This is a genomic window from Mycobacteriales bacterium (assembly GCA_035533475.1).
Classification (GTDB): Bacteria; Actinomycetota; Actinomycetes; order DATLTS01; family DATLTS01; genus DATLTS01.
Map to the genome: position 1 here is coordinate 172362 of DATLTS010000041.1, position 56731 is coordinate 229092.

Consider the following 56731-nt stretch of genomic DNA (forward strand, 5'->3'; position numbering starts at 1 on the left):
CTCGAAGTTCCCCCGCAACCCGTGGCTGTGGGTGGCCATTCCGTTCCAGATCGCGCACCAGGCCGAGCACACCTTCCTCATCTTCAACTACCTGTTCGAAGGCGCTCGGGCCGGCGGCCCAGGGCTGCTGTCCTCGCCCGGGGGGGCCATCGGCGGTGGCGTCGGCCTCAGCCGCCCGGACCTGCACTGGATCTACAACACCCTCTACACGATCCCGTTCGTCCTCTCCCTGATCTACCAACTCAAGCGGACCTACGACGAAGCCCTCGACGAAGCGTTCCCGGAAGCCCCGAAGGCCGAACTACTCGAAGCGAGCCGGCATCTCGAGACGTTCCACTACGCCGTCTCCGAGACCGTCCTCGCCCCCGGTGACGACGCCGATCGGCTGTACATCATCGTCGAAGGCGAGGCCGTGGTCTTCCGGCACGACGACGACGGTCAGGTGGTCGAAGTGGCCACCTTGCACAAGGGCCAGTACTTCGGGGAAGTCGGGCTGCTCGTGCCGGGCGCGCCGCACACGAAGACGATCCGGGCCAAGACCGATCTGACCGTACTGGCGATGGACGAGCCGACCTTCCGTCACCTGATGGACACCTCTCAGGCGACCCATGACCGTTTCGCGGAAATGGCTGCCGATCGGGTTGTGCATCTCCCGGATGCGCGTACCTCCGAAGACAATGAGCGGGTTCCGGCCCTGGTGGGCGCGACCTCGGCACCCCGGGCCACCAGCCGCGGGTCGGCGCGCGCATCCGGAGCGCGGTCCGGCACCCGGGTCAACGGCGGTGCGAGCACCCCCCGGGCGCGAGCCAACGGCAACGGGGCACAGCGGTCCGGAGCCACGGCGGCCCGAGGCAAAGCCGCGGCACCCAAGCCGGCGCCTCGCAAGCGCGCCGGCGACAAGTCCTGATCGTGCCGCCTCGCCCGCGGGCGGGCCTGTCCTCTCGGAGCCCAAAGTGATCCTCAGTGCCGGCTTCTACCCCAACCCAGTCCCGGGTTTCATCTTCACCGCTGTTGTCTGCGCCGGCTTTTCCACGGTGGCGGTGCGCATCTGGGTGCGCGAGTACGGCGCGAAGGCCCGGATGCGCAGGGCAGCTGGCGATCGGTCGGCCACTGCACCGCCGACGACTTAGCTGGGTGCGCACTCACCGGACAGCACCCGGCATCCGGTGGGCTTCGCGACGCGTGGGGATGGAACCGCCGCGTGAGATCTAGGACGCTCCCGTTCGTCGCGGCGCTGCTGGCGACCGGCGGTCTCGTGTGGCTGTTGGCGCCGACGGGAGCGCCTCCCCTCTACGACGGGATCGGATTCCCCGACGAGCCCTACCGCTTCGTGGTGGCCCCACCGGGCTACCAGCACACCAAGCCGCCAACCGTCGCGAGAGCGCAGTTCAGCCCGCAGAGCGGAACCCAATACGTGAGCAGCGCGGAGTCCGGCCCGCAGGTCTCTCTGTACCTGCCGAGCGGCTCCATCGCGGCGCCCCGGGGGACGCGCACGATCACCGTGACAGCGGCGCCCATCGCAGCGCCGGGCCCGGCATTCGACGGGGTGCTCTGGGGCAACGTGTACCAGGTGTCCATCACGGCCGATGGCCAGCCGGTGGCGCTGACCCCCGATGGCGCCAGTCAGGCGCAGCTCCAGATGCGCGCACCAACGCCGCAGCAACCCGGACCCATGTTCGAAACCCGGGAGGGCAACCACTGGACCCGCTCACCGACGACCCGGGTCGGCAACGACATCTACGTGACCGGCCTACACGGACCAGGCGACTACGCGCTCGTGGGGGCAGGGCGGCTGAACTTCAGCGCGCCCGATCCCTACAACGAGGCGAACGTCGGACTCACCGGGGTGGTGCTCGCCGCATCCGGCGTTTTCGTGGTCGTCGTGCTTTTCGTGATCGGTGAACGCCGCCGGTCCAGGCGCCGGCGCGCCCGGAGGGCGGCGCGGGCAGCGCCGCTGACCGCGCCCGACCCCTGAGCCGCCTGCTCCGGTCCGCCTCAGCGGAGCCACCAGCCGGCGAGGTCGGCGCAGACGTGGCAGCAGGCCGGGGCCCAGACCGTGTCCGCGGCCAGCCGGAGCGCGCCAAGCAGGGCACCCACCGCGACATCGAGCGGGAGCACCCTCCACCCATAGACCGGCACATGAAGCAGCCCGAACGCGATAGCGCTCAGGGCGACGGCGAACCCGGCGCCACCACAACGGCGGGCCGCCTCGAAAAGCGCCCCGCGCAGCATCAACTCCTCGGCCACCGCCACGAACGTGACCACGGCCGCCCACATCGGGAAGCCCGACCAGCGCGCCGCATGACCGGTCGCGTCGAGGGCCCGGATCGCCGGCGTGATGCACAGGGCCGCGGCTGTGCCCAACCCGAGCAGGACATCTCGGCGAGTCGGCCGGCCGATCGTGAACCCGAGGCAGCTGGCCAGGATCGAGAGGGTAACCCCGAAGACCAGTCCCGCCGGAACGGACGCCGCCCCTCGCACGCCGGCCACCCCGACCCGCAGCACGACCGAGGTGGCGAGCCCGGTCAGGCCCGCGATACAGAGCAGGACGTCGCTCCGGCGCGCGCCTGGGTATGCCGCCGCAACCGCCGATTTGGCGCTCATCGGGCCCCTGCGGGTGCCATCCATCTCGATCCCCCGGCTCTACGCCCCTACCGCGAGTCGCGGCCACGACGAGCCGAGTGTGCGGCCTGTTGCCCTAGTTTCGCCGCTGAATGCGCGGTTCGACCCAAACTCCACGGTCTTCCGGTCGTGACGAGTTCCGTCGATCCGCCACGCCCTTGGCCGCGCGGCTGCTAGCGTCCGAGCGCAAGGCGGGGGGCCGTTTTCCGAAGACCGGTGCAGCGGACTTCGGATCGGCGACCCCCGGTCGGGCCAGCATCAACCCAGGAGACAAAAGTGGTCATCAGCGCTGGCTTTTACCCCAACCCGGTCCCCGGGTTCATCTTCACCGCACTGGTCAGCGCCGGGTTTGCGCTGGTGGCCCTGTGGCTGGCGGTCCGCGAGTTCGGCCCCACCGCGAGGCGTCGTCGCGCCGCCGGCCATCGCCCGGTCTGGCGCCACCATGGCGCCGGCAACGGCGATCGCCCGAAGCGCATACTGGTGGTCGGGGGCGGCGCCGTTGGCATGTACACGGCCCTGCGACTGCAGAAGAAACTCCGCCGTTCGCAGGCCGTCGTCACGATCGTCGATCCGCAGGCTCGGATGACCTACCAACCGTTCCTGCCGGAAGCGGCCGCCGGCAGCATCGAGCCGCGGCACGTTGTGGTCCCCCTTCATCGTGTGTTGCACAGCAGCGAGGTCCTCACCGGGCATGTCACGCGGATCGACCACGCCAGCCACGTGGTGACCGTGCAGCCTCGGAGCGGCCCCCCGCGCCTGGAGCACTACGACATCCTCGTCGTCGCGGCCGGCTCGATCGTTCGAACCATGCCGATCCCCGGTCTCGCCGAACATGCGATCGGTCTCAAGACGCTCTCCGAAGCGATCTACCTCCGTGACCACGTCCTCGAACAGCTCGAGACAGCCTCCTCCACCACCGACGAGAACCTGCGGCGACGGGCCCTGACGTTCGCTGTCGCGGGCGGTGGATACGCGGGGGTAGAGGCGTTGGCCGAGCTCGAGGACATGGCGCGAGACGCAATCTGCTACTTCCCACCACTGCGGCAGGAGCACATGCGCTGGGTCCTCGTCGAAGCGAGCGGGCGGATCATGCCGGAGGTCGGCGAGGACATGGGCCGGTACACCCTGAACGAGCTGACCAAGCGGGGGATCGAGGTCAAGCTCGACACCCGCGTCACCTCCATGACCGGCGGGCACCTGGTCCTGAGCAACGGCGAGCACTTCGACTGCGGCACCATCGTCTGGACGGCCGGCGTGCGCCCCAACCCGGTGGCCCAGCGCAGCGACCTGCCGATCGACGACCGAGGCCGGATCAAATGCTCGGCGACCCTCCAGGTGGAAGGCTTCACGGACGCCTGGGCGGCCGGCGACATCGCCGCGGTCCCCGACATGACGACCCCGGGTGCATTCTGCAGCCCCAGCGCGCAACACGCCGTTCGCCAAGCCCGCCGACTGGGACGCAATCTCGTCGCCGTGGTCCGCGGCCGCGAGCCGAGCCCCTACCGGCACAAGTACGCGGGCTCGGTCGCCAGCCTCGGCCTGCACAAGGGCGTGGCTCAGGTCTACGGCGTGAAGCTCCGCGGGATGCCGGCGTGGCTGATGCACCGCATCTACCACGTCAGCCGAATGCCGACGTCCGACCGCAAACTTCAGGTCACGCTCGACTGGGGGCTGGCGATGTTCTTCCGCCGCGACATCGTTTCGCTGGGTGATTGCGAGAATCCGCGTCGCCAGTTCCGTGAGGCGGTGCGCGAGGAAACCGGCAAGCCGCAAGCCCGGGGGCGGGCCGTCATCGTGGAGCCGCAACCCGGGGAGCGACGCCTGACGCCCACCCGGTGAGCCGGCCGGCCGTTAGATCTGGCCCCCGGACCATTTGTGGTTCCACGCCTACCTAGACGCCGGACACCGGGGCCGGCGTGGGCGCCTCGCACCAGACGCGTGGACGGCGGTCGCGACCAACCTCGTGTTGGACGACCAATGGGCGACGGCGCTCGTAAGGACCTCCGCTTGGGCATTTCCCGGAACCATTCCCGCCCGGGACGGCACGGTGTCAGAATGCACCCAGCGCGGCCACCCAATGCTCGGTCACGGGAACCGGACGCTGCCGCGGTGAGGAGAAGCGGGGGTGCCCGGAGTAGTCACGACGCAGGCGCGCTATCAGCGGGCGGAGGAGCGCTTTCGCGTTCCCATGCTGGTGCTGAGCATCCTGCTCCTGCCCGTGCTGCTCATCCAGCTTGCGGTGCCGCATCTCAGCGCCGGCGAGCGCCTGCTGCTCGACGTGGCGGACATCGCGATCTGGGTCGGGTTCATCGTCGAGTACCTAACGCTGCTCGGCCTGGCACCGCAGCGGAGCCGTTTCGTTCGTACGCACCTGCTCGAGCTCGTGCTGATCGCCGTCCCGGTTCTCCGCCCGCTCCGGGTGATCCGGTCGGTCCGAGCCGCACGGGCGCTGCGATCCACCCGGGCGGTCAGTGCGCTGGGCACCGGAATCCGAGAGAGCCGGAAGTCCCTGGCCAGCCGCAGCGTCCTCTACGTCAGCTGCATCACCGCCCTCCTCCTCGTCGTCAGCTCAGTGCTCATCCTCGTATTCGAACGCGGTGCCCCGCACGCCAATATCCGGACCATCCCGGATGCACTGTGGTGGGCGGTGGTCACGGTGACGACGATCGGCTACGGCGACCACTACCCGGTCACAGTCGGGGGTCGGGCGATCGCAGCCCTGCTGGCCGTATCGGGCATCGCCCTGGTGGGAACGGTTACCGCCGCGGTAGCAGCCTGGTTCGTCCGGGCCGGTGAGCGCGCCGAAGTCGAGCAGACCGACACGGACCTCGATCAGATCCATCACCGGCTCGACGCGATCACCAACGCCCTCCAGCAGCTCACACAGGCGCTGCACGACCAACACGAGCCGCCGGCGATCCCGGCCCAGCCCCCGTCCACGAGGAGGGCCGGGAGCGCCTGATCGCTCGAGCGGCCGGTCGTGAGGGCGCGCTAGCCGCCCGTCGCCAGCGGCTGCGCCAGCAGCCACAGGCTGAGCATCGTGTAGCCGATCATCGCGACCAGCCAGGGGTACTCGGCGCGCCGCGCGTGGCGCTCGTCAGCGGAGACCGTCTGCAGGTGCCGATGTGCCAGGACGACGGCGCCAACGTGCGCCGTGACGATGACGACCACCGAGAAGTACCAATAGAACGCGCTCGGCAGGAAGGTGTGGCTCGGCTCGAATGTGTCGTTGAACGGGTACGGCAGGTGAAGGGCCCACGAGCTTGTCCCCAGCGGGTTCCCGACCAGCGGGGCGAGCAGCTGCGCGTTCACCAGCAGGTACTCGATGTTGTGCGCGAAGAGGTATCCGAAGGCGATCGGCAGCAACGAGGGCAGGAGCCCGGCGAGAGACGCCCGGAAGCCGGCGGCCCGCCGGCCGACCTTGGTCGCCGCTGCCGCGAAGGCCCCGAACACGAGCGCGATCGTCATCCCGAGCACGAGAAGGCTGATCGTTCGGAAGGCTTCCAGGCGCTGCGGATGCAGCACCAGGGACCCCGGGAAGACGTGTTCCAGCCGGATCCACCCGGGCGTAGCCAGCAGCCCGTCGAAGTTGACGCTGATCAGGAGCAGTAGGACGAACGCGATCCGGCTCGGATGCTCGGAGAACCCCGGCTCGAGGCCGCCGGCGAAGCCGCGCCGGCCCCTGGCCCCGAACCGGAAGAAGCCGAGTCGGCCCCAGGTCGAATAGAGAACGGTGAATAGCTCTCCACGTTCGACCCAGGACCGGCCGAAGACCAGGCCGGACGTCGCGGAAAGGATCGCGTAGGCCATCAACGCGACCGCTGTGGTCGCCGGCACGGTCAGCGTGAGGTTGAAGATGAGCTCGCCGCAGGCCGTCAGAAAGAACAACACCACGGCCGGCCACCAGCCCAGCCAGTCGGGCCAGGGGAGGACCTCCGGGCCGCCGAGCAAAGCCTCCCGCAAGCCGGGTCGGTCCGCCAGGCGCGCGAGGTTCGCGAACGGATTGATCGGCTGGGTCCAGTCGCCCACGAGTCCACAGCTCAGCGGAACCGCGATCCAGGCAATCAGCCAGAACAACGTCGGCAGGATGTTCTCCGCCACCTGCTGGCTGCCAGCGACCCCCGCGAGAATCCCCAGGACGAGACCGCCGACGCTGACCGCCGCGCCGACCGGCGAGAGCCGGCGAAAGTCGGGCACATCTGCCGAGCGCTCGCCCTCCGGCCGAAGTCGCCTCGGCCGCACGAGCAGGAACGAGACCAGCACGACCGCCGCTCCGCCGAGAACGAACGCCAGCAGCGGAATCGGCAGCTCGTAACGCTTGCCGAAAGCATGCGCGAGGACGAGCCCCGAGGTTGGCGTCATCCGGCGTCGCCTGGCCTTTGCTGGTCGACGCGGCTCGACTCCGCCACGTGCTCGCCGGCGGGTCGGTCAGCCAACAGCCGGCGATTCGGCCGCGATGAGCTCGGCGATCTGCGCGGTGTTCAACGCGGCACCTTTGCGCAGGTTGTCACCGCAGACGAAGAAGTCGAGGGACCTCGGGTCATCCACAGCCCGCCGGACCCGGCCCACCCAGGTGGGATCAGTGCCCACCACGTCGATCGGGGTGGGGAAGACACCGGCGGCCGGATCGTCGGCGACCGCCACGCCCTCGGCCGACCGGAGGATCTCGAGGGAGCGGTCGACCGTGACCTCTCGAGAGAAACTGGCGTGGACGACCAGGGAGTGGGTGGTCACCACCGGTACCCGGACGCACGTCGCGGACACGGCCAGCTCCGGCAGGCCGAGGATCTTCCGCGACTCGGCGCGGACCTTGACCTCCTCCGACGACCAACCGTCATCGCGTAACGACCCGGCCCACGGGATGACGTTCAACGCCAGCGGAGCCGGGAACGGTCCGAGATCGTCGCCCACGACGCCGCGCACGTCACCGGCCCGGGTGCCGAGGTCCCGGGCACCGGCAACTTTCTCGGTCTGGTCGTACAGCGCGTCGATGCCGGCCTGCCCCGCTCCGGAGGCGGCTTGATACGACGCCACCACGAGACCGGTGACGCCGTACTCGGCGTGCAGCGCACCCACCACGAGGATCATCGAGAGCGTCGTGCAATTGGGGTTGCTGACGATCCCCTTCGGCCGACGGGAGAGGGCGGCCCGGTTCACCTCGGGGACGACCAGGGGGACGTCCGGGTCCAGCCGGAACGCCCCTGAGTTGTCGACCACGACGGCGCCACGCTCGACGGCGATCGGCGCCCACTCGGCCGACACTTCGTCCGGCACGTCGAACATGGCGACATCGACCCCGTCGAACGCGCCCGCGGTCAGGGCCTCGACCACAAGGTCTTCGTCGCGGCAACGCAGGCGACGACCGGCCGAGCGGGGGGAGGCGATCAGCCGGATGGAACCCCACACGTCGGGGCGGCTCGAGAGCAGCTCGAGCATGACCCCCCCTACGGCACCGGTGGCGCCGACGACGGCGAGGGTGGGGCGGCTCATCGGCCGCTGCCCGCATACACCGTCGCCGCCTCGGTGCCCCCCAGGTCGAACGCGTCGTGGATCGCGCGGACGGCAGCCGGTACGTCGGTCTCGCGGCAAACCACAGAGATCCGGATCTCGGACGTGGAGATGATCTCGACGTTGACCCCGGCCCCGGCCAACGCCTCGAAAAATGTCGCCGAGACACCCGGGTGCGACCGCATCCCGGCTCCGATCAACGACACCTTCCCGACGTGGTCGTCGAAGAGCACGCTCTCGAAGCCCACCTGGAGACGGATCTTGTCCAGGGCGGTCACGGCAGCCGCACCATCAGTCTCCGGCAACGTGAAGGAGATGTCGGTGCGCCCGGTAGCCGCAGCCGAGATGTTCTGGACGATCATGTCGATGTTGATGTCGGCATCGGCCAAGGCTCGGAAGATGGCCGCGGCCTCGCCCGGCTTGTCCGGCACGCCGACGACGGTGACCTTGGCCTCGCTCCGGTCGTGCGCCACCCCAGAGATGATTGCCTGCTCCACCGTCTCCTCCTCGGATCGATTGCTCACCCAGGTGCCCGCACGCTGACTGAACGAGGAACGCACATGCACCGGGATCGCGTGTCGACGGGCGTACTCGACACAGCGCAACATGAGGATCTTCGCCCCGCAGGCCGCCATTTCCAACATCTCCTCGTAGGAGATCTTCGTCAGCTGGCGAGCGTTCGGGACGAGGCGCGGGTCCGCGGAGTAGACGCCGTCCACGTCGGTGTAGATCTCGCAGACCTCCGCGCCGAGCGCGGCCGCGAGCGCCACCGCGGTGGTATCCGACCCACCCCGACCGAGCGTGGTGATGTCCTTCGTATCCTGCGAGACACCCTGGAAGCCGGCGACGATGGCGATCGCACCGTCGGACAAGGCGGAAGCAATCCGGCCGGGGGTCACATCGATGATCCGGGCGTTGCCGTGCCGGGAGTCGGTGATCACGCCGGCCTGCGACCCGGTGAAGGATCTTGCCTCCGACCCGAGGTTGGCGATCGCCATAGCGAGCAACGCCATGGAGATCCGCTCGCCCGCGGTGTAGAGCATGTCGAGCTCACGACCGGAGGGCACGGGACTCACCTGAAGCGCCAGCTGGAGCAGCTCGTCGGTGGTGTCACCCATGGCCGACACCACCACCACCACGTCGTTGCCGGCCCGCCGGGTCGCCACGATCCGCTCGGCCACCCGTTTGATCCGCTCCGCGTCACCGACCGAGGACCCGCCGTACTTCTGGACGACGAGCGCCACCGCTTGCTGCTCCTGTCGGTCCGTGCGACTGCCGACGATCACCGCAGTCTACCGTCGTGAGGATGATGCGCGCCCGGCTATCGTTCGCGTCGGTGAGCCGGAAGGGAGCGCGGGTGCGGAACCACCGATGGGCGGTCGCCCTGCTCGCGACAGTCGGGGCCCTCAGCGGATGCAGCAGCGGACGTCCCCTGGCCGGCGCCTCCCCCTCGGCGACAGCAAGCAATTCACCGACGCCGTCGCCTGCGGCGCGCCTGGTCACGCTCGCCGAGGCGGGTGCGGGCGCCCACTACGTCGCCCACTACATCCTTCGCCATCCGCACGGGACGGCGGCCGGAACGGTGGTCATCTACCGGGCGGCCGGGTCGATCCGGGTGGACATCGGCGAATCCGGCCACAAGGTGATCGCCATTTTCACGCCGCACGGCGCATACTCCTGCGTCGTGGCCTCGGGTCACACGACCTGCTTTGTGGCCGCCCGGCCCGGCCAGAAGCTGCCGAGCTACCTGGACCCCGCGTTGGAGCGGGTCTTCACCACGTTTCTCACGGATCTCGCCACCTCGCCCGGGGTCTACTCCGTCACCGCCGACGGATCCACGCCGGCGGCGGGATCGGTTCCTGCCGGGTCGTGCTTCCAGATCGGCCCGGCGCCCGGAGACGCCGCAGCGCCACCGGTCACCCCTGGGCGGTACTGCCTCGCCGCCTCCGGCGTCGTGACCCTTGTCCGTTTCGGCTCGGGCGTACTCGACCTGGCCTCGCTGACCGGACCGCCAACGGGCCGGCAGCTCCAGCCGCCGGCGAGCCCGACCCCACTGCCGTAGCCACGGGTCAGACGTCGAGCAGCCGTCGCCCTTCGAAGGCCCGGCCGAGCGTTACTTCGTCGGCGTACTCGAGGTCGCCGCCGACCGGGAGCCCAGACGCCAACCTGGTCACCCGCAGCCCCAGCGGTTTGACGATCCGGGCCAGATAGGTGGCCGTGGCCTCGCCCTCGAGGTTCGGATCGGTGGCCAGGATGAGCTCGGTGACGGAACCGTCCGCCAGCCGTGCGAGCAGCTCGCGGATCCGCAGGTCGTCCGGACCCACGCCTTCGATCGGACTGATCGCGCCACCCAGGACGTGGTAGCGGCCCCGGAACTCCCTGGTCCTCTCGACGGCAACGACATCCTTCGGCTCTTCGACGACGCAGATGACCGCGAGGTCGCGGCGCGGGTCGCGGCAGATGCGGCATTCCTCGGCTTCGGCGACGTTGCCGCAGATCCGGCAGAACCGCACCTTGCTCTTCACCTCGGTGAGCGAGCTCACCAGCCGGGCAACGTCGTCGGGGTCGGCGGCCAGCAGATGGAACGCGATCCGCTGCGCGCTCTTCGGACCAACGCCGGGCAGCCGACCCAACTCGTCGATGAGGTCTTGAACGGCCCCTTCGTACACCGACTACATCCCGGGCAGGCCGAGCCCGGGGAGGCCGCCGGTGAGCGGCCCGAGCCGGGCGGCGGCGAGCTCCTGGGCGACCCGCGAGGTGTCACGCACCGCGGCCACGACGAGGTCCTGCAACGTTTCCACATCGGCGGGGTCGACAACCGTGCGATCGATCGCGAGGGCGAGCAGTTCCCCGGCCCCGGAGACCGTCGCGCGCACCAGGCCACCGCCGGCGGAGCCCTCGACACTGGTCTCGGCCAACTCCTGCTGCGCCGCGAGCAGGTCGCTCTGCATCCTCTGGGCCTGTTTCATCAGCGCCTGCATGTTCGGCTGCCCTGCGGGCATCACGCCCTCCTTGACGGGTGGGATCTGCCGAGCCTACGGGTCTAGCCGCCGTCGATCTCTCCGATGACCTTGGCGCCGAGTTCTCCCTGGAGCAGGTCTAGTGCCGCGTCGCCCGGGGATTGCCGAAGGTCGACGTCCGCCCCGGGCTCGGCCGGATCGAACTCGACCTCTGCCTCGGCCGGTGGCGCCGTCGATCCGATGCTGCGCACGGCCCAGTCCACGCCGAGCACCTCGCTCAGTGCCTCCTTGAGCACATCGCAGTTCGCCGGGTCGGCGAACCGACGAGCGAGCGCCTCGTTCGCGAATCCGAGCACGAGCTCGCGACCGTCCGCGGAGATGACCTGAGCTTCGCCGAGCAACGCGGCAGGGGTCCGCCGGCGGCGCTTCACCGCGTCGAGGACTTCCGGCCAGACCCGCCGCACGGCGGCCACGTCCAGCGGGGCGTCGGCCGCCGGGGACGCCGCCGGGGCCAACGTCGGGGGGGCCGCCGGGGACGCCGCCGGGGCCAACGTCGGGGGGGCAATCGGGCGGGCGGGCGGGACGGCGGCCGGGGCGGCTGCATCCGGTGCGTCCGGCCGGGCTGGAGCTGCCGCGGCGGAGTCGTCGCTGATCGCGAATCGGCGTTCGAGCCGCTCGAGTCGGGTCATCAAGGCCCCGTCGCCGGCAGCTGCGCCGGGGAGCAGGATCCGCGCGCACAGCAGTTCGAGCATGAGCCTCGGCGACGTGGTTCCGCGCATCTCCGTGAGCCCGGTGGCCAGCAGGTCCGCCGCCCGGGACAGCCCGGCCGGTCCGAATCCGCTCGCCTGGATCCGCATCCGGTCCAGGCGGTCCACCGGCGCATCGAGCAGGCCATTGTCCGCAGCGTCCGGCACCGCGTCGAGGACGACGAGGTCACGGAAGCGCTCGAGCAGGTCGGCGGTGAACCGGCGGGGGTCGTGGCCGGCCTCGACCACCCGGTCGACGACGCGGAAGACCGTAGCCCCGTCCCCGGCCGCGATCGCGTCCACCGTCTCGTCGAGCAGCGCCGCGTCGGTGTAGCCCAGCAGGGCCAGCGCCCCCTCGTAACCGAGGCCACCCGTGCCGGAGCCGGCGAGCAGCTGGTCGAGGATGGACAGGCAGTCGCGGACCGAGCCGGCGCCCGCCCGCACGACCAGGGGGAGTACCAGCGGGTCGACCTCGGCCCCCTCCTGGGCGCAGATCCCGGCGAGGAACTCCCGGAGGACCGCCGGTGGGACCAGCCGAAACGGGTAGTGAAAGGTCCGCGATCGGATCGTGCCGATCACCTTGTCGGGCTCGGTGGTCGCGAAGATGAACTTCAAGTGGGGCGGCGGCTCCTCGACGAGCTTGAGCAGCGCGTTGAACCCGGCCGTCGTCACCATGTGCGCCTCGTCGACGATGTAGACCTTGAACGCACTGGCGACCGGGGCGTAGAAGGCGCGTTCGCGCAGATCGCGGGCGTCGTCGACCAGACCATGCGAGGCGGCGTCGATCTCGAGGACGTCAAGGCTTCCGGGGCCGTTGGGGGCGAGGGCCACGCAGGAATCGCAAATGCCGCAGGGGGTAGGCGTCGGTCCTTCGGCGCAGTTGACGGACCGGGCGAGGATCCGGGCAGAGGAGGTCTTGCCGCACCCGCGTGGCCCGCTGAACAGATAGGCGTGGTGCACCCGGCCGCTGCGCAGGGCCTGCTCCAGCGGTCCGGTCACGTGCTCCTGACCGATCAGTTCGGCAAAGCTGCCCGGCCGGTACTTGCGGTAGAGCGCGAGAGTCATGTCCCTCCCCGGAGCGGTCGAGCCAAAGGACCCCCCGCGCACCCGCCAGAGCCCGCTTACCCTTGCTGCCTTCCGGCCCTGGGGGAGTTCACAGGATGACGCCGCGCGAGGGGTCTCGCCGAAGTGTAGCCGCGCGGCGGCGAGTCGGATTTCGCTAACATCGACCCGGAGGATTCGCCTAGTTGGCCTAGGGCGCACGCTTGGAAAGCGTGTTGGGGGCAACCCCTCGCGAGTTCGAATCTCGCATCCTCCGCGGACGGACCTTGGGTCCGACAGGAGGCGTACGTGACGAGGGCCCCAGCGCAAGACCCGTTCCCGGTGCTGGGGATGGACGCCGTGGTGTTCGCGGTAGGCAACGCCCGGCAAGCCGCGCACTACTACTCGACGGCCTTCGGCATGCGTGCGGTGGCCTACAGCGGCCCGGAGACCGGGAGCCGGGACGAGGTCGGCTACGTGCTCGAGAGCGGTTCGGCCCGGCTGGTCGTGCGGGCGCCGGTTCGAGCCGGCACCGATCTGGGCCGGCACGTCGGGGAGCACGGCGACGGGGTCGTCGACCTGGCGATCGCGGTGCCTGACGTGGAGCGCGCCTACCGCTACGCAATCGAGCATGGGGCGACCGGCCTCGAAGAGCCGGCGGCGCTCGAGGACGAGCACGGCAAGCTGGTCCGAGCGGCCATCGCTACCTTCGGCCAGACTCGACATTCGCTGATCGACCGGTCCAACTACGGTGGCGTCTACGCTCCCGGCTTCGAGCCCTGCCAGCCGATCGTCGCCCCTCCCGCCAAGCGGTTCTTTCAGGCCATCGACCACTGCGTCGGCAATGTCGAGCTCGGCCGGATGGACGAGTGGGTGGACTTCTATCACCGGGTCATGGGCTTCACGAACATGAAGGAGTTCGTGGGGGACGACATCGCTACCGAGTATTCGGCGCTGATGAGCAAAGTCGTCGCGGACGGCACCCGAAAGGTGAAATTCCCCTTGAACGAGCCCGCCGCCGGCAAGCGCAAGAGCCAGATCGACGAGTATCTCGACTTCTACGGAGGCCCCGGGGTTCAGCACATCGCGCTGGCGACGAGCGACATCCTCGGCGCGGTACAGGCGATGCGGGCAGCCGGCGTCGAGTTCCTCGCCGCCCCGGATACCTACTACGAGACGCTTGGTGAGTGGGTCGGCGACACTCGGGTCCCACTCCCCGAGTTGCAAGCGAACGCCGTCCTCGCCGACCGGGACGAGGACGGCTACCTGCTCCAGATCTTCACCAAGCCGGTGCAGGACCGCCCCACCGTGTTCTTCGAGCTGATCGAACGGCACGGCTCGATAGGCTTCGGCAAAGGAAACTTCAAGGCACTGTTCGAGGCGATCGAACGGGAACAGGAACGCCGCGGCAATCTCTGAGCGGGCACGACGGGGCCGCCCCCCGAACGGGGAGCGGCCTCGTCGTGGACTACTCGCCGCGCTGCTGCGGAATGCCGGCGAGTAGCTGCCGGACCTCCAAGTCGCGGTAGCGCCGGTGGCCACCCAAGGTGCGGATCGACGTCAACTTCCCAGCCTTGGCCCAGCGGGTCACGGTCTTGGGGTCGACGCGGAACATGCTCGCGACTTCCGCCGGTGTCAACAGGGCCTCAGCGTCCGTGGTCCGAGCGCTCATCAGGTGTCCTCTCCCCGCGGCGCCCACCGCCGCTGTCATGTCATGGTGCGCTTTCCACAGCGATGTCCGATATGGCCCGAGCGGGCCATTTTTGGCCGAAAAGGGACTAGTCAGTTGGCGTTCTCGAGGATCGCCAGTTCCCGCCAGCGTGCGATGACCCGCTCGTAGAGCCGGGCGGCTCCGACGGCGTCGCCGCGGGCCAACCGGGCGAGCGACTCGGAGATCTGCGCCACCGAGTCGTCCCCCGACAGCCGTGCGTCGTCGAGCAGGTGGACGAGGCCGCCGTAGTCCAGTTCGACCAGGGCGTGCGGATGGAACTCCTCGAGCCAGCGGCCGATGTCCTCGACGCCGCTGGCCGCGGCACCGTCGCCGAAGGCTCGCTGCAGGACATGCAACGCTCGGGCCACCCGCTGCCGGGCGCGCGACATCGCGGTGCGGTACACCAGGGTCCGTCCGGTGTCAGTCGGGGCCTGCCGCCCGCTTCCCCCGGGTGACTCGCCGAGCGCAAGTTGCCGCTCCGCCCCCTCGAACAGGACCAGCCAGGCGGTCGGCACCCGCCAGGTGCTCGTGAGGATCCCGGGTTTCGCCTGCGGGTGGCGGGCCTGCCAATCGGCCTGATCCGCCTCCGCCGCCTCGACGACGGGACGCGGGACGAACGCGTCGGCGAGTTCCTCGGGTAGTTGGTGCCGGAACTCCTCGAGCGCCACCCACGCACGGAGCCTGGTCCGCCACGGGCAGACGAAGGTGAGGCCGTCCTGGACGACGACGAAGGCCTCGTCGTCAAGGCTCGCGGGCGGCAACCGGACCGGCGAACCGGCGGCCGCGGCCAGCGCCGCCGCGTGCTCCCGGGCCATGCCCGCGGCCCGGTCCGGTGCACGCCCGTCTGCCGCGTAGGCGGCCCAGTACCGCCGCTCGTCTTCCGGGAGCGCGGCGAGCGGCTCGTATACCCGCAGGAAGGCGGCGTAGCCGGTCACGACCGCATCGTTGCACGAGCCACGCGCTACCCTCGAACAGCCCGCCCGGCCCCTCGCCGCGGGCCCGGGAGTCCCTCCGTGTCCGTGTTCGATCGTCGCACCGGCCACGAGCAGGTCGTGTTCTGCTCCGACGATGCCAGCGGGCTCAAGGCGATCATCGCCATCTACTCCACCGCACTGGGCCCGGCCCTCGGAGGCACCCGCTTCTACCCGTACGCGACAGAAGACGACGCCCTCGTCGACGTGCTCAACCTCTCCCGCGCGATGGCCTACAAGGCGGCCTGCGCCGGACTCGACTTCGGCGGCGGGAAGGCCGTGATCATCGGTGATCCGGCGACGGACAAGACCGAGGTGCTGCTGCGTGCCTACGGCCGATTTGTCGCGTCCCTCGGCGGCCGCTACTACACCGCGTGCGACGTGGGAACCGACGTCGAGGACATGGACGTCATCGCCAGAGAGTGCCGCTACGTCACGGGCCGTTCGCCGGCCCACGGCGGGGCAGGCGACAGCTCGATCCTGACCGCGTTCGGGGTCTTCCAGGGGATGCGCGCCGCGGCCGAAGTGACCTGGGGCACCCCGTCGCTGCGGGGCCGCCGGGTGAGCGTCGCGGGCGTCGGCAAGGTGGGACGGCATCTGGTGGAACATCTGCTCGCCGACGGCGCCTCGGTCGTGGTGGCCGACGTCGACCGGGACGCTGTGGACCGGCTGCGGCTGGCCCACCCGAACGTCGACGTCGCCGCCGCCGGGAGCCTGATCGACGAGCCGGTCGACGTGTACTCGCCGTGCGCGCTCGGCGGCGCCTTGGACGACGACACGGTTCCGCGGCTGGCGGCCCGGGTCGTGTGCGGTGCGGCGAACAATCAGCTCGCGCACGCCGGGATCGAGAAGCTGCTCGAGGAGCGCGGCGTTCTCTACGCCCCCGACTACGTGGTGAACAGCGGCGGCCTGATCCAGGTCGGCGACGAGATCGAGGGCTACTCGGAGCCCCGGGCCCGGGCGAAGACGGCGGGAATCTACGATGCCACCCTGCGGATCTTCCGACTCGCCGCTGGCGAGGGGCTGCCGGCGGCGGTGGCCGCCGACCGGATGGCTGAGCAACGGATGGCGCAGGTCGGCCGGCTGCGGCGAATCCTGGTGCCGCGCTGACCGGCGACCAGGTACCGTAGCGGGGCAAAGTTCCAGCGGGTGCGTCCCCTGCGGGCGCCGTGAGGGGGTCGAGCCATGGGGCGCGGCCGGGCCAAGGCCAAGCAAACGAAGGTCGCGCGCCAGCTGAAGTACGGCAGCGGCGGCACCGACCTGACCCGGCTCGAAGCCGAGCTCGCGGCTAGCCGCGGCGAACTCGACGGGGCCACCGAGGTCGACCAGGAGGGGCTCGCCTACGACGGCGAGGCCGAGGCCGAGGCCGAGGCCGGGCACGCCACCGGGGGCTGAAAGCTAACCGGCCCGGTGTTCTCCGACGAGGGTGACGCCGCGGCCGGCCCGGACCTCGCCGACGACCCACGCCGGGACGTCGCGTGACTTCAGCATCGCGAGCGCGGGGTCCACGGCGACCGGCGGCAGGACCGCGAGCATGCCGATTCCCTCGTTAAAGGTCGATTCCATCTCATCGGTGACGACACATCCGCGGTCCGCGATCAGCCGAAAGATGGCCGGGAGCGCCCAACTCCCTCGGTCGAGTACGGCGCTGAGCCGGTCCGGGATGACCCGCGCGAGGTTACCGGCGAGGCCACCGCCGGTGATGTGGGCGAACGCGTGGATCTCGACCTCCGCGGCCAGGGCGAGGCAGTCGCGGGCGTAGATCCGCGTGGGGGTGAGGAGGCTCTCGCCGAGCGTCGCGCCGTCGAGCTCGTCGAGGGCTCCGCCGAGGGGGAGCCCGGCCATCTCGAGCAGGACCCGTCGGGCGAGGGAGTAACCGTTCGCGTGGAGGCCGGAGGAGGCCAGTGCGATGACGACATCGCCGGCGCGAACCCGGTCGGCCCCGAGCAGATCGTCGGCCTCGACCATGCCCACCCCCGCCCCGGCCAGGTCGTACTCGCCGGGTTCGAGCAGTCCCGGATGCTCCGCGATCTCGCCGCCGATCAGCGCGCAGCCGGCGAGCGCGCAGCCGTCGGCCACACCACTGACGATCGCCTCCATCAGTTCGGGCACCACCCGACCGCAGGCGATGTAATCGGTGAGGAACAGCGGCTCGGCGCCGCAGACAACGATGTCGTCGACGACCATGCCGACGAGGTCGAGTCCGACGGTCGTGTGCCGGTCCATCGCCCGCGCGATCGCGAGCTTCGTGCCGACCCCGTCGGTCGAGGTCGCGAGCAGCGGCTGGCGCCACCTGGTCGGGTCGATGGCGAACAGACCGGCGAAGCCGCCAAGACCGCCGACCACCTCCGGGCGGTTGGTGCGGGCGACCTGGGCCCGGATCAACTCCACCGCCCGGTCGCCGGCCTGGATGTCGACGCCGGACGCCCGGTAGGTGACGCCCGGTCGGTCAGGATCGGTCACGGCCGAAGGAGCGCATCCGCCGCACCGACACCGGGCGCCCGGGTCGCATCGTCGGGGTCGGAGCCCGGCGACGGGCTGGCCGCGACCGCGCGCTCGATGCCCTCGAGCAGTTGCTTGCCGATGAGCTCCGGAGCCGGCAGCGGGATCGGGTACTCGCGGTCGAAACAGGCCCGGCAGAGCCGATCACGGTGCAGCGTCGTAGCCGCGACCAGGCCGTCGAGGGAGACGTAGGCCAGCGAGTCCGCCCCGATCGACTTGCGGATATCGTCGATCCCGAGCCCGCTGGCGATCAACTCGGCCCGGGTCGCGAAGTCGATCCCGTAGAAGCACGGCCAGCGCACTGGGGGGCTGGAGATCCGGACGTGCACTTCCTGGGCGCCGGCCTCGCGGAGCATCCGGACCAGCGCCCGCTGGGTATTGCCTCGGACGATCGAGTCGTCTACCACCACCAGACGCTTGCCGGAAATGACCTCGCGCAGCGGATTGAGCTTGAGCCGGATTCCGAGCTGACGGATCGTCTGCGAAGGCTGGATGAAGGTCCGCCCCACGTAGCGGTTCTTCACCAGCCCCTCGCCGTATGGGATCCCGCTGGCCTCGGCGTAGCCGATCGCGGCTGGGGTACCGGACTCGGGGACCGGGATGACGAGGTCCGCCTCGGCCGGAGCCTCGGCGGCCAGCCGACGCCCTACCTCGACCCTGGTTTCCTGAACCGACCGACCGGAAATCGTCGTGTCCGGTCGGGCCAGGTAGACGTACTCGAAGATGCAGCCGTGCGGGGTCGGTTCGGCGAACCGCGAGGCCCGCATGCCGTGCTCATCGATCGCGATCAGCTCACCGGGTTGGATCTCCCGGACCATCTGGGCGCCGACGATGTCGAGGGCCGCGCTCTCCGAGGCCACCACCCATCCACGCTCGAGCCGCCCCAGGACGAGGGGCCGGACGCCGTGCGGGTCGCGGGCCGCGTAGAGGGTGTGCTCGTCCATGAAGACGAGCGAGAACGCCCCGTGCAGGAGCGGCAGGACCCGAAGGGCGGCGGCTTCGAGGGACAGATCCGGGTGCGCAGCGAGCAAAGCCGTGATCAGGTCCGAGTCCGTGGTCGCGCCGAGCGATTCGCCACTTGTTACCAGCGCGAGCTCGGCCACCCGGGCCGCGAGGTCGGCCGTATTCGTGAGGTTCCCGTTGTGCCCGAGGGCGATCCCGCCACCCGTCTCGGTAGCCCGGTAGGTGGGCTGCGCGTTCTCCCAGGTGCTGGACCCGGTCGTGGAGTACCGAACGTGCCCGATGGCGAGATGCCCGGTGAGCGCGTTGAGCATCGGCTCGTCGAACACCTGGGACACCAGCCCGAGGTCCTTGTACACGACTACGTCACTGCCGTCGCTACAGGCGATGCCGGCGGCTTCCTGCCCACGATGCTGCTGGGCGTACAGGCCGTAGTAGGTGAGCTTCGCGACCTGCTCCCCCGGCGCCCATACGCCGAATACACCGCAGGCGTCCTTGGGTCCCGCGTCATCGAGGGTCAGCCTGCCGTCGGCATGCGCCACGGACGAGCTCCTCAGGGATGGGCACCGGGCAGTCTGGGGAAGCGTGGTCAGTCTAGCCGCCCCGCCGAGTCGGTCAGGGGCAGCCAGCCGGACAGGTCCGAGCGGGCGCCGCTGGCGCGGACCAGACCGGCCTCTACCGCGGTTGCCCACCCGAGCCGACCGCTCGCCAACCGAACCCAGGTCAGCGGATCGGTCTCGACGACATTCGCGGGGGTGCCCCTGGTGTGTCGAGGTCCGGCACCGAACTGAACCGCGGCATAGGGGGCCACCCGGAGCTCGACCGACCGACCCGGCGCGCGCCGTACCAGGGTCGCGGCCAGCGCACGCACGACGATCTTCAGCGCGGCGGTAACGGGCGGTACCGGCTCCGACCGGTCCAGCCCGCACCCGACGGCGTCGATCAGCGCGGCTACCAAATCGTCGGTCTGGATGCGCTGCGCCACAGGCAGCCCAGCGACGACGAGCCGCTGCCGCTGGGCGGCCAGCGCCTGCCTGACCTCGTCGGGGTCCGCGGCACGCGGCATCGGCGGCGAGTCAGCCGAACAGCGCCGGGAGCGTTCTCGCGTGGGCGTCCCGGAGGTCCGCGAGGCCGATGCTGAATTCGCCGTCGACGGCGAGGTCGGCGCCGCCGGCCTTGCCCAGGTGGAGCGCGGGGACCTCGTTCCGGATGGCGTTCGCGGTGAGATCCGCCTCGCCGCCAGGCGCGACGGCGACCAGGGCCCGGCCGGTGGTCTCGCTGAACAGCGCCACGAAAGGGTCGCCTTCCGGCAGCCGTACCCGGGCCCCCACCCCACCGTCGAGGCAGGCCTCGACGAGGGCCTCGCCCAGCCCGCCGTCGGCCAGGTCATGGGCGGCCACGAGGAAACCGGCAGCCGAACCGTCGGCAAGCAGGCGGCCCAGCGCGCGCTCCGCCGCGAAGTCGACGGCCGGCGGGCGTCCCCCCAGATGACCGTGCACGTGCCAGGCCCACTCCGACCCGCCGAACTCCTCGCGCGTGGTGCCGAGCAACCAGATCGAGGCGCCGGCCGGGAAGCCGATCGGCAGCCGCCGGCGCACGTCGTCGAGCACGCCGAGCACGCCGACCACCGGAGTGGGGTTGATCGCCGTCACCCCGGTCTGGTTGTAGAAGCTGACGTTGCCGCCGGTGATCGGAACTTCAAGTGCGAGGCAGCCGTCCGCGAGGCCGCGGGCGGCCTCGGCGAACTGCCACATGACCTCCGGATCCTCGGGGCTACCGAAGTTCAGGCAGTTCGTGGCCGCGATCGGACGGGCCCCGGTGGTCGCGACATTGCGATAGGCCTCGGCGAGCGCGAGCTGAGCTCCGACGTAGGGATCGAGACGGGCGTAGCGACCGTTGCCGTCGAGGCTCAGCGCGATGCCGAGACCGCTTGCCTCGTCGAGCCGCACGACGCCGGCGTCGTGCGGCATCGCGAGCGCGGTGTTGCCGAGCACATAGCGGTCGTACTGATCGGTGACCCAGCGTCGGGAGCACAGGTTGGGCGAGCCGGCGAGATCCAGCAGGGTGGCCGCCAACTCGGAGCCGGTCTGCGGCCGCCCCAGCCGCTGCGGCGTCGGCGGGTCCGCCCGCATCGCATCGAGGTCGGCCGGACGTCGCATCGGCCGGTGGTAGATCGGGCCGTCGTCGGCCAGCGAGCCGGGCGGGACGTCCACCACCCGCTCACCGTGCCAGCTGACGACCAGCCGGCCGCTGTCGGTGACCTCACCGATGTCGGTCGCCAGGACTCCCCACCGGCGGCAGATCGAGAGGACCGCGGGCAGGTTGTCCGGTTCGACGACCGCCAGCATCCGTTCCTGGGACTCGGAGGTGAGCACCTCGAGCGGGTCCATCGACGGCTCGCGCAGCGGGACGTCGTCGAGACGGACCAGGAATCCAGACCCGCCGTGGCTCGCCATCTCGGAGGTAGCGCAGGTGAGGCCGGCGCCGCCCAGGTCCTGGATGCCGCTGACCAAATCGCCGGCGAACAGCTCCAGGCAGCACTCGATGAGGATCTTCTCCGTGAACGGGTCGCCGACCTGCACGCTCGGGCGCTTGGCCGGCGGCGCGTCGCGGTCGAAGCTCGCCGAGGCCAGAACCGACACCCCGCCAATCCCGTCCCGCCCGGTCTTCGCGCCGAGCAGGACGACGCGGTTTCCGGAACCGGTGGCCCGAGCCAGCTGGATCCGGTCGGCCGGCAGGACGCCGACGCACAACGCGTTCACCAGCGGGTTGCCGGCGTACGTCGGGTCGAATGCGACTTCGCCGCCGATGTTGGGAAGGCCGAGACAGTTGCCGTATCCGCCGACTCCGGCGACGACGCCGGGGAGGAGCCGACGCGTGTCCGGGGCCTCGGCGGGTCCGAACCGCAGCGAATCCATGACCGCGACCGGGCGCGCCCCCATGGTGAGGATGTCGCGCACGATGCCGCCGACCCCGGTGGCTGCCCCCTGGTAGGGCTCGACGAAGGACGGGTGGTTGTGGGATTCCACCTTGAAGGTGACCGCCAGCCCTGCCCCGACCCCGACGACTCCGGCGTTCTCGCCCATCCCGACCAGGAGCACGCCGGTGTCCGGGGCCTTCTCCGCGAACTGCCGCAGGTGAAGCTTCGACGACTTGTAGGAGCAGTGCTCGCTCCACATCACGGCATACATGGCGAGCTCGGTGGCCGTCGGGCGCCGGCCGAGGATCTCGCGGATCCGCGCGTACTCGTCCTCGCGCAGGCCCAGCTCGCCGAACGGCTGGGGCACGTCTGGCTGTGCCGCCGCGCGGTCCACCGTGTCGAGCACCCGGTCAGCTCCCCACGAGAGCGCCGAGGACCGCCCGGAACAGGCCGAGCCCGTCGTCACTGGGTCCGGTGAGCGGGTCTACCGCGTGTTCGGGATGCGGCATCAGCCCGACCACGTTGCCGGCAGCATTGCCGATCCCCGCGATGTCGCGGGCCGCGCCGCTCGGGTTGCCCGCGGAGTACCGGAAGACCACCCGGTTCGATGCCTCGAGGGCGTCGAGGGTTGCCTCGTCGGCAACGTAGCGGCCCTCGCCGTTCTTCACCGGGATCAGCAACTCGGCGCCATCGGGGAGTCCCCGGGTCCAGGCCGTCGTCGCGTTCTCCACCCGAATGGTCTGGTCGCGGCAGACGAAGTGCAGGCCGGCGTTGCGGATCAACGCACCCGGGAGCAAGCCGGCCTCGCAGAGCACCTGGAAGCCGTTGCAGATGCCGAGAACGGGCAGCCCGTGCGCCGCGGCCCGGATGACCGCCCGCATGATCGGGCTATGGCGGGCGATCGCGCCGGCTCGCAGATAGTCACCGTAGGAGAAGCCGCCGGGCAGCACGACGGCGTCAACCGACCCGAGGTCGTCTTCGCCGTGCCAGAGGGCGACGGGTTCACCGCCGCCGAGGCTGACCGCCCGGGCGGCGTCCCGGTCGTCGAGTGACCCGGGGAAGGTGACCACGCCTACGCGGGCGGACATCGGGGCGACTCCAGAACTCGGATGCGGCCAGTCTATCGACGGCCTAGCCGTGGAGGGGGTTCACGGCGGCGGCCCGCCGGGGACCGCTGAACCGCGAGTGTGCAATTTCCGACACCGACACGCCGATGAGCCGTCGAGAATTGCACACTCGCGGTTCTCCCGATGATCGCGTCGGGGGTTTCGGGGCTCAAGCCGGCAGCACCAGCGTCGTGCCGACGGTGAGTCGATCCGGGTCGGACCCGATCGCGGCGCGGTTGAGCACGTAGAGCCGCCGGCTCAGCGCCGCCGTCTGGCTCGGCGTCGCGCCGGTCCCCTCGAGTCGCCGGGCGATCCCCCACAACGAGTCCCCGGCGCTCACCCGGTAGCCACGCCCCTCGTGGCCCGTCACCGATCTCCGTGGCCCGGAATCGGGGCGGAACGGATCACGCGGTGGATGCGAAGCGACCGGCCGCGTGATAATCACGGTCCCGGGTGGGATAGGCATCGGGATTGCGGCGGGCAGCGCGGGCAGGATGAGCGAGGGGATCGCGCTGGAGGTCCCGATGTCGCGCGTCAGCGGGTGGCGGGCCAGCACCGACGCCAGGGTGAGCGCGGTGAGAACGGCCGCCGCCGCCCACGGGTCAGCCGCGCGGGGGAGGAAGCTCAGCCGGGGCAGCGGGCGGCCGCCGGCGGAGACAGCGAGCGAGGACACATCGTTGTTCGTCGTCGGGTCCCGGCGATGGCTAGATGGTGCATCGGAACCATCTCCAGGTAGTTCGTCCGGTTAGTCCGCGATGCGGACCGTGTACTCCTCGATGACCGGGTTGGCCAGCAGCGCGTCAGCCATCGCGCGCACCCGATCGAGCAGCGCCGCGTCCGGTTCGCCCTCCATGTCGAGCTCGAAATGCTTCCCTTGCCGGACTGCGGCCACACCAGAAAAGCCCAGGTCCGGCAGCGTTCGGACGATCGCCTGGCCCTGCGGGTCGAGAATCTCCGGTTTCAGCATGACGTCGACGACGACCCGGGCCACTTAGCGCTCCTTCACTCGGTCCGGGCAGAGGGTATCCCCCCGTTACGCACCCGCTAGGTAGTCGGCGAAGCTCCGCCCCGTCAGGCGTTCGTATGCCTCGATGTACCGGGCTCGGGTCGCCAAAACCACTTCCGCCGGGAGCGGCGGGGGCGGCCCGGTGCGATCCCAGCCGGACTCGCCGACCAGCCAGTCTCGGACGAACTGCTTGTCGAACGAGGGCTGCGTGCCGCCCGGCCGCCACGCGTCGGCAGGCCAGAACCGTGACGAGTCGGGCGTTAGTACCTCGTCGGCCAGGACCACCGATCCGGAGCGGTCACGGCCGAACTCGAGCTTGGTGTCGGCGAGGATGATCCCCCGGGTGTGCGCGATCCCGGCGGCCCTGCGGTAGACGGCGAGGGTGAGCCGCTCCAGGTCGCCGGCCAACCCCGCACCCAGGCTGGCGGCCAGGCTCGCGGGGGCGACGTTCTCGTCGTGGTCGCCGAGCGCCGCCTTGGTCGCCGGGGTGAACAAAGGCTCGGGCAGCCGGTCGCCGTCGAGCAGCCCCGGCGGCAGGGGATGACCGCAGATCGCCCCGGTGCCCAGGTAGTCGGCAAACCCGGAACCGGTCAGGTACCCCCGGGCGACGCACTCGACGGGGAACATGTCCAGTCGGCGGCACAGCATCGAGCGGCCGCGTAACGCGTCGGCGTGGCCCCGCAGGTAGGGCGGGTACTCGTCCACCCGGGCGGTCACCAGATGGTTGGGGACCTCGTCGATCAACTGCTCGAACCACCAGAGGCTGAGCGCGGTCAGGACGGCCCCCTTGTCCGGGATAGTGCCGTCAAGCACGTGGTCGAAAGCGCTGATCCGGTCGGTGGCGACCAGCAGCAGCTGGTCGTCGCCGACCGCGAACAGTTCCCGGACCTTGCCGGACCCGAGGTGCCCCGGAAGATCGAGACCGGTCACGAGAGTTCCGCGAGCCGATCGAAGACCGGGGCGAGGTGTTCGAGGTAACGCTCGGGTCGGCACACCTCGTCGATCCGGGCCTCGTCGAGTCGGTGGCCGGCCTTCTCGGCCCGCGCGCGCAGCGTGTCCCGGAACGGGGCGCCGGTTTCCCAGGTCTCCATCGCCGCCTCCTGGGTGAGCGAGTAGGCGTCCTCCCGAGAAAGGCCGCCGGCGACTAGTTCGAGAAGCACCGCGGATGTGTAGATCAGGCCACCGGTGAGCTCGAGGTTGGCCCGCATGCGCTCGGTGTTGACGGTGAGACCGGTCACCAGCCGCTGGGTCAGGTGCAGCAGGTAGTCCGTCCCGATGGCGGCGTCCGGCAACGCCACTCGTTCGACCGAGGAGTGCGAGATGTCCCGCTCGTGCCAAAGGGGGATCCCCTCGAGGACCGGGATCACCTGGGCCCGCACGATCCTGGCCAGTCCGCAGATGCGCTCGCAGAGAATCGGGTTGCGCTTGTGCGGCATCGCCGAGGAACCCTTCTGTCCGACGGCGAACGGTTCCTCGAGCTCCCGAACCTCGGTGCGCTGCCCATGCCGCACCTCGAGGGCCAGCGTCTCGCAGACCGTGGCAAGGATGGCCAGCGCGGCGACCCACTCGGATATCCCGTCGCGGATGACCACCTGGGTCGCGGCCGCAACCGGCCGCAACCCGAGTGCGGCGGCAACTTCGCGCTCGACCTGCGGGTCGATGTTCGAATATGTCCCCACTGCCCCGGAGATCTTGCAGACCGCCACGGCGTCGCGGGCCCGGAGCAGGCGGTCGCGGGACCGGGCGAGCGCAAACGCGAGATCCGCAACTCGATGACCCCACACGTCCGGTTCGGCGTGCACCCCGTGCGTGCGCCCGGGCCGCAGGCTGTCGCGGTGGGCCAGCCCGTGGTCGCGAAGGGCGGCGACCAACCGGCTGGCCTTGGCGAGCAGCAGGTCGCTGGCTTCGACCAGCTGGACGGCCAGGGCGGTGTCGAGTAGGTCCGAGGACGTCATCCCGTAGTGGACATAGGCGGCGGCCTCCCGGGGGCGGGTGTTGTCCGCCCACGCGCTGAGGAACGCGATGACGTCGTGCTGGGTCACCGCCTCGAGCGCGGCGACCGCGTCGGGGGCGGGCGGGGGTGCCGCCCGTACCGGTTCAACCACTTCGGCCGGCACCGCCCCGGCCCGGGCGTGCGCCTCCAGCACGAGGGTCTCGACTTGGCACCACAGCTCGTACTTGTGCGTCTCACCGAAGACCCGACCCATCTCGGGCAGCGTGTACCGCTCGATCACTCGTCACCCCCGGTCGCGGCGAGCGCCACGTCTCGTCGCACCTGCATCCCGGCCAGCTCGATCCGGTCTACCGCTTGGTAGGCAGATTCTCGCGCACGCCCGAGGTCGGTGCCGACCGCGGTGACGTCGAGAACCCGACCGCCGGCGCTGACCAGCCGGCCGCCGACCAGGGCGGTCCCCGCATGGAACACGCTGACGTTCGGGACGGCGGCTGCCGCCGCCAACCCGCCGATCGGGTCACCGCTGCGCGGCTGCTGCGGGTATCCGGCCGCGGCCACGACGACGGTGACCGCGGTGGCGGACCGCCAGGAGAGCGCCGGGTGCTGGGCCAGCCGCCCGCGGGCCGCCGCGAAGAGCAGCCCCGCGAGGGGCGTGTCGAGCAAGGCGAGCAGCGACTGCGTTTCGGGATCGCCGAACCGGGCGTTGAACTCGACGACCGCTGGGCCCTCGGCGGTCAGCGCCAGCCCGGCGTAGAGCAAGCCGATGAACGGGGCGCCTCGCCGATGGAGCTCGGCGACCGCCGGAACCAGGACCTCCTCCGCCACCACGGACAGCAGGTCGGCGTCCGCCCAGGGCAGGGGGGCGTAGGCCCCCATCCCGCCGGTGTTTGGGCCCACGTCCCCGTCCTGGAGGCGTTTGAGGTCCTGGGCCGGGATGAGGGGGACGACCGTGTGCCCATCGGTGACTGCGAACAGCGAGAACTCCGGGCCCTCGAGGAAGTCCTCGACTACGACTCGGTCGTCCGGCCGGCTGAGGCTGGCGGCCACCGCCGCCTGCGCCTCGCCGAGGTCGCGCGTGACCGTGACGCCCTTGCCGCCGGCGAGCCCGTCGTACTTCACCACGTATGGAGGCGCGACCGCGCACAGGTGGTCCTGCGCCGCGGCGAGCTGGCCGGCGGTGAAAACGTGGGCGTGCGCCGTGCGAATCCCGGCGCCGGCCATGACTTCCTTCGCGAAGGCCTTCGACCCTTCGATTCGGGCCGCCTCGGCGGACGGACCGAAGCAAGCGATACCCCGGCCGCGAACGGCGTCGGCGACTCCAGCCACGAGCGGCGCCTCGGGCCCGATCACGACCAGGTCGCAATCATGGTCTTCAGCCAGAACGGCCACAGCGACACCGTCGAGCGGGTCGACGGGCACCGATTTAGCGTGTTCCGCGATCCCCGGATTCCCCGGGGCGGCGACCACCTCCTCGACGTCGGGGTCGGCCACCAGCGCCTGCACCAGCGCGTGCTCGCGGCCACCGGAGCCGACGACGAGCACCCTCACCGGGTGCCGGCCACGGTCATGCGCTCGCCCAGCCGGGCCCGCGCAGCCGGCCATTCGGCGGCGAGAATCGAGAAGCACACCGTGTCCCGCCAGCTCCCGTCCCGACGACGGATCCGGTGCCGCAGCACCCCCTCGCGGACCGCACCGAGCCGCTCGATCGCCGCCTGCGAGCGCAGGTTGAGGTGATCGGTCTTCAGCGAGACCCGCTCGGCACCGAGTTCATCGAAGGCGTGGTCGAGCATCAGCAACTTGGCCTCGGTGTTGACCGCGGTGCGCCACCAGGGCCGGCCGATCCAGGTGTATCCGATCTCCAGGTGAGCATTCGCTACGTCGACGTCGAGGTAGGAGGTAGAGCCGACCGGGCGCCCCGTCTCAGTCAGGACCGTGGCGAAAGGCACCCGGCCTTCTGCCCACATCGCAACGATCTGCCCGCGCATGGCCACCGGATCGGCGGGGCGATCGGCGGACAGCCACCGCCACACCTCGGCATCGGCGCCCGCCTCGAACAGGTCCTCCGCGTGATGCTCGGCGAGCGGTTCGAGACGAACGTGCTGACCGTTCAGCGTGACCGGACCGGGTACTTTCACCACAGCTCCCGGACCACAAGGGTCTGGTCCCGACCCGGGCCGACACCGATCGCGGAGATCGGTGCACCGGACATCTCCTCGATGGCTTTGACATAGACCCGGGCGTTCTTCGGCAGTTCTTCGAGGGTGCGCGCGTCGGAGATGTCCTCGTCCCAACCGGGCAGCTCCTCGTAGACCGGCGCCGCATGGTGGAACTCGGTCTGGGTCATCGGCATGTCCGCGGAGGTGCCGGACCCGAGTCGGTAGGCCACGCACACCGGGAGCCGCTCGAACCCGGTGAGCACGTCGAGCTTGGTGAGGAAGAGGTCGGTGATCCCGTTCACGCGGGTGGCATACCGGGCGATGACAGCGTCGAACCAGCCGGTGCGCCGCGGTCGGCCGGTGGTTACCCCGAACTCGCCTCCGACCGCCCGCAGCCGTTCGCCATCCGCGTCGTCGAGTTCGGTCGGGAACGGACCGGAGCCGACCCGGGTCGTGTAGGCCTTCAGGATGCCGATGACCCGACTGATCCGGGTCGGGCCGATGCCGGAGCCCGCGCACGCACCGCCCGCCGTCGGGTTGGAGGAGGTGACGAACGGATAGGTCCCGTGGTCAACGTCGAGCAACGTCCCCTGGGAGCCCTCGAGCAGGAGCGTTCGACCTTCGTCGAGCGCCCGGTTGAGCAACAGGCCGGTGTCCGCCACGTGCGGCCGGATCCGCTCCGCGTAGCGCAGGTACTCCTCGACGACCGCCCCCGGCTCGATCGCCTTGCGGTTGTACACCTTCGCGAGGACCTGATTCTTCTCGCGCAGCGCAAGGTCCAGCTTCTGCCTAAGGATGCCCGGATCGAAAAGGTCCTGCACGCGGACCCCGGCCCGGGAGGCCTTGTCGGCGTAGGCCGGCCCGATCCCCCGCCCGGTGGTCCCGATCCGAGCGGTCCCCAGGAAGCGCTCGCTCACCCGGTCCAGCGCACGGTGGTGCGGCATGATCAGGTGCGCGTCAGCCGAGATGACCAGGCGCTCGCAGGAGATCCCGCGCGCGGTCAGCGCATCGATCTCCTCGAGGAGGACGCCCGGGTCGATGACCACACCGTTGCCGATAACCGGCACGCAGTCCGGGCGCAGGACGCCACTCGGCAACAGGTGCAAGGCGTAGGTCTCGTCGCCGATGACCACGGTGTGGCCGGCGTTGTTGCCGCCCTGGTACCGGACAACGAAGTCGACGGTCGAACCCAGCAGATCGGTCGCCTTGCCCTTGCCTTCGTCACCCCACTGAGCCCCGACGAGCACGAGTGCGGGCACTGGACGTCCCCTCCCCACGGAGAAGGCCTCGGGCGCAAGCGCCGAGGCCTCTTGCGGCAAAAGGCTACCGGACGGGCGCCGAACCCGAACCTGGCTACCCTCGGAGGATGCGGCGGGTTCCGGATGTCGTCGGGGACGTGCTCGAACTCGCCCGCACGCAGGCAGCCGCGCTGGCGATGCTTCCCGGGTCGCTGACTGCCCTCAACCGATCGGTGCGGGCGCTGTCCCGCACCATCGACGAGAGTCGGCAGACGGTGGCCACCGTCAACCGGCTGGCCGGCCGGATGGATTCGCTGCTCGACGAGCTCGAGACCCCGCTCCGCGGGCTGGCCCCCGGGTTGACGCGCCTCGCCGGCGTCCTCGACGACCCGGTGGTGAGCGATCTGCCGGACGCTGTTCGCCGCCTGCAGCGCGATGTCGAGCCGGTACTTCGCGGTTTGCGCGACACCCAGGAGCGGGTGATCGCGATCGCCGCGTCCACGGAGCGGATCACGTCGTTCGTCGATGACGCGGGGTCCCGGCTCGGTTCACTGCCCGGGCTTCTGCGCCGACCCTTCCGCGTTCCGGGTGCCCCGATGCCGGCGCCGGATGTCCCGCCACCGGCAATCTGGCCGGACGACGAAGACGCCTAACCGGTAACGACGGCGACCAACGTGCCGATCGGCGTCCCCCCCGGCGGACAGGAGCCACCAGGAACGCAGCCGAGGATCGTCACGGTCGTCTGGCCGGCCTGAACCGCTCGGAAGTCCGCGACGCCGGGGCCAGGGTTGATCGGCTGGAGGATCCCGCCGGGCGACGTCCGCGTCTCCTTCAGGTCGATCACCGGAACCTCGAGGATCTGGTTGACCTTGAGCTGCACGGTCGTCGCCGGCCCGCTGGTCGCGACGCTTGCGGTGACGACGTCTTGGGTCCCCGCCCGACAGCAGGGGAACGAGCTCTGCCCGCCGCAGCCAACGGCCAGGGCGCCGACCAGAAGCTGGAGTGCTGCGAGCCGGCCGGCCCGCAGCCGACTCATCGAGGGATCCCCTCGGGCTCCGCCTCGGTGAGGAATTCTCGGCAGCGCGTTGCCTCGGCGGTCTCGTCGATCTGCTCGGCGGACCGGCGCAGCACGTCGAGGCAGGTGAGAAATCCACGGTTCGGCTCGTGCGACCACGGGATCGGCCCATGGCCCTTCCAGCCGGCCCGGCGAAGCGCGTCGAGTCCCCGGTGGTACCCGGTCCGGGCGTACGCGTAGGCCTCGACGACCGCCCCCCGGGCCAGGGCGGCCTCAGCGAGGGCGGCCCACGCCGCTCCGCATGCCGGCCAACGGGCGGCGACCTCGGCCGGGTCGGTGCCAGCCGCGAGAGCGGCGGCCGGCTCCGCCTCGACCGGCAGGCGGGTGGGCGGCGGCCCGGCGAGCAGGTTCATCGCGACACCGACAGGGCCACCGACAGGGCCACCGACAGGGTCACCGACAGGGTCACCGACAGGGTCACCGCAGGGCGCTTCCGGTAGACCTGAGGTCCTCGCAGCCACGGACGACGCGGGCGGCCATCCCGGTCTCGGCCAGCTTGCCCCAGGTCCGCGGATCGTAGGCCTTCTTGGTTCCGACCTCACCGTCGATCTTGAGCACGCCGTCGTAGTTCTTGAACACATGGTCGACGATCGGGCGGGTGAACGCGTACTGGGCGTCGGTGTCGATGTTCATCTTGACGACCCCGTAACCGAGCGTCTCCCGGATCTCCTCGACGATCGATCCGCTGCCGCCGTGGAAGACGAGGTCGAACGGGCGGTCCTTGCCGAGCTTCTCGCCTACGTAGTCCTGGCCCTGCTTGAGGATGTCCGGACGCAGCTTGACGTTCCCCGGTTTGTAGACGCCGTGAACGTTGCCAAAGACCGCTGCCAGCAGGTACCGCCCGCGCTCGCCGGTGCCGAGGACCTCGGCCACCCGCATCATGTCCTTGGGCGAGGTGTAGAGCTTCTCGTTCATGTCGTTGGAGACGCCGTCTTCCTCGCCCCCGACAACCCCGATTTCCATTTCCATGACGAGCTGGCCCTTGACGCACTCGGTGAGCAGCTCGTCGGCGATCCGCAGGTTCTCCTCGAGCTCCACACCCGAGCCGTCCCACATGTGCGAGCCGAACAGCGGCTCCTGGCCGGCGGCCACCCGGTCCTGCGAGATCCGGATCAACGGCCGCATGTACCCGTCGAGTTTGTCCGGCGGGCAGTGGTCGGTGTGCAACGCCACGTGAACCGGGTAATTGGCGGCTGCGACGTGGGCGAACTCGGCCAGGGCAACCGCCCCGGTCACCATGTCGTTGACGGTCGAGCCGGAGAGGTACCCGGCTCCGCCCCAGGAGATCTGCACGATGCCGTCGCTCTCGGCCTCGGCGAAGCCGCGGAGCGCCGCGACGAGAGTCTGCGAGGACGTGACGTTGATCGCCGGGTAGGCGAAGCCGCTCGCCTTCGCCCGCGTCAGCATCTCGTCGTAAACATCGGGGGTGGCGATTGGCATCGAAGCCTCCTCGAGAGAGCTTGACCGGAGTATGCCAGCGGCGCCAGTAGCCTTGGGCGTCATGCACCTCGCCGTGAATCTGCTCAGCGCCAAATCCCTCCTGCAGTCGTTCGGCGCGGTGGGCGTCTTCGTCGTGCTGTTCGTCCAAGGCGCGCTCATCGTGGGGTTCTTCCTCCCCGGCGACTCCCTCCTGTTCACGGCGGGCTTCGTCTCCGCCGGGAAGGTCGCCGGCATCCACCTCGCGCTGGGGCCCCTCATCCCCGCGGCGGTTCTCGGGGCGGTCCTGGGGGCCCAGGCGGGTTTCGTCATCGGCCGACGAGCGGGACCCCGACTCTTCGACCGTCCGGACGCCCGGCTGTTCAAACGGCGCTACGTCGAGCGCGCCGACGAGTACTTCGAACGGTTCGGACCGGGAAAGGCGATCTTCATCGCCCGCTTCGTTCCGGTGGTCCGGACGTTCATCTATCCGCTCGCCGGCACCTCCCGGATGAGCACCCGGGACTTCACCGTGTGGAATGTCGTCAGCGGAGTGGTCTGGGGGATCGGGATGCTCCTGCTGGGCTATTACCTCGGCAACGTGAGCTTCCTCAAAGGCCACATCGACGTCCTCGCGGTCGCGATCGCGGTGATCTCGGTTATCCCGATCGCCGTCGAGGCAGCCCGGTCGCGTCGTAGGGCGCCGGCAGTCGACTGAGCCGCGCGCTCAGCAGCGGCTCCGCGCGGCGCGCCTCCCGTCGGATGCCCCCACTCGGGGCCACCATGACAACTGTGAGCACGGCCGCCCTCCCCGCAGTGCGCACCGGTGCCGCCCGGTCCCGGGCGATCCACGACGGGGCGGCTGAGGTCGAAGCCGATCGAGACCGCCGGACCGTCGAGCGGCTTACCACCGGGCTAGTGGACGCCGACGTCCTCGCCTTCGAGCCCGGCTGGTGGGACGGGGCGGTCCGCGGTCCCGCGGTCGTGGTCCGGATTCGGGGACAGCGCCACCGGCTGGTGGAGGTCGCCGGCCGGGTGCTCGTACTGCCCGGCCGCGATTGGCGCTCGCGGCGGGCGCTGGGCCGCTGGCGCCGTGGCGAAGGACCGGTCTCCGCGGTCGCCGCCCAACCCGCTCCCGGAACTGACGTGCTCACCTGCCACCACCTCGGCTGCGGCGGCTTACGAGCCGTTGCCGACCGACGGTGCCCCGCCTGCGGGCGGCGCTGAACCACCCAAGGGCAGCCGGATCAGCCGCCATCCAGATCGGCGAGCTGATACGCCGCGAGGTAGGGCAGGCCGGCGGCCGCGATCGCGGCCGACGCTCCACGCTCAACGATGACCGCGACACCGACGACCTCGGCGCCGGCCTCCCGCAGCGCCTCGACCGCGGTCAGGACCGACGAGCCGGTTGTCGAGGTGTCCTCGACCGCAAGCACCCGGCGCCCCGCCACGTCGGGGCCCTCGACCCGGCGCTGCATGCCGTGCGCCTTGCCCGCCTTACGGACCACGCAGGCGTCGACCTCGCGGCCGGCTGCCGCTGCCGCGTGCAGCATGGCGATCGCCACCGGGTCGGCACCGAGGGTGAGACCTCCGACGACCGCATAGTCCCAACCCGCGGTGAGGTCGAGCATGACGCGGCCGACGAGCGGGGCGCCGGCTGCGCCCAGGGTGATCCGGCGCAGATCGACGTAGAAGTCGGCCTCCTGCCCGGAGGACAGCGTCACCCGGCCGGGCACGACAGCCCGGGCGCGGATCAGCCCCAGCAGCTGCTCGCGATCGTCCACGAGCGCGGACACTACCGTCGCGGATCAGCTGGCGGCCAGCGCCCGCACCGGGTGGACGGCCAGCCGCTGACCGTCGGTGTCGAGGTCGACGTTGACGGTGTCCCCGTCGTGCACCTCGCCGCCGAGCAGCCCGCGGGCCAGTGGATCGCCGATCGCCGACTGGAGGAGTCGGCGCAGCGGCCGCGCTCCGTAGACCGGGTCGTGACCGTTGCGCCCGAGCCATTCCCGGGCCGCCGGGGTCACCTCGAGCGTCAGCCGGCGAGCGGCTAGGCGGTCGGCAAGCCCCGCGACCTGGATGTCGACGATGCGGCTCAGTTCGCCGACGCCGAGCGGGCGGAAGACGATGATGTCGTCCAACCGGTTGAGAAACTCCGGCTTGAACAGCTCGCGAACCGCACGCAGGGCGGCGTCCTGCTTGGCTGGCTCCTCGAGCCCGGGATCGTTTAGGTAAGCCGAACCGACGTTGGACGTAAGGATCAGGATCGCGTGTCGGAAGTCCACGGTGCGGCCTTGACCGTCGGTGAGCCGCCCGTCGTCGAGCACCTGGAGCAGCACGTCGAAGACGTCGGGGTGGGCCTTCTCGACCTCATCCAGCAGCACGACGCAGTAGGGCCGGCGGCGCACGATCTCAGTGAGTTGACCCCCCTCGTGGTATCCGACGTAGCCGGGTGGGGCACCGACGAGCCGCGCGACGCTGTGCTTCTCCCCGTATTCGCTCATGTCGATCCGGACCATCGCGCGTTCGTCGTCGAAGAGGAACTCGGCAAGCGCCTTCGCGAGTTCGGTCTTGCCGACCCCGGTCGGGCCGAGGAACAGGAACGAGCCGGTTGGCCGGTCAGGATCCGCGATGCCGGAGCGCGCCCGGCGCACGGCATCCGAGACCGAGCGGACCGCCGCCTCCTGACCGACGATCCGCCGTTCCAGTTCCTGCTCCATCCGGAGCAGCTTCGTCGTCTCTCCCTCGAGCATCCGGCCGGATGGGATCCCGGTCCAGCTGGCGACGACCTCGGCAACGTCGTCCGGGCCCACCTCCTCCTTGACCATGGCCTCGCCCGCGTCGGTCGTCGACGACGCGGCGGCCAGCTCCAGCTCGGCCGCCGGTAGTTCGGCGTACTGCAGACGCGACGCGGTCTCGAGATCGCCGTCGCGCTGCGCTCGATCCCGCTGGACGCGCAACTCGTCGAGTCGCTTCTTCAGCTCGCCAACTCGGTTGAGCCCGGACTTCTCGCGCTCCCAGCGTGCGGTCAGCCCCGCGAGCTGTTCCTGCTTGTCGGCGAGTTCGGCGCCCAGACGGTCGAGCCGCTCCTTCGACGAGGCGTCGCTCTCCTTGGCGAGGGCGAGCTCCTCCATCCGGAGCCGGTCCACCGCTCGCTGGAGCTCGTCGACCTCGATCGGCCGAGAGTCGATCTCCATCCGGAGCCGGGACGCGGCCTCGTCGACCAGGTCGATCGCCTTGTCGGGAAGGAATCTGGAGGTGATGTACCGGTCGGACAACGTCGCTGCCGCGACCAGCGCGGCGTCCGAGATCCGCACACCGTGATGTGCCTCGTAGGGGCCTTTCAGCCCGCGCAGAATCGCGATGGTGTCCTGGACGCTCGGCTCGCCGACGAGCACGGGTTGGAAGCGGCGCTCCAGCGCCGGATCCTTTTCGATGTGTTCGCGGTACTCGTCGAGCGTCGTAGCGCCGACCATCCGCAGCTCGCCACGGGCGAGCATCGGCTTGAGCATGTTGCCGGCGTCCATCGCGCCTTCGGCCGCACCGGCGCCGACGACTGTGTGCAGCTCGTCGATGAAGGTGACAACTTGGCCTTCGCTGCCGGTTATTTCCGACAGCACGGCCTTGAGCCGCTCCTCGAACTCGCCGCGATACTTTGCGCCGGCCACCATGGCGCCGAGATCGAGGGCGACTAGTCGCTTGCCGCGCAGGCTCTCGGGAACGTCCCCCGCGACGATGCGCTGGGCCAGCCCCTCGACAACCGCGGTCTTTCCCACCCCCGGCTCGCCGATCAGGACCGGGTTGTTCTTCGTCCTCCGGGACAGCACCTGGATCACGCGGCGGATCTCCTGATCGCGCCCGATCACCGGGTCGAGTCGGCCCGCGGCCGCGTCGCTGGTCAGGTCGCGGCCGTATTTCTCCAATGCCTGGTAGGTGCCTTCCGGATCCGGTGAGGTGACCCGGGCGGCACCGCGGACCGTCGCGAAGGCGGCGAGCAGGGCCTCCGGGGTGGCGCCCAGACCGGTGAGCAGGCCCGCCGCTCCGCTCGCCCCGGACCCGCCGGCCTCGGCGAGGCCGACGAGCAAGTGCTCGGTGGAGACGAACTCGTCGCCGAGTTCGTGACCACGATCGGCGCCGGCGTGGATGACGGCCAGTGTCTGCCGGGACAGCCCGGGTGCGGCCACCGTCGGCCCCGAGGCGCTCGGCAGGCGGGCCAGCTGGGTGCCCGCCGCGGCCCGCAAGGCAGCAACGTCGACGCCGACGGCACGCAGCAGGGGGGCCGCGACACCCTCCGGCTGGGCGAGCAAGGCGCTGAGCAGGTGCAGCGGTTCGACGTGCGGGTGGCCCGCGGCCGCAGCAGCGCTCACGGCCGCGTTCAGCGTCTCTTGGCTCTTCGTCGTGAACTTGTAGGCATCCATAGTCAGATCCAGGTCGGATGAGCCGCGGCCGACGGCTCAGGGTCGGGGGGGACTCCGCCAGGGCAGCAGGTCGGCGCGGCCGAGCGGCACCAGGTCCCGGCGGTAGGAGGCATGCACCCGGGCTTCCGCATTGGCGGTGGCCAGCAAGGCATTCGCAAGCTCTCCCTCGAGTTCGAGTAGCCGGGCCCGGAGCGCGGCCACATGGTCCTCCAGCTCGAGGATCCGCTTCACCCCCGCGAGATTGACCCCCTCGTCCTGGGACAACCGCTGAACCTCGCGCAAAGCCTCGATGTCGTGGTGGGAGTATCGACGGCCGCGGCCGGCTGCCCGACCCGGGGACACCAGACCCAGCCGGTCGTATTGCCGCAATGTCTGCGGGTGCATCCCGGCAAGCTGGGCGGCCACCGAGATGACGAACACTGGGCGGTCGCGAGCGATCCGCGGGGAACCTTCGGCGTCGTGATCAGTCATGGCTGTCCATCGCATTCAGCGCGGCGCGAGGATCGTCGGGTTGGGCGGTGGCGAAGGCGCTCAGGGCCTCGCGACCGGCCTGGGTCAGTTCGCCCGGGACGGCGACTTCGACGGTTACGAGCAGGTCGCCACGCGTGCCGTCCTTGCGTGGGACACCGCGGCCCCGGACCCGGAGGGTCCGACCGTTCGCGGTGCCGGGTGCGATCTTCACCGTGACCGGAGATCCGTCCAGGGTGGGCACCTTGACGCTCGCGCCGAGTGCCGCCTCCGGGAACGTCACCGGCAACGACAGGGTCAGGTGGTCCGCCGAGCGCCCGAAGACCTGATGGGGCCGAACGTGAACGAGCACGACGAGGTCGCCGCCGGGCCCGCCGCGCTCCCCCGGCTCGCCCTTGCCCTTGAGGCGGATCCGCTGCCCGTCCGCCACCCCGGCCGGAATCCTGACCCGCAGGGTTCGCTCACGGGTCGTCACCCCGCTACCGCGACAGGTCGGGCACGGGTTGTCGATCAGCAGCCCGCGCCCGCGGCACTCCCGACACGGCTCGGCGAAGGCGAAGCCGCCCTGCCCGCGGGCGACGGACCCGGTGCCCTCACAGCGCGGACAGACCCGGGGCGTGGAACCGGGCTGCGCACCGGTCCCATGGCAGGTGCCGCACGGGTGCGGGCTCGCCAGCCGGAGTGGCACGGTGACCCCCTCGACCGCGTCCCGAAAGGCCAGGGTCACCTCGGACTCGATGTCCAATCCACGGCGCGGACCGCCCGTGCGGCGACCGGCGCCCCCGAACAGGCCACCGAGCAGGTCCCCGAGCCCGCCTCCACCACCCCCGCTGCCGCCGAAGAGGTCCCCGACGTCGAAGTGCACGTTCCCTCCGGCCCCGGCCCCCGGCACCCGGAACCCCCCGGCGCCGAACAGCGCCCGGGCCTCGTCGTACTCCTTGCGCCGGGTCGCGTCGGAGAGCACGTCATAGGCCGCGGAGATCTCCTTGAAGCGCTCCTCGGAGCCCGGGTCACCCTTGTTCGCGTCCGGGTGGAATCGCCGGGCAAGCTTCCGGTAGGCCTTCTTGATCTCGGCCGCCGAGGAGCTTTTCGAGACGCCGAGCACCGCGTAGTAGTCCTTCTCGACGTAGTCGCGTGCGCTCACTCGGCGTCCCTCCGCTCTCAGTCCTCGGTGTCGGCCGCGGCCTCCGGCCCGTCCAGCGTCGCCGCGTCGGACTCCGCCGGAAGCGGGGGCTCGGCCACCGCGACCCGGGCCGGCCGGAGCACCCGCTCGCCGAGCCGGTAGCCGGGCTGGATGATCTGGGTACAGGTCGGCTCGGTGACATCCGGCGAGTAGGCGTGCAGCAGGGCCTCGTGCACCGCGGGGTCGAACGGATCGCCCGCGACTGCGTAGCTCACCAGTCCGAGCTTGGTCAGGGTTGCCTCGAGACCGTCGGCCACCGGCTTGAAGCCGCCCTCGACCTCACCGTGCGCGCGGGCCCGGCCGATGTCGTCGAGTACCGGAAGCAGCCCCAGCAGCACGCTGGCGAGAGCCTGCTCGGCCACCGCCGCGCGATCGCGTTCGACCCGGCGCCGATAGTTGTCGTACTCGGCCTTGAGCCGCTGGAGGTCGGCCGTACGTTCGTCGAGCGACCTTTGCAGGCTCTCCAAGTGCGCCGGAGACACCGCCGGAGACACCGCCGGAGACGCCGCCGGAGACGCCTCCGCAGACGCCGCGGGCGGCGTGAAGCCCGGCGGATCGGGGTCGACGACCGGCCGCACCGCCCCCGTCAGCGGGTCGATCCGGCGCTTGTCGCGGATCCGGGTGGCGACCTCCGGCGGTTCGTCTCGGTCGTGGCGGGGTTCCGTCACGCAGCACCACCCGCGCCGTGCTCCTCCTCGACGATCTCGGCGTCGACTACGTCGTCCTCCGAGGGCCCGCTCGAGGCGTCCGACGCCGGGCCGTCCGACGGGCCGGCAGCCGCGCCGGTGTTGGCGTACATCGCCTGGCCGAGCTTCTGGCTCACCGTCGAGAGTCGCTCGGTGGCCGCTCGGATCGCCGTGCTGTCTTCGCCTTCGAGTGCCGTCTTGAGCTCGGCGCTCGCCGTGTCCACCTCGGCCTTCACGTCGGCCGGCACCTTCTCGGCGTTCTCGGCGAGGAACTTCTCGGTCTGGTACACCAGGCTGTCCGCGGTGTTGCGCGTCTCCGCGGCCTCCCGGCGGCTCTTGTCCTCGTCGGCGTACTGCTCGGCCTCGCGCATCATCCGCGCGATGTCGTCCTTGGGTAGCGCGGAACCGCCGGTGATCGTCATCGACTGTTCCTTGCCGGTCCCCAGGTCCTTTGCCGAGACGTGCACGATCCCGTTCGCGTCGATGTCGAAGGTGACCTCGATCTGCGGGACGCCACGCGGCGCCGGCGGCAGCCCGGTGAGCTCGAACATGCCGAGCTTCTTGTTGTAGGCCGCCATCTCCCGCTCGCCCTGGTACACCTGGATCTGAACCGAGGGCTGCGCGTCGTCGGCCGTCGTGAAGATCTCCGATCGCTTGGTGGGGATCGTCGTGTTGCGCTCGATGAGCTTGGTCATGATGCCGCCCTTGGTCTCGATGCCCAAAGACAGCGGGGTGACGTCGAGGAGCAGAACGTCCTTGACCTCGCCCTTGAGGACTCCGGCCTGCAACGCCGCCCCAACCGAAACGACCTCGTCCGGGTTCACGCCCTTGTTCGGCTCCTTGCCGCCGGTCAGTTCCTTGACCAGGTCGACGACCGCCGGCATCCGGGTCGAGCCGCCGACGAGCACGACGTGGTCGATCGCGGAGACGGTTATGCCGGCGTCCTTGATCGCCTGATGGAACGGTCCCTTGCACCGCTCGAGCAGGTCGGAGGTCATCTTCTGGAACTCCGCCCGGGTGAGCTTTAGCTCGAGGTGCAGTGGACCCTGATCGGAGGCCGTGATGTAGGGGAGGTTGATCGTGGTCTCGCTCGAGCTGGACAACTCGATCTTGGCCTTCTCCGCGGCCTCGCGCAGCCGTTGCAGGGCCATCTTGTCTTTCGACAGATCGATGCCGTTGCTGTTCTTGAACTGGGTCACGAGGTACTCGACGACCCGCTGGTCCCAGTCGTCGCCGCCGAGGTGGGTGTCCCCGCTCGTCGCCTTGACTTCGACCACGCCATCGCCGATCTCGAGCAGCGACACGTCGAAGGTCCCGCCTCCGAGGTCGAAGACCAGGATGGTCTGGTCGTTCTCCTTGTCGAGGCCGTAGGCCAACGCCGCGGCGGTCGGCTCGTTGACGATCCGCAGCACGTTGAGCCCGGAGATCTTGCCGGCCTCGGTGGTCGCCTGCCGCTGGGCATCGTCGAAGTACGCGGGGACGGTGATCACCGCGTCGGTGACCGGCTCGCCGAGGTAACCCTCCGCATCCCGCTTGAGCTTCTGCAGGACGAAAGCACTGATCTGCTGCGGAGTGAAGCTCTTGCCGTCGATGTCGATCGTCCAGTTGGTGCCCATCTGCCGCTTCACCGACCGGATTGTCCGGTCCGGGTTGGTCACCGCCTGCCGCTTGGCCACCTCGCCGACGAGCACCTCGCCGTTCTTCGCGAAGGCCACCACCGAAGGGGTCGTTCGCGAACCCTCCGCGTTGGCGATGACGTAGGGGTCGCCCCCTTCCAGGACGGTGACCACGCTGTTCGTCGTCCCGAGATCGATTCCGACCGCTCGTGCCATGAAAGCCTGCCTTCGGTGGAGACGCTCTACCAAGCGTCACGTTGAGTCTGTGTCACTCATCCTCAACGCCGGGGCCGGCGAAGTCAATCCCGGTTGCGCCCCTCAGACTCAACTTTTTTTCGGCCTAACGACGCCGGGCCGCCGCCCGCCCCCCGCCGGCCCCGCGAAACACTGCGCGATCGACATCCACTCGCCGGCCGCCGGCCCGGAAATCTCCAGCGCGAGGTCGAGCAGATGTCGCCGCTGGGTCACCGCGAGGCAGAAGTCAAGTGCCGGCCCCCGGACGACATCCGCCGACGCCACGCCCCAGACCCACCATCCGCCACCGGGCGCGGCCAGCTCCACCCGGACCGGGACCGTCGGCACCGGCCGGCCGTGCGCTGCGTAGCTGAACGGACGCGCCCGGACCCCCAGGTCGGCGATGTGACGCAGCCGGGCGGTTGGCGGCCGCTCGACACCGACCGCGTCCGCCACGTCCTGACCGTGGGCCCACGTTTCCATCAGCCGGGCGGTCACGAAGGAGGCCAGCCCCAATGCTCGGGCCGTACCACGGGACCCGGGCCGCGGGGTCGGCGACGGTCAATGCCGCCAGCAGGGACCGGCGGCCGGTTCGCCACTCGGCGAGCAGCTCGGCCGGGGGAACCGCCCGTCGGGCGCGCAGCGGCGCCTCGAGATAACCGTCGTAGCCCGCGACCGCCGCGGCGAGCTCCCCGGCGAAGCCGTCCGGCTCGGTCAGCGCCAGCCGAGCGACCGCATCGAAGAACAGCAGGTGGGCCACCTGATCGCGGACCGCCCACGGCTCGGACGGGGTCGGAAGTTCCCATCCGGTCTCCGGTACCGCGACCAGAAGCGCGTCGAGGGCGGAGTGCTCGTTATCGAGGTCGTGGAGCAAGTCGACGAGATCGGGCATTTTCGCACCGTACGCTGGCCGCATGCTGCGACAGCTGCGGAGCTCGACCGGGTCGCCCGGCGTGCGCACCCGGTTGTTGGCGCTGCTCGTCGTCCTCGGGTTGCTCCTGCTGACCGCGCCGATCGTGCTCATCCCGCTGATCCGGGGGCTGCTCGGGGCGCTGTGAGCGAGGTCGTACGCTCCCTGCGCACCCGACGTCCGCGCTGAACGGAGCTGACCTGTGGCCATCCGTCTCGGAATCGGCTGGGGAATCACCGCGCTGGCCGCCATCGCGGCGGGCTACCGCGCGCTGTTCCTCGGGCGGCTGGTGTGGGCCGGCCGGCCGGCCCCCGGCCGCCTCGCCCATCCGTTGCGCAGCGGATGGGCCGAGATCACGGACGTCTTCGCCCAGCGCAAGCTGCTCAAGCGCCCGGTCTCCGGGATCGCGCACTTCTTCACCTTCTGGGCTTTCCTCGTCCTGATGTTCACGATCATCGAGGCGTACGGGGCCCTGTTCGCCCGGGACTTCGCGATCCCGGTGATCGGCCGGCAGGCGTGGCTCGGGTTCCTCGAGGACTTCTTCGCGGTCGCCGTGCTGGTCGCGCTCGGCACCTTCGCCGCGATCCGGCTGGTCAACTCGCCGGCCCGTCGGGAGCGGAACTCCCGTTTCTACAGCTCGCACACCGGTCAGGCCTTCGTAATCCTCGGCATGATCTTTCTCGTCATCCTGACCCTGCTCGTGTACCGCGGCGCCCAGGAGCGAACCGGGGTCTTCCCGTATCGGGGTGATGGCTGGTGGCCATTTGCATCGAGAGGCATCGGCGACCTGATGTCCGGGCTCTCGTCGACGGCGGCGGGACACGTCGAAACCGTGTTCATCCTCGCCCAGATCGCCGTAGTCATGGGTTTCCTGGTACTCGTCCTGTACTCGAAGCACCTGCACATCTTCAGCGCTCCGATCAACGTGCTGCTCTCCCGCCGACCCAAGGCGCTGGGCCCGCTCGGGAGCACGCCGGACCTCGAAGCCCTGATGGAGTCCGAGGACGAGGACGCGGTGATCGGCGCTGGCGAGATTCAGCAGCTGTCCCGAAAGCAGCTCCTCGACCTGGTGACCTGCACCGAATGCGGGCGCTGCCAGGACGTGTGCCCGGCCTGGAACACGGGCAAGGCACTCAACCCGAAGCTGATCATCACCAATCTGCGCGATCAGCTGTTCGCGCGGGCCGGCGCCCTGCTCGGGGGCGGAGACGGTCCGGCCGCCAGCCTCGTCCCGGACGTGATCGACCCCGAAGCGCTGTGGGCCTGCACCACCTGTGGTGCATGCGTGGAGGAGTGCCCGGTCGACATCGAGCACGTCGACACCATCCTCGACTTGCGCCGCTACCAGGTGCTCATCGAGTCGAGCTTCCCGGCCGAAGCCGGGGTGATGCTCCGCGGGGTCGAGAACCAGGGCAACCCATGGGGGCTCTCGGCGAACAAGCGGCTCGAGTGGACCGAGGACCTCGAGTTCGAGGTGCCGATCGTCGCGGATCGCATCCCGGATGACGTCGAATACCTGTACTGGGTGGGCTGCGCCGGCGCCCTCGACGACCGGGCCCGCAAGAGCACCCAGGCCGTCGCCCGCCTGCTGCACCACGCCGGGGTTAAGTTCGCCGTCCTCGGGCCCCGGGAATCATGCACCGGAGACCCCGCCCGGCGGCTCGGGAACGAGTACCTGTTCCAGGAACAGGCGAAGGCGAACATCGAGGTCCTCGACGCGGTGGGGGTACGCAAGGTCGTCGCTTCCTGCCCGCACTGCTTCAACTCGCTGGCCCGTGAGTACCCGGCGCTCGGCGGCAACTACGAGGTGGTGCATCACTCGCAGTTGCTAGGTCGGCTGGTCGAGGAAGGCAAGCTCACCCCGCGGGACCGGGTGGATGCGAAGGTCACCTATCACGACCCGTGCTACCTCGGCCGGCACAACGAGATCTACGACCCGCCGCGCAGCGTGCTGTCGGCGGTCCCCGGCGTGGAACAGGTGGAGATGAAGCGCTGCCGCAACCGCGGGTTCTGCTGCGGCGCAGGCGGCTCCCGGATGTGGATGGAGGAACGGGTCGGCAAGCGGATCAACCTCGAACGCACCGACGAGGCGCTCGGCACCGGGGCGGAGCTGGTAGCCACCTCCTGCCCCTACTGCCTGATCATGCTCGACGACGCGGTGACGCAACGCCGCTCCGAGGGCGCCGCCCAGGGCGTCCGGGTCATCGACATCGCCCAGGTGCTCCAGGATTCGGTTGGGCTACGCCGGATCCCCGCCGGCGTCGGCGCTGTCGGGACGGCGACGACGGATTCGGCGTTGGAGGAATCGACCAGCACCGGCCCTGCGACAACGGCGGTTGCGCCTCCACCCCCGCCCGCCGAGCCGATCGCCGCCGGCGCGGCAGCTCTCGAGGCGGAAAGCGCGGAAGCGGCCGCTGAGCCACCCGACCGGCCGGATCCGCCCCCGCCCCCTGCCCCTGCCCCTACCCCTACCCCTGCCCCTGCCCCTGCCGAGCCGAGCCCGGAAACCGGTTCCGATTCAGAGCGGTGAGCGGCTGAAGTTCTGCCAAGAGCGGGAGGGGGTCGGGCCGCGCTGCCCTTGATAGCGCGACCCGTAGATCGACGAACCGTACGGGTGCTCAGCGGGCGATGAGAGCCGGAAAAGGCAGAGCTGCCCGATCTTCATGCCCGGCCAGAGCTTGATAGGCAGCGTCGCCACATTGGACAGCTCGAGCGTGACGTGCCCACTGAAGCCCGGATCCACGAACCCGGCCGTCGAGTGCGTGAGCAGGCCCAGCCGGCCCAGCGAGGACTTTCCCTCGAGTCGCCCGGCGATGTCGTCCGGCAGCGTGATCACCTCGTGCGTGGACGCCAGCGCGAACTCGCCCGGGTGCAGGATGAACGGGTCGTCCCCTTCCGCCACGATCAGCCGGGTCAGGTCAGGCTGTTCGATCGCCGGATCGATGTGCGGGTAGCGGTGGTTCTCGAAGACCCGGAAATAGCGGTCGAGTCGCACGTCGATACTCGACGGCTGGATCAGCGCAGGGTCGAACGGTTCGAGCACGACCCGGCGGGCGTGGATCTCGGCCCGGATGTCTCGATCGGAGAGCAGCACGCGCGGAGGCTACCGGTCCGGGTATCCTGACCGCTGCCGGTACGCGGGTTCGCCGACGCCGCGGGTGTAGTTCAATGGCAGAACATCAGCTTCCCAAGCTGACAGTGCGGGTTCGATTCCCGTCACCCGCTCCAGCTAGGCATATCGAGCATTGTGCGAACCGGGGTGTCGTCGCCTGGCTCCTGGCTCCACTCCTCCTGGTTTCGGGCGAGGGTCTGACGTGCACGTAAGGGTCGAAGTCGAGGCAACCGCCTTCAGCTGAGCCAGTGCACCCAGTCGCGGTCCCCGCGAGGAGGGTCGGACAGGAACCGCCGGAGCGCGACCACCAAGTCGTCCGGGTAGCTCAGCCGCCCACGATGAAATCGGCGGGGTGAGGTGAAGACGACACCAGCCGTGATGCTCGCCGGTCGTCGCCCACGCTCGCACGATGCGATCGAAGTCCTTGATGTTCTCCGTGACCAATGCCCGTTGGTCGGCAGTCGCGAAGCGGAGGAGATCCTCGTCGGCCATTGCCGCCAGGCGGGCATCGTCGGCCGCAGCGAGCACGTCGTGGTGGTCCTGACGAAGACGATCCGCGGCAACTCGGGAGTGGTGAACGTCGAGCAGAAGCCTCATCCAGCGAGCAGCCGTTGGCGGCGATGCCAGGTGGCCTCGGCCTCCTCGGCGGCGGCCACATTGGCGGCGACCTCAGCGTCGATTTCCACGGGGAACGCCGCGTAATAGTCGAGCGCGCCGGTCACTTGCTCGGCCGAGAGCCCGAACAGTTCCACGGCCCGGGCCACCCGATCCGCGACGGGGACGTCACCGCCGACCAGCCCGTTGATCACCTCCCAAATGTCCGGGCCGCCGAGGAGGCTGGCTCGACGACCGGTCGCGCCGTCGCGGAAGACGACGAGGGGATGGCGGCGTAGCCGAAGTCCTTCCTCGATCAACTCCTCGGCTAGCGCCGAGGTGGAGAGCTTGCGCGCCGTGGCCTCTACTTTCAGTCGATCAAGGACCTCCGAACGGCGAAAGCGAACCGAGAGCGGATGCGACATGACTACATTGTAGCCATGTGGGGGCCGCATGCGCCATGCGGTGCGGCATGCGCGAGATAGCGAGGAGGGGCCACGGACTTGCCCCCGAGAGATTCGGGGCTGCGAAGGTCCGGCCCAACAGTGCGAAGCCATCCATCCATCTGAGCGCTTCAGCCGCCGCCAGCCTGCGCACAGGGTTTGATCTCCCGGGCAGGCCTGGTGCTGGCGACAGGATCGACTCACGGCCCGCGATCTGACCGCCTGCACTTTCAATGCTGGCCCCTCAACAGCGAGCGCGCGGTTCGTATTGTGACAAGTGAGGTGCTCCAGCCGCCGGGCTCAATCCATCTCCTCGAGGAGCCCCTCCAGGATGAGTTGGGTCTTCATCGTGAGCTGGTTCGCGCCGTAGAAGCGGTCCACCAGTTCGAGGGCCTGCTGCAGGTTCTCGATCTTCAGCGCTTTGGCCAACGTACGGAGGTCATCACCGTCGATCTCTTGCCGTGCCGCCTGGGCTTTCATCGCGAACAGGTATTCCGGCGATGCGACGCCGACCCGGATGCCGGGGGCCGAGAAGCTGCTCGTTCCTTCGATCGGTCGAACCTTGTCGGGGAGCAGTCCCTTCACGCCGTCGTTGAGCCAGTCCTCGGGCAGGCCCCGGGCTCGGGCCAGCGCTGCTGCCTCCTCGTAGATCTCACGTTTCGGCTCGAACACGGCGTCGAGGTCGCGGGTCACTCGCCGCCGGCCGAAGGCCAGCGCCATCGCCGCGCCGCCCACGAGGAACATTCTTGCCTCGATCCCGCGAGCAGCTAGGCGCTCGCCCAGGTCGGTGAGCAGCGCACGCACCTGGTCGCCATCGAGCAGCGGTGAGTCCTTGCCGTTCATACCGACTCGAGGTCCGCTGGGTCGACCATGACACCGCGTATCTGCAAGGAGAACGGCGAATAGGCGAACGCGTACGCCCGCAGGCTGGGTATGCCACCGACGAACCAGAACTCAGGCAACGCCCCCCCACGGGTCCACGCCGGCACGTCCGTCCCTTCCCGGATCGCCAGATCTTCGACATTTCCAGCGAGCATGGCGTCCCACCGTTGGTCGCCAGTCGTGGATGGCTGCGCGAAGAACGCTTCGCGGTCAGCAGGGCTGGTCAGAAACGTGAGGTTGGCACGCATCTCGCGGATCAGCCGCAACAGGTCGGCGATGGTCCAAGCGTCGCGGAGCCCCCTCCGCAACGACGCGGCGGTAGCGGGCACCGTCATGAGATGGCGGGTGTGGATTGGGCTGTTCGACCCCGCAGCGACCGAGGCAAGCAGCCGACTTAGCGTACGAGGATCGGGAATCTTCGCCCCCCGCTCATAGGCGGAGACGTTGGTATCAGCGGTCCCGGCGGCCCGCGCCACCTGGCGCAGAGTCAACCCGCCTCGGAGCCTCAACTCACGCAGTTCCCAACCGTTCACCGCGTGAACATATCAGTTATCAGTAGGGAGGGCGCTGCTGTCGCACGCGCTCGCCGATCAGGTCACGGTAGGCAGCCCGACTGTCCGAGCCCCTGCCAAGCATCTAGGCTGCGGCACGTGCCGCGAGACGACGAAGCATTCGCCCATGTGCTCGCGGCGAACCGCGGCTACGCGGAGAAATTCCGGCTCGCCGCGCTGGAGGGACGGGCCGCAAAGGGCCTGGCCGTGCTGACCTGTATGGACTCGCGGATCGAGCCTTTGGCGATGCTCGGGCTGACGCCCGGCGACGCGAAGATCCTGCGAAACGCCGGTGCACGCGTCACCGACGACGTGCTCCGCACGCTGGTACTGGCGTCCTGCCTGCTGAACGTGGACGCGATCATGGTGGTCGCCCATACCGACTGCCGAATGGCCGGGGGGGCCGAGGAGGACATCCACGCCGCGATCCGCGATGCGGGCGGCCCGGACACGCGCAGCATCTCCTTTCTGACCACCCGGGACCAGGAGAGCGCGCTGCGCTACGACGTGCAGCGGGTGCGCTCCTGGCCCTATCTATCCGACGTCACAGTCGGTGGCTTTCTCTACGACACGAACACCGGGCGGATCCGGCGGGTCTGCTAGCCCCCCGCAACCGTCCCGAGAACCTGGTGCAGGAAGCGCACCTGGAGTCGTAGCAGGTTCTCGGCCACGATCTCGTCGGCCGCCATGTGCGTGATCCCGCTGAGCGGGAGCACGGTGTGCGGTCGGCCGGCCTCCAGCAACCGCTGGGACAGGCGCAGGCTGTGGGCCACCAACACGTTGTCGTCCACCAGCCCGTGAATGATCATCAACGGCGCCGTCAGCTGCGCCGCCGAGTCGAGCAGGGACGAGTTCCGGTAGTTCTCCGGCGCGTGGTCCGGATGCCCGAGGTAGCGCTCTGTGTAATGGGTGTCGTAGAGCAGCCAGTCGGTGACCGGTGCGCCGGCTACGGCGGCGTGGAAGACATCGGGTCTGCGCAGCACGGCCAGGGCGGCGAGATAGCCCCCGAACGACCAGCCGCGGATGCCGACCCGGCTACCGTCCAGATCGGGCACCGCGAGAAGCGCGCCACGCAGCGCCTCCACCTGATCCTCGAGGACCACCGTCGCCAGGTCGCCGTGGATGGCCCGCTCCCACTCGTTGCCGCGCCCCGGGGTCCCGCGGCCGTCAGCCACGACCACCCCGAACCCCTGATCCGCCAACCATTGGCTGGCGAGCCACGCGCCGGGCGCAGCGAGGACCCGCTGCGCGCCGGGGCCGCCGTATGGGTCGAGCAGTACGGGCAGCTTCCTACCGGGTAGGTGGTCGCGGGGCAGCAGCACGGCTACCCGGAGCTCGCGCGGGCCGATCGTGAGGAGCCGGGTGGTGTCCGGCCACGGATAGGGCTCCGCGAAAGAGGCCACCTCGCGCGTGGGCTGGTGACCCCCCCGGACCACGCTCCGTACCCGGTCCGTCCCCGCTGCCGCTGAGGTGAGAACCGCTACATCGCCACCTACGGCCGCGTCGTGGACCCCCGCGGCCTCGGACACGCGGGTCAGCGCGCCGTCCCGCCAACACCAGACATCGACTTCGGTGGGCTCCGTCGAGCCGGTGAACCAAACGGCGGAGCCAGCGACGCCGACGACCCGCCGCAACTGCAGGCCGACCGGGGAAACCGGTGTGCCGTCGACGAGCAGGCGCCGCCAACCGTCGGCGTCGGCCGCCCAGACCAGTCGCCCGTCCGGCAGTCGGGCCGGGACGCCGGTGACCAGACCCACCCAGGCCGGGTCCTCGTCGACCCGTAGGACCGTCCCGAGGCCGGTCTCCGGGTCTATCTCGAGGACGGTGACCCGTCGCTGATCCCGGGTCTGCACGACCGCGAGGGGCGGCCCAGCCGCGTCCCAGCAGACATTCACCAGGTACGGGTGGTCGGGTGGCAGGTGCACCGGGACCCGTCGGCCGGCGAGGTCCACCACGTGCAGGCTGACCTCGGCGTTTGCGGTGCCCGCGGCGGGATAGCGCCAGGGGACCGGTGGCCGGTCGGGGTTCGCCGGATCGGCCAGGTAGCGAACGGCGACGGCGGAGACGTCGACCCGGGCGACCAGCAGCCGCTGCCCGTCGGGGGACCACCAGAAGCCGCGGTGGCGGTCCATCTCCTCGGCAGCGATGAACTCGGCGAGTCCCCAGCTCACCTCGGGGCGATCGTCCGCTGCGACCCGGCGGTCGCCGCCGGACCGCTCGACCACATGCAGTTCGCCGCCGGTCACGTAGCCGATCCTCCGCCCGGTCGGGTCGGGTCGCGGGTCGATGACCGGTCCCGGGGTGGCGATCTCGTCGACGGCTCCGGTCTCGAGATCGGCGGAAAACAGCCGGCCGCCGAGGGTGAAGGCGACGCAACCGGCGGCCGTGTCCGCGGCGGCGGCCACGATTCCGGAGCCGGTCTCCCGGCTACGTTCCCGGCGGGCCCGCTCTTCGGCCGGCACCTCTGCCGGCCCGGCGTCGGCCAGCAGGAGCGCCGGATCGGCGATAAGCCGCTCGACGCCGGTGTCCACCTCCAGAAGCCACAGCCCCGAGGTCGCGTCGGCGCCGCCCGCGGTGCGGCAGAAGACGACCCGCCGGCCGTCGCCGCTCACGATGAAAGACCGCGGCGCGCCCAGGCTGAACCGCTGCGTGCGGGCGTAACGGCGCGGGAAATCGTCAGCGGGCTCGGTCATTGGGCAGAGCCTAGGCAGACCCGGGGGGAGCCCGATCGCGAACCCGGTCGCCGACCTATCGGCCAACCGGCCGATCAAGACCGCCGGTGTCATAGACGATTTCTTGCATATCTCGCATTACCTGTGGGTAACATGCCGTGTTACTGGCGGGTAGCTTCGGAGCGTCGCCCATTCACCGGCGGCGGACCAGACGGGAGCCGGTCATGGGCCATTACAAGAGCAACCTGCGCGACCTGGAGTTCAACCTGTTCGAAGTCTTCGGTCGCCAGGAGGTTCTCGGCACCGGGCCGTTCGCGGAGATGGACCTCGACACGGCGAAGAGCGTGCTCACCGAGGTCGAGCGGCTCGCCACCCACGAGCTGGCTGAGTCCTTCGGAGACGCGGACCGTAACCCCCCGGTCTTCGACCCGCAGAACCACACGGTCACGCTCCCGGACTCCTTCAAGTCCTCGTTCAGCGCCCTGATGGATGCGGAGTGGTTCAGGCTGGACCTGCCCGAGCACCTGGGCGGCACCGGCGCACCGCCGTCGTTGCGCTGGGCGGCGAGCGAACTGATCCTCGGGGCCAACCCGGCGCTGTACATGTATGCCGGGGGCCCCGGTTTCGGCGCGATCCTCGACCGGCTGGGGACGCCGGAGCAGAAGAAGCTCGCGCGGCTCATGATCGACCGCAAATGGGGCGCGACGATGGTCCTCACCGAGCCCGATGCCGGCTCCGACGTCGGTGCCGGCCGGGCCCGGGCTATCGAGCAGCCCGACGGCAGCTGGCATCTCGAGGGCGTGAAGCGGTTCATCACTTCGGGTGAGTGGGACTGGCCGGAGAACATCGTGCACCTCGTCCTCGCCCGGCCGGAGGGGGCCAGGCCAGGTACCAAGGGACTGTCGTTGTTCGTCGTCCCGAAGTACCTCGTGGACGTCGACACCGGCGAGCTGGGCGCGCGCAACGGTGTCTACGTCACCAACTTGGAACACAAGATGGGGCTTCGAGTTTCGGCCACCTGCGAGCTGACCTTCGGCGAGCAGAACCCGGCGATCGGCTATCTCGTTGGTGGCGTGCACGACGGCATCGCCCAGATGTTCCAGATCATCGAGTACGCCCGGATGATGGTCGGCACGAAGGCCATCGCGACGCTGTCCAGCGGATATCTCAACGCCCTGGAATACGCCAAGACCCGAATCCAGGGTGCTGACCTTCGGCAGATGACCGACAAGGCAGCCCCGCGGGTGACCATCACGCACCATCCTGACGTCCGGCGGATGCTCATGCTCCAGAAGTCCTACGCCGAAGGCATGCGCGCCCTCGTGATGTACACCGCAACACAGCAGGATGCCGTGGAGCTGGCCAACGCCCGGGGCGAGGAGGACCCGCTCGCCGTTCGGCTCAACGACCTGCTGCTGCCCCTGGTCAAGGGGGTGGGGTCGGAACGCTCCTACGAGCTGCTGGCCCTCGCCCTGCAGACCCTCGGCGGTTCCGGGTACCTGCAGGACTATCCGATCGAGCAGTACATCCGCGACTCCAAGATCGACACCCTGTACGAGGGCACCACCGGCATCCAGGGGATGGACCTGTTCTTCCGCAAGATCGTCCGGGACAAGGGCGAGGCACTGACCAAGCTGCTCGGGGACATCCAGGACTTCGCCAAGGGCGACGCCGGCAACGGTCAGCTGCGGGTCGAGCGGGAGTTGCTCGGCAAGGGGATCGAGGATGTGCAGGGACTCGTCGCCGCCCTGGTCGGCTATCTGACGGCGACGACGGAGGACGCCCGCAGTGTGTACAAGGTGGGGTTGAACTCCACCCGCCTCCTGCTCGCGCTCGGCGATCTGGTGATCGGCTGGCTCCTGCTCCGGCAGGCCGAGGTAGCGCTGCTCCGCCTCGCCGAAGGTTCGAGCCCCCGGGACACGGCCTTCTACCAGGGCAAGGTCTCGGCGGCCCGTTTCTTCAGCCAGACCCGGCTTCCACTCCTTGCCGCCGAGCGTGCGATCGCCGAGGCGACCGACCTCGACCTCATGGATCTGGACGAAGCGGCCTTCTGATCTAGCCGAAGGCCACGATCAGTGCCGGGTCTTCGAGCATCCGGCCAAGATCGGCGAGGAACTCCGAGCCCAGCTTCCCGTCGACCAGCCGGTGATCGAAGGACAGCCCGAGTTGGGTCACCTGCCGGATCGCGATGGCACCGGCGTGCACCCAGGGGGTTGGCCGGATCGCGCCGACACAAAGGATCGCGGCTTCGCCCGGGTTGAGGATGGGGGTACCGGTGTCGACGCCGAAGACTCCTACGTTCGTGATGGTGATCGTGCCGCGCTGCATGTCGGCCGGCGTCGTCTTGCCTTCGCGCGCCGTCCGGGTCAGCGTGCCGAGTGCCACCGCGAGTTCCGGCAGGCTGAGGCGTCCGGCGTCCTTGACGTTCGGGACGAGCAACCCGCGCGGAGTCGCCGCAGCGATCCCGAGGTTCACGTAGTCCCGGACCACGATCTCCCCGGCCGCGGCGTCCCATGACGCGTTGATCATGGGATGTCGCCGGACGGCGACGAGCAGCGCCTTGGCCACGAGCAGCAGCGGGCTGATCTTCGTCTCGACGAAGTCCGGCAGCGCGCGCAATCGGTCGAGGAGCTCCATTCCGGCGGTGACGTCGACCGTTAGGAACTCCGTGACGTGGGGCGCGGTGAAGGCGCTGGCCACCATCGCCTCGGCGGTCGCCTTGCGCACGCCGCGAATCGGGATCCGCTGCTCCCGCGAGGCCGGGTCGAACTGGGGGTCCGCGGGGCGTCCCGCGGAGCCAGGCGTCGCCGCCGCCTCGACGTCCGTCCGGGTGATCGAACCGGCCGGGCCGCTGCCGGTGAGCCCGCGCAGGTCGACGCCGAGGTCGCGGGCGAGCTTGCGTACCGGCGGCTTCGCGAGCACGGTCGCCGCGGCCCGTTCCGCCGCCAGCTCACCGACCGCTGCCGCCGAAACCCGGGCCGGCGGGATCGGAGCTGCGGTCGAGTCCTTACGCGCCCGGCGTTTCGCGCTCGTCTGCCGCGGCCCGTAGCCGACCAGGACGCTGGTCCGCCCGCCGGGCGCTGAGCCACCGATCAGGCCCGGCTCGACGGCCTGGTCATCGGCCGGCACGGCAATCTCGGGGACCAGCTCTTCCGGGCGGCCACCCGAGGCGGCGGGGCCGCCCGGGTCGACGTCGAAGCTGATCAGCGGCGAGCCGACGTCGACCGTGGCTCCCTCGGCATGATGCAGCTCAGTGACAACGCCGGCGAACGGACTCGGCACCTCGACCGCCGCCTTCGCGGTCTCCACCTCGACGATCGGCTGGTTGAGCTTCACTTCGTCGCCGGGCGCCACGAGCCACTTGAGGATCTCGCCCTCGGTGAGTCCCTCGCCGAGGTCCGGCAACGTGAACTGCTTGAAGGTCGGCATCGGCGCGGCTCCTCAGTACCCGAACGTGCGATCGACTGCGTCGAGTACCCGGTCGAGGTCAGGCAGGTACTCCTCCTCGAGCCGGCTCGGCGGGTAGGGCGTGTCGAACCCGCCGACCCGGAGGACCGGCGCCTCCAGGGAGTAGAAGCAGCGTTCGGTGACCCGGGCCGCGATCTCCGACCCGAGACCGAGGAACACCGGTGCCTCGTGGACGACGACGCACCGGCCGGTTCGCCGGACGGAGCCGGTGACGGCTTCCCAGTCCAGCGGTGAGAGCGACCGCAGGTCGATGACCTCGAGCTCACGGCCTTCCGCGGCGGCCGCGGTGGCGGCTTCGAGGGCGGTCTTCACCATCGGCCCGTAGGCGAGCACGGTGACGTCGCGGCCGGGTCGAACCACCCGGGCCTGGTGCAGCGGATCGGCGACGGCGGTCGGGTCGAGCTCGGCCTTCTCCCAGTACCGGCGCTTGGGCTCGAAGAAGATGATCGGGTCGTCCGAGGCGACCGCCTGCTGGATCATGAAGTAGGCGTCGACCGGATTCGAACAGGCGACCACCTTGAGTCCAGCGGTGTGCGCGAAATATGCCTCCGGGCTTTCACTGTGGTGTTCCACCGCCCCGATCCCCCCGCCGAACGGGATCCGGATCGTCACCGGGAGACGAACGCCGCCGGCCGACCGGTAGTGCATCTTGGCCAGCTGGGAAACGATCTGGTCGTAGGCCGGGTAGACGAAGCCGTCGAACTGAATTTCGCAGACCGGTCGGTAGCCGCGCAGCGCCAGGCCGATGGCCGTGCCAACGATTCCGGACTCGGCGAGCGGGGTGTCGATGACCCGCTCCTCGCCGAAATCCTTCTGCAGCCCGTCGGTGACTCGGAAGACACCGCCTAGCTTGCCGACGTCCTCTCCCATGATGATTGCCTTCGGGTCGGCCTCCATGGCCTTGCGCAGGCCCTCATTGAGCGCTTTCGCGAGGGTGGTGGTGACCATCAGTGCGCCCTCTCGCCCGCGAAGGAGTCGAGGTAGCCCGCGAACTCGGCGCGCTCCTCGTCGATGAGTGACGACCCTTCCTGGTAGACGTTGTCGAAGATCGACAGGGGCGGCGGGTCGGCCATTTCCAGGCATCCACTGCGGAGCCGCGCTGCCAGGTCGACGGCTTCGGCCTCCACCGATTCAAAGAAAGCCGCATCAGCCTGCCCGGTCCGCGACAGGTTGGCCTTGACCCGCTCGATCGGGTCCTTGAGTTTCCAGGTCTCAAGTTCGCTGGCCAGCCGGTAGCGGGTGGGGTCGTCGGAAGTGGTGTGCGCGCCCATCCGATAGGTGAACGCCTCGACCAGAGTGGGGCCAGAGCCCTCCCGAGCCCGCGCCAGGGCGGCGCGAGTGACCGCGAGAACGGCTAGCACGTCGTTGCCGTCGACCCGGACGCCGGGGAAGCCGAAGCCCCGAGCGCGCTGGTAGAGCGGGATCCGGCTCTGCCGTTCCAGCGGCTCGGAGATGGCCCACTGGTTGTTCTGGCAGAAGAACACGACGGGGGCATTGAACACGCTGGCCCAGATGAAAGCCTCGTTGACGTCACCCTGGCTCGAAGCCCCGTCCCCGAAGTACGCGATGACCGCGTCCTCGGCACCGTCGCGCTGGATCCCCATCGCGTAGCCGGTCGCGTGCAGCGTCTGCGATCCGATGACGATCGTGTAGAGGTGGAATCCACTACTCGCGGGGTCCCACCCGCCGTAGTTGACGCCGCGAAACAGTCCGAGCAGGTTCAGCGGGTCGACGCCGCGGCAAAACGCCACTCCGTGCTCGCGATAGGTAGGGAAGGCCATGTCGCCATCGCGCATCGCCCGGCCGGATCCCACTTGCGCGGCCTCCTGGCCCAGCAGGCTGGCCCAGATCCCAAGCTCACCCTGGCGCTGCAATGCGGTGGCCTCGACGTCGATCCGGCGGACCAACGCGAGGTCCCGGTAGAGGCTGCGCAGGTCCGCGGCGTCGATCTCGAGGGAGTAGTCCGGATGGCTGACCCGCTCACCTTCGGGCGTCAGCAACTGGACCAACTCGGGTCCCTCAGACGGGGCCACGGCCGTCGCGGAACCCCCCGCCGCGGGTGGGCCGTCGGCCATGCTCGGCTCCTCTTCGTCACCGGGGGTCCCCCGGTCATGGGCGCCGGGATGCGCGCGGCCCACCGGGATCGCCGGTTGGCCACCCTCCGGCGGTGGTCCGCGGGGCACCCGATCGGGTCCCCCGGGCATCGTCGCAGATTCGGTCCCGATCCGCCGAGCGGACCCGGCGAGCTCAGTCCTCGCCGTCGTCCGCGTGGTCCTGATGATGCCGGGCATGGGACGTTGGCCGCGCGGGGTGTCCCCGCGCGGCGGAGGGCCGGGTCCGGAGCCGGTGTACCAACCGGTCCGGGATCGCCCGGACGGCGGCTCGAGCCGCAGCCCGGCTCCACAAAACGTGCGGGGCTGCGGCGAGTTTCCCGCCCGGGAGCGCGATCGCCGCCACGGCCAAGCGCGGTGCAACCGCCGGCGCGGTGACCCTGGACGCGGTGACCCTGGACGCGGTGACCACCGCGGCCGGGGCCTTGGGCCGCCGGGGGACGAGAGCGCCGAGCCCGGCCGGCCCGCGGGCCGTGGCGCGGATCGCCGCCCGGTTCGGGACGACCACAACGCCATTGGGTACTCCGAACGACCCGGCAACGATCGGGGCCGAACCCGTGCTCGGGGCGCGAAGCTGCGCGAATCCGACCCCCACGACGGCAGCCAAGGCGCCGCCGGCGAGCAGAAGCAGGCCAGCGAGCACCGCCACTGGAGCGCTGGCGGCCCGGGCAAGGCGGCTCGTCAACTCGGGACGTCCTCCGTTCGGACTACTCCGGCATAGTCCTCACGGACAGTATCGGACAGCCTACGTAGAGTGTAAAGGCCGGCTTTGCCCGGGCCCGGGTGGGGTGGCCAGCTTGCGGTCCAGGATGAGCGCCGCGACGAGGGCCGTCCAACCGGTCTGATGGGCCGCACCGAGACCGGCGCCGGTGTCCCCGTGGAAGTACTCGTGGAAGGGCAGCAGGTCGTGCCAGTCGGCGTCGGACTGGAACAGCTCGGTCGTCCCGAAAACCGGACGCCGACCCGCCTGGTCGTTACAGAAGATGCCGATCAGGCGGCGGGTGAGGTCCTCGGCCGCCACCGAGAGGGTCACGGTGCGCCCGGATCCGGTCGGCAACTCGACGGTGGCGCTGTCCGCGCTGTACAGGGCGAAGCGGCGCAGCGCGCGGATCAGCAGGTAGTTCAGCGGGAACCACACCGGTCCCCGCCAGTTCGAGTTCCCGCCGAACAACCCGCTGCGGGATTCGGCGGGTTCGTAGTCGACGGTGGCGGTCAGGCCCTCGACGACCATCAACAGCGGATGGTCGCGGTGGTACGCGGACAACGCCCGCAGGCCATGATCGGAGAGGAACTCGCTCTCGTCGAACAACCGGGCCAGCAACCGGGCCAGCCGGTCCGGGTCGACCACGGCTAGCAACCGGCGGCCGCCCTGGGATCGCTCGCCGAACTGGGCCCCGGCGCACAGGTGCGCCTTATGGGTGAGAAACCAGTGCATCCGGGCGGCGAAGTCCGGGAGTGCCGCCAGGTGCTCGTCGTGAAGCGCGAGTACCG

56 protein-coding genes, 2 tRNA genes, 1 other RNA gene and 1 pseudogene (2 of these 60 only partly in view) are annotated in these 56731 nt (G+C 70.1%); 18 read left to right on the forward strand and 42 right to left on the reverse strand.

The window, feature by feature from the left end; genetic code table 11:
* The 3 genes from VNG13_09470 to VNG13_09480 all read left to right on the forward strand — a co-directional run.
* On the forward strand, positions 1-907 hold the 3' portion of the coding sequence (locus VNG13_09470) for a cyclic nucleotide-binding domain-containing protein (GenBank protein HVA60748.1). Its footprint begins 431 nt before the window's first position; the window shows 907 of its 1338 coding nt (coding positions 432-1338); the start codon falls outside the window, past its left edge; it ends in the stop codon at positions 905-907.
* Between the two features lie 46 nt (positions 908-953).
* On the forward strand, positions 954-1130 hold the full coding sequence (locus VNG13_09475) for a hypothetical protein (GenBank protein ID HVA60749.1): 177 nt from the start codon (positions 954-956) through the stop codon (positions 1128-1130).
* A 71-nt stretch (positions 1131-1201) separates the two neighbouring features.
* The gene (locus VNG13_09480; protein HVA60750.1) at positions 1202-1975 is read left to right on the forward strand and encodes a hypothetical protein; all 774 of its coding nucleotides are present in this window, start codon (positions 1202-1204) and stop codon (positions 1973-1975) included.
* Positions 1976-1995: 20 nt separating this feature from the next.
* Here the strand turns inward: VNG13_09480 and VNG13_09485 are convergent, their stop codons facing one another.
* On the reverse strand, positions 1996-2604 hold the full coding sequence (locus VNG13_09485; GenBank protein ID HVA60751.1) for a CPBP family intramembrane glutamic endopeptidase: 609 nt from the start codon (positions 2602-2604) through the stop codon (positions 1996-1998).
* A gap of 294 nt (positions 2605-2898) precedes the next feature.
* Between VNG13_09485 and VNG13_09490 the strand changes: the two genes are divergently transcribed.
* Both VNG13_09490 and VNG13_09495 read left to right on the forward strand, forming a co-directional pair.
* On the forward strand, positions 2899-4461 hold the full coding sequence (locus VNG13_09490; GenBank protein ID HVA60752.1) for an NAD(P)/FAD-dependent oxidoreductase: 1563 nt from the start codon (positions 2899-2901) through the stop codon (positions 4459-4461).
* A 286-nt stretch (positions 4462-4747) separates the two neighbouring features.
* The gene (locus VNG13_09495) at positions 4748-5584 is read left to right on the forward strand and encodes a potassium channel family protein (GenBank protein HVA60753.1); all 837 of its coding nucleotides are present in this window, start codon (positions 4748-4750) and stop codon (positions 5582-5584) included.
* 29 nt (positions 5585-5613) lie between these two features.
* Here VNG13_09495 and VNG13_09500 read toward each other — a convergent pair whose 3' ends face one another.
* From VNG13_09500 to VNG13_09510, 3 genes are all read right to left on the reverse strand, one after another.
* Complete coding sequence (locus tag VNG13_09500) at positions 5614-6984, reverse strand: hypothetical protein (protein ID HVA60754.1); 1371 nt, start codon at positions 6982-6984, stop codon at positions 5614-5616.
* A 66-nt stretch (positions 6985-7050) separates the two neighbouring features.
* Positions 7051-8112 carry an aspartate-semialdehyde dehydrogenase gene (locus tag VNG13_09505; GenBank protein HVA60755.1) on the reverse strand — a complete coding sequence of 354 codons (1062 nt, stop codon included), beginning with the start codon at positions 8110-8112 and terminating at the stop codon, positions 7051-7053.
* The gene (locus tag VNG13_09510) at positions 8109-9374 is read right to left on the reverse strand and encodes an aspartate kinase (GenBank protein ID HVA60756.1); all 1266 of its coding nucleotides are present in this window, start codon (positions 9372-9374) and stop codon (positions 8109-8111) included. The genes VNG13_09505 and VNG13_09510 overlap by 4 nt, the downstream gene beginning before the upstream one ends.
* A 113-nt stretch (positions 9375-9487) precedes the next feature.
* On the opposite strand from VNG13_09510, the gene VNG13_09515 reads away from it, so the two are divergent.
* On the forward strand, positions 9488-10192 hold the full coding sequence (locus tag VNG13_09515; protein HVA60757.1) for a hypothetical protein: 705 nt from the start codon (positions 9488-9490) through the stop codon (positions 10190-10192).
* Positions 10193-10199: 7 nt separating this feature from the next.
* On the opposite strand, the gene recR is transcribed toward VNG13_09515, so the two are convergent.
* The 4 genes from recR to ffs form a co-directional block, all read right to left on the reverse strand.
* Positions 10200-10799, reverse strand: a complete 600-nt coding sequence (recR, locus tag VNG13_09520) for a recombination mediator RecR (protein ID HVA60758.1) — start codon at positions 10797-10799, stop codon at positions 10200-10202.
* Between the two features lie 3 nt (positions 10800-10802).
* Positions 10803-11135, reverse strand: a complete 333-nt coding sequence (locus VNG13_09525) for a YbaB/EbfC family nucleoid-associated protein (protein HVA60759.1) — start codon at positions 11133-11135, stop codon at positions 10803-10805.
* Between the two features lie 38 nt (positions 11136-11173).
* Positions 11174-12901, reverse strand: coding sequence for a DNA polymerase III subunit gamma and tau (locus VNG13_09530; GenBank protein ID HVA60760.1), 1728 nt, complete (start codon positions 12899-12901; stop codon positions 11174-11176).
* A 22-nt stretch (positions 12902-12923) separates the two neighbouring features.
* Positions 12924-13019: signal recognition particle sRNA small type (gene ffs / locus VNG13_09535), an RNA gene on the reverse strand.
* 49 nt (positions 13020-13068) lie between these two features.
* Between ffs and VNG13_09540 the strand changes: the two genes are divergently transcribed.
* Together VNG13_09540 and hppD are read left to right on the forward strand one after the other, a co-directional pair.
* Positions 13069-13154, forward strand: a tRNA-Ser gene (locus VNG13_09540).
* 74 nt (positions 13155-13228) lie between these two features.
* Positions 13229-14296, forward strand: a complete 1068-nt coding sequence (gene hppD / locus VNG13_09545) for a 4-hydroxyphenylpyruvate dioxygenase (protein ID HVA60761.1) — start codon at positions 13229-13231, stop codon at positions 14294-14296.
* Positions 14297-14345: 49 nt separating this feature from the next.
* Here hppD and bldC read toward each other — a convergent pair whose 3' ends face one another.
* Both bldC and VNG13_09555 read right to left on the reverse strand, forming a co-directional pair.
* Positions 14346-14549 (reverse strand): developmental transcriptional regulator BldC, encoded by a 204-nt coding sequence (gene bldC, locus VNG13_09550; protein HVA60762.1) that lies wholly within the window; start codon positions 14547-14549, stop codon positions 14346-14348.
* Between the two features lie 110 nt (positions 14550-14659).
* On the reverse strand, positions 14660-15523 hold the full coding sequence (locus VNG13_09555; protein HVA60763.1) for a hypothetical protein: 864 nt from the start codon (positions 15521-15523) through the stop codon (positions 14660-14662).
* Positions 15524-15601: 78 nt separating this feature from the next.
* Here VNG13_09555 and VNG13_09560 point away from each other — a divergent pair, with 78 nt between their 5' ends.
* A complete protein-coding gene (locus tag VNG13_09560) occupies positions 15602-16669 on the forward strand; it encodes a Glu/Leu/Phe/Val dehydrogenase dimerization domain-containing protein (GenBank protein HVA60764.1) in 1068 nt (355 codons plus the stop codon).
* 75 nt (positions 16670-16744) lie between these two features.
* Positions 16745-16954, forward strand: coding sequence for a DUF3073 domain-containing protein (locus VNG13_09565; GenBank protein HVA60765.1), 210 nt, complete (start codon positions 16745-16747; stop codon positions 16952-16954).
* Positions 16955-16957: 3 nt separating this feature from the next.
* Here the strand turns inward: VNG13_09565 and purM are convergent, their stop codons facing one another.
* The 12 genes from purM to VNG13_09625 form a co-directional block, all read right to left on the reverse strand.
* Positions 16958-18022, reverse strand: coding sequence for a phosphoribosylformylglycinamidine cyclo-ligase (gene purM, locus VNG13_09570; protein ID HVA60766.1), 1065 nt, complete (start codon positions 18020-18022; stop codon positions 16958-16960).
* Entirely contained in the window at positions 18019-19563 is a 1545-nt protein-coding gene (gene purF / locus VNG13_09575) for an amidophosphoribosyltransferase (GenBank protein ID HVA60767.1), read from the reverse strand. Before purF ends, purM begins: the two co-directional genes overlap by 4 nt.
* 47 nt (positions 19564-19610) lie before the next feature.
* On the reverse strand, positions 19611-20087 hold the full coding sequence (locus VNG13_09580) for a sterol carrier family protein (protein HVA60768.1): 477 nt from the start codon (positions 20085-20087) through the stop codon (positions 19611-19613).
* Between the two features lie 10 nt (positions 20088-20097).
* A complete protein-coding gene (purL, locus tag VNG13_09585; protein HVA60769.1) occupies positions 20098-22347 on the reverse strand; it encodes a phosphoribosylformylglycinamidine synthase subunit PurL in 2250 nt (749 codons plus the stop codon).
* A 4-nt stretch (positions 22348-22351) separates the two neighbouring features.
* The gene (gene purQ / locus VNG13_09590) at positions 22352-23029 is read right to left on the reverse strand and encodes a phosphoribosylformylglycinamidine synthase subunit PurQ (GenBank protein ID HVA60770.1); all 678 of its coding nucleotides are present in this window, start codon (positions 23027-23029) and stop codon (positions 22352-22354) included.
* A gap of 187 nt (positions 23030-23216) precedes the next feature.
* A complete protein-coding gene (locus tag VNG13_09595; protein ID HVA60771.1) occupies positions 23217-23720 on the reverse strand; it encodes a LysM domain-containing protein in 504 nt (167 codons plus the stop codon).
* A 72-nt stretch (positions 23721-23792) separates the two neighbouring features.
* The gene (gene purS / locus VNG13_09600; protein ID HVA60772.1) at positions 23793-24038 is read right to left on the reverse strand and encodes a phosphoribosylformylglycinamidine synthase subunit PurS; all 246 of its coding nucleotides are present in this window, start codon (positions 24036-24038) and stop codon (positions 23793-23795) included.
* 42 nt (positions 24039-24080) lie between these two features.
* The gene (locus VNG13_09605) at positions 24081-24983 is read right to left on the reverse strand and encodes a phosphoribosylaminoimidazolesuccinocarboxamide synthase (GenBank protein ID HVA60773.1); all 903 of its coding nucleotides are present in this window, start codon (positions 24981-24983) and stop codon (positions 24081-24083) included.
* The gene (gene purB, locus VNG13_09610; GenBank protein HVA60774.1) at positions 24980-26287 is read right to left on the reverse strand and encodes an adenylosuccinate lyase; all 1308 of its coding nucleotides are present in this window, start codon (positions 26285-26287) and stop codon (positions 24980-24982) included. The genes VNG13_09605 and purB overlap by 4 nt, the downstream gene beginning before the upstream one ends.
* Positions 26284-27555, reverse strand: a complete 1272-nt coding sequence (gene purD, locus VNG13_09615; protein HVA60775.1) for a phosphoribosylamine--glycine ligase — start codon at positions 27553-27555, stop codon at positions 26284-26286. The genes purB and purD overlap by 4 nt, the downstream gene beginning before the upstream one ends.
* Positions 27552-28142: a GNAT family protein gene (locus VNG13_09620; protein ID HVA60776.1), complete on the reverse strand. Its 591-nt coding sequence runs from the start codon at positions 28140-28142 to the stop codon at positions 27552-27554. The genes purD and VNG13_09620 overlap by 4 nt, the downstream gene beginning before the upstream one ends.
* A complete protein-coding gene (locus tag VNG13_09625; GenBank protein HVA60777.1) occupies positions 28139-29422 on the reverse strand; it encodes an adenylosuccinate synthase in 1284 nt (427 codons plus the stop codon). Before VNG13_09625 ends, VNG13_09620 begins: the two co-directional genes overlap by 4 nt.
* A gap of 107 nt (positions 29423-29529) precedes the next feature.
* Here VNG13_09625 and VNG13_09630 point away from each other — a divergent pair, with 107 nt between their 5' ends.
* Positions 29530-30054 carry a hypothetical protein gene (locus VNG13_09630; protein HVA60778.1) on the forward strand — a complete coding sequence of 175 codons (525 nt, stop codon included), beginning with the start codon at positions 29530-29532 and terminating at the stop codon, positions 30052-30054.
* Here VNG13_09630 and VNG13_09635 read toward each other — a convergent pair.
* The 3 genes from VNG13_09635 to fbaA form a co-directional block, all read right to left on the reverse strand.
* Entirely contained in the window at positions 30051-30437 is a 387-nt protein-coding gene (locus tag VNG13_09635) for a hypothetical protein (GenBank protein HVA60779.1), read from the reverse strand. The genes VNG13_09630 and VNG13_09635 overlap by 4 nt on opposite strands.
* Positions 30434-30829: a DUF3151 domain-containing protein gene (locus VNG13_09640; GenBank protein ID HVA60780.1), complete on the reverse strand. Its 396-nt coding sequence runs from the start codon at positions 30827-30829 to the stop codon at positions 30434-30436. Before VNG13_09640 ends, VNG13_09635 begins: the two co-directional genes overlap by 4 nt.
* A gap of 64 nt (positions 30830-30893) precedes the next feature.
* Positions 30894-31916 (reverse strand): class II fructose-bisphosphate aldolase, encoded by a 1023-nt coding sequence (fbaA, locus tag VNG13_09645; GenBank protein ID HVA60781.1) that lies wholly within the window; start codon positions 31914-31916, stop codon positions 30894-30896.
* A 61-nt stretch (positions 31917-31977) separates the two neighbouring features.
* Between fbaA and VNG13_09650 the strand changes: the two genes are divergently transcribed.
* Together VNG13_09650 and VNG13_09655 are read left to right on the forward strand one after the other, a co-directional pair.
* A complete protein-coding gene (locus tag VNG13_09650) occupies positions 31978-32610 on the forward strand; it encodes a DedA family protein (GenBank protein ID HVA60782.1) in 633 nt (210 codons plus the stop codon).
* Positions 32611-32684: 74 nt separating this feature from the next.
* Positions 32685-33119 carry a hypothetical protein gene (locus tag VNG13_09655; GenBank protein ID HVA60783.1) on the forward strand — a complete coding sequence of 145 codons (435 nt, stop codon included), beginning with the start codon at positions 32685-32687 and terminating at the stop codon, positions 33117-33119.
* Positions 33120-33139: 20 nt separating this feature from the next.
* Here the strand turns inward: VNG13_09655 and pyrE are convergent, their stop codons facing one another.
* The 7 genes and pseudogenes from pyrE to VNG13_09690 all read right to left on the reverse strand — a co-directional run bounded on the left by pyrE (position 33140) and on the right by VNG13_09690 (position 41389).
* On the reverse strand, positions 33140-33676 hold the full coding sequence (gene pyrE, locus VNG13_09660; protein ID HVA60784.1) for an orotate phosphoribosyltransferase: 537 nt from the start codon (positions 33674-33676) through the stop codon (positions 33140-33142).
* 24 nt (positions 33677-33700) lie between these two features.
* Positions 33701-36310 carry an ATP-dependent chaperone ClpB gene (gene clpB / locus VNG13_09665; GenBank protein HVA60785.1) on the reverse strand — a complete coding sequence of 870 codons (2610 nt, stop codon included), beginning with the start codon at positions 36308-36310 and terminating at the stop codon, positions 33701-33703.
* 36 nt (positions 36311-36346) lie between these two features.
* Positions 36347-36781: a helix-turn-helix transcriptional regulator gene (locus VNG13_09670; protein HVA60786.1), complete on the reverse strand. Its 435-nt coding sequence runs from the start codon at positions 36779-36781 to the stop codon at positions 36347-36349.
* Complete coding sequence (gene dnaJ / locus VNG13_09675; protein ID HVA60787.1) at positions 36774-37922, reverse strand: molecular chaperone DnaJ; 1149 nt, start codon at positions 37920-37922, stop codon at positions 36774-36776. Before dnaJ ends, VNG13_09670 begins: the two co-directional genes overlap by 8 nt.
* A gap of 17 nt (positions 37923-37939) precedes the next feature.
* A complete protein-coding gene (gene grpE, locus VNG13_09680) occupies positions 37940-38629 on the reverse strand; it encodes a nucleotide exchange factor GrpE (protein HVA60788.1) in 690 nt (229 codons plus the stop codon).
* Positions 38626-40479: a molecular chaperone DnaK gene (gene dnaK / locus VNG13_09685; GenBank protein HVA60789.1), complete on the reverse strand. Its 1854-nt coding sequence runs from the start codon at positions 40477-40479 to the stop codon at positions 38626-38628. The genes grpE and dnaK overlap by 4 nt, the downstream gene beginning before the upstream one ends.
* 108 nt (positions 40480-40587) lie before the next feature.
* A pseudogene (locus VNG13_09690) lies at positions 40588-41389 on the reverse strand (TIGR03084 family metal-binding protein).
* Between the two features lie 22 nt (positions 41390-41411).
* Here VNG13_09690 and VNG13_09695 point away from each other — a divergent pair.
* Both VNG13_09695 and VNG13_09700 read left to right on the forward strand, forming a co-directional pair.
* Complete coding sequence (locus VNG13_09695; protein HVA60790.1) at positions 41412-41555, forward strand: hypothetical protein; 144 nt, start codon at positions 41412-41414, stop codon at positions 41553-41555.
* A 54-nt stretch (positions 41556-41609) separates the two neighbouring features.
* Positions 41610-43937: a (Fe-S)-binding protein gene (locus tag VNG13_09700; GenBank protein ID HVA60791.1), complete on the forward strand. Its 2328-nt coding sequence runs from the start codon at positions 41610-41612 to the stop codon at positions 43935-43937.
* Here VNG13_09700 and dcd read toward each other — a convergent pair.
* The gene (gene dcd / locus VNG13_09705; protein HVA60792.1) at positions 43926-44501 is read right to left on the reverse strand and encodes a dCTP deaminase; all 576 of its coding nucleotides are present in this window, start codon (positions 44499-44501) and stop codon (positions 43926-43928) included. The genes VNG13_09700 and dcd overlap by 12 nt on opposite strands.
* A gap of 60 nt (positions 44502-44561) precedes the next feature.
* On the opposite strand from dcd, the gene VNG13_09710 reads away from it, so the two are divergent.
* Positions 44562-44635: transfer RNA gene (locus VNG13_09710), tRNA-Gly, on the forward strand.
* A gap of 477 nt (positions 44636-45112) precedes the next feature.
* Here VNG13_09710 and VNG13_09715 read toward each other — a convergent pair.
* From VNG13_09715 to VNG13_09725, 3 genes are all read right to left on the reverse strand, one after another.
* On the reverse strand, positions 45113-45538 hold the full coding sequence (locus tag VNG13_09715) for a hypothetical protein (protein HVA60793.1): 426 nt from the start codon (positions 45536-45538) through the stop codon (positions 45113-45115).
* A gap of 318 nt (positions 45539-45856) precedes the next feature.
* Entirely contained in the window at positions 45857-46399 is a 543-nt protein-coding gene (locus VNG13_09720) for a hypothetical protein (protein ID HVA60794.1), read from the reverse strand.
* Positions 46396-46773: a hypothetical protein gene (locus VNG13_09725; GenBank protein HVA60795.1), complete on the reverse strand. Its 378-nt coding sequence runs from the start codon at positions 46771-46773 to the stop codon at positions 46396-46398. The genes VNG13_09720 and VNG13_09725 overlap by 4 nt, the downstream gene beginning before the upstream one ends.
* Before the next feature lie 315 nt (positions 46774-47088).
* On the opposite strand from VNG13_09725, the gene VNG13_09730 reads away from it, so the two are divergent.
* Positions 47089-47592: a carbonic anhydrase gene (locus VNG13_09730; GenBank protein ID HVA60796.1), complete on the forward strand. Its 504-nt coding sequence runs from the start codon at positions 47089-47091 to the stop codon at positions 47590-47592.
* Here VNG13_09730 and VNG13_09735 read toward each other — a convergent pair.
* The gene (locus tag VNG13_09735) at positions 47589-49682 is read right to left on the reverse strand and encodes a prolyl oligopeptidase family serine peptidase (protein ID HVA60797.1); all 2094 of its coding nucleotides are present in this window, start codon (positions 49680-49682) and stop codon (positions 47589-47591) included. The genes VNG13_09730 and VNG13_09735 overlap by 4 nt on opposite strands.
* Before the next feature lie 203 nt (positions 49683-49885).
* Between VNG13_09735 and VNG13_09740 the strand changes: the two genes are divergently transcribed.
* Positions 49886-51715 (forward strand): acyl-CoA dehydrogenase, encoded by a 1830-nt coding sequence (locus tag VNG13_09740; protein ID HVA60798.1) that lies wholly within the window; start codon positions 49886-49888, stop codon positions 51713-51715.
* A gap of 1 nt (position 51716) precedes the next feature.
* Here the strand turns inward: VNG13_09740 and VNG13_09745 are convergent, their stop codons facing one another.
* From VNG13_09745 to VNG13_09765, 5 genes are all read right to left on the reverse strand, one after another.
* Positions 51717-53090 (reverse strand): dihydrolipoamide acetyltransferase family protein, encoded by a 1374-nt coding sequence (locus VNG13_09745; protein HVA60799.1) that lies wholly within the window; start codon positions 53088-53090, stop codon positions 51717-51719.
* Positions 53091-53102: 12 nt separating this feature from the next.
* Positions 53103-54077 carry an alpha-ketoacid dehydrogenase subunit beta gene (locus VNG13_09750; protein HVA60800.1) on the reverse strand — a complete coding sequence of 325 codons (975 nt, stop codon included), beginning with the start codon at positions 54075-54077 and terminating at the stop codon, positions 53103-53105.
* Positions 54077-55204, reverse strand: a complete 1128-nt coding sequence (pdhA, locus tag VNG13_09755) for a pyruvate dehydrogenase (acetyl-transferring) E1 component subunit alpha (GenBank protein HVA60801.1) — start codon at positions 55202-55204, stop codon at positions 54077-54079. Before pdhA ends, VNG13_09750 begins: the two co-directional genes overlap by 1 nt.
* A 172-nt stretch (positions 55205-55376) precedes the next feature.
* A complete protein-coding gene (locus VNG13_09760) occupies positions 55377-55925 on the reverse strand; it encodes a hypothetical protein (protein HVA60802.1) in 549 nt (182 codons plus the stop codon).
* Between the two features lie 60 nt (positions 55926-55985).
* Positions 55986-56731 carry the 3' portion of a glucosidase gene (locus VNG13_09765; GenBank protein ID HVA60803.1) on the reverse strand. It continues 1945 nt past the right edge of the window, so 746 of the gene's 2691 nt are visible here — the last part of the coding sequence; its start codon lies off the right edge, out of view; its stop codon occupies positions 55986-55988.

What these genes read in the sequence shown, in the direction of transcription:
- VNG13_09670 (HVA60786.1), bottom strand. Translation starts at nt 36,781, where the DNA reads ATGACTGATCACGACGCCGAAGGTTCCCCGCGGATCGCTCGCGACCGC.
- VNG13_09725 (HVA60795.1), bottom strand. Translation starts at nt 46,773, where the DNA reads ATGACGGTGCCCGCTACCGCCGCGTCGTTGCGGAGGGGGCTCCGCGAC.
- VNG13_09580 (HVA60768.1), bottom strand. Translation starts at nt 20,087, where the DNA reads ATGCCGCGTGCCGCGGACCCCGACGAGGTCAGGCAGGCGCTGGCCGCC.
- VNG13_09720 (HVA60794.1), bottom strand. Translation starts at nt 46,399, where the DNA reads ATGAACGGCAAGGACTCACCGCTGCTCGATGGCGACCAGGTGCGTGCG.
- VNG13_09745 (HVA60799.1), bottom strand. Translation starts at nt 53,090, where the DNA reads ATGCCGACCTTCAAGCAGTTCACGTTGCCGGACCTCGGCGAGGGACTC.
- fbaA (HVA60781.1), bottom strand. Translation starts at nt 31,916, where the DNA reads ATGCCAATCGCCACCCCCGATGTTTACGACGAGATGCTGACGCGGGCG.
- dnaK (HVA60789.1), bottom strand. Translation starts at nt 40,479, where the DNA reads ATGGCACGAGCGGTCGGAATCGATCTCGGGACGACGAACAGCGTGGTC.
- hppD (HVA60761.1), top strand. Translation starts at nt 13,229, where the DNA reads ATGGACGCCGTGGTGTTCGCGGTAGGCAACGCCCGGCAAGCCGCGCAC.
- VNG13_09715 (HVA60793.1), bottom strand. Translation starts at nt 45,538, where the DNA reads ATGTCGCATCCGCTCTCGGTTCGCTTTCGCCGTTCGGAGGTCCTTGAT.
- VNG13_09630 (HVA60778.1), top strand. Translation starts at nt 29,530, where the DNA reads ATGCGGCGGGTTCCGGATGTCGTCGGGGACGTGCTCGAACTCGCCCGC.
- VNG13_09505 (HVA60755.1), bottom strand. Translation starts at nt 8,112, where the DNA reads ATGAGCCGCCCCACCCTCGCCGTCGTCGGCGCCACCGGTGCCGTAGGG.
- VNG13_09740 (HVA60798.1), top strand. Translation starts at nt 49,886, where the DNA reads ATGGGCCATTACAAGAGCAACCTGCGCGACCTGGAGTTCAACCTGTTC.
- VNG13_09530 (HVA60760.1), bottom strand. Translation starts at nt 12,901, where the DNA reads ATGACTCTCGCGCTCTACCGCAAGTACCGGCCGGGCAGCTTTGCCGAA.
- purQ (HVA60770.1), bottom strand. Translation starts at nt 23,029, where the DNA reads ATGTCCGCCCGCGTAGGCGTGGTCACCTTCCCCGGGTCACTCGACGAC.
- VNG13_09565 (HVA60765.1), top strand. Translation starts at nt 16,745, where the DNA reads ATGGGGCGCGGCCGGGCCAAGGCCAAGCAAACGAAGGTCGCGCGCCAG.
- VNG13_09750 (HVA60800.1), bottom strand. Translation starts at nt 54,077, where the DNA reads ATGGTCACCACCACCCTCGCGAAAGCGCTCAATGAGGGCCTGCGCAAG.
- VNG13_09695 (HVA60790.1), top strand. Translation starts at nt 41,412, where the DNA reads ATGCTGCGACAGCTGCGGAGCTCGACCGGGTCGCCCGGCGTGCGCACC.
- VNG13_09640 (HVA60780.1), bottom strand. Translation starts at nt 30,829, where the DNA reads ATGAACCTGCTCGCCGGGCCGCCGCCCACCCGCCTGCCGGTCGAGGCG.
- VNG13_09735 (HVA60797.1), bottom strand. Translation starts at nt 49,682, where the DNA reads ATGACCGAGCCCGCTGACGATTTCCCGCGCCGTTACGCCCGCACGCAG.
- VNG13_09500 (HVA60754.1), bottom strand. Translation starts at nt 6,984, where the DNA reads ATGACGCCAACCTCGGGGCTCGTCCTCGCGCATGCTTTCGGCAAGCGT.
- VNG13_09650 (HVA60782.1), top strand. Translation starts at nt 31,978, where the DNA reads ATGCACCTCGCCGTGAATCTGCTCAGCGCCAAATCCCTCCTGCAGTCG.
- VNG13_09635 (HVA60779.1), bottom strand. Translation starts at nt 30,437, where the DNA reads ATGAGTCGGCTGCGGGCCGGCCGGCTCGCAGCACTCCAGCTTCTGGTC.
- bldC (HVA60762.1), bottom strand. Translation starts at nt 14,549, where the DNA reads ATGAGCGCTCGGACCACGGACGCTGAGGCCCTGTTGACACCGGCGGAA.
- pdhA (HVA60801.1), bottom strand. Translation starts at nt 55,204, where the DNA reads ATGGCCGACGGCCCACCCGCGGCGGGGGGTTCCGCGACGGCCGTGGCC.
- clpB (HVA60785.1), bottom strand. Translation starts at nt 36,310, where the DNA reads ATGGATGCCTACAAGTTCACGACGAAGAGCCAAGAGACGCTGAACGCG.
- VNG13_09485 (HVA60751.1), bottom strand. Translation starts at nt 2,604, where the DNA reads ATGAGCGCCAAATCGGCGGTTGCGGCGGCATACCCAGGCGCGCGCCGG.